The organism is Nonomuraea guangzhouensis (assembly GCF_019396345.1).
GTDB classification, from domain to species: Bacteria; Actinomycetota; Actinomycetes; order Streptosporangiales; family Streptosporangiaceae; genus Nonomuraea; species Nonomuraea guangzhouensis.
Window position 1 is genome coordinate 276,640 of sequence record NZ_JAHKRM010000005.1, and the last position, 56,021, is coordinate 332,660.

At 69.8% G+C, this 56,021-nt stretch carries 53 protein-coding genes and 1 pseudogene (1 of these 54 running past the window's edge); 24 read left to right on the forward strand and 30 right to left on the reverse strand.

Going from position 1 to position 56,021, the window contains the following annotated elements; genetic code table 11:
- Positions 1-174: 174 nt before the first annotated feature.
- Entirely contained in the window at positions 175-1,104 is a 930-nt protein-coding gene (locus KME78_RS11975; protein WP_219528903.1) for an NADP-dependent oxidoreductase, read from the reverse strand.
- Positions 1,105-1,200: 96 nt separating this feature from the next.
- On the opposite strand from KME78_RS11975, the gene KME78_RS11980 reads away from it, so the two are divergent.
- A complete protein-coding gene (locus KME78_RS11980; RefSeq protein ID WP_308126906.1) occupies positions 1,201-1,839 on the forward strand; it encodes a TetR/AcrR family transcriptional regulator in 639 nt (212 codons plus the stop codon).
- A gap of 22 nt (positions 1,840-1,861) precedes the next feature.
- Here the strand turns inward: KME78_RS11980 and KME78_RS11985 are convergent, their stop codons facing one another.
- The 7 genes from KME78_RS11985 to KME78_RS12015 form a co-directional block, all read right to left on the reverse strand.
- Positions 1,862-2,686, reverse strand: coding sequence for a carbohydrate ABC transporter permease (locus KME78_RS11985; protein ID WP_219528905.1), 825 nt, complete (start codon positions 2,684-2,686; stop codon positions 1,862-1,864).
- 1 nt (position 2,687) lies between these two features.
- A complete protein-coding gene (locus KME78_RS11990; RefSeq protein WP_219528906.1) occupies positions 2,688-3,644 on the reverse strand; it encodes a carbohydrate ABC transporter permease in 957 nt (318 codons plus the stop codon).
- 75 nt (positions 3,645-3,719) lie between these two features.
- Positions 3,720-5,012, reverse strand: coding sequence for an extracellular solute-binding protein (locus KME78_RS11995; RefSeq protein ID WP_219528907.1), 1,293 nt, complete (start codon positions 5,010-5,012; stop codon positions 3,720-3,722).
- 123 nt (positions 5,013-5,135) lie between these two features.
- Positions 5,136-6,887 carry a hypothetical protein gene (locus KME78_RS12000; protein ID WP_219528908.1) on the reverse strand — a complete coding sequence of 584 codons (1,752 nt, stop codon included), beginning with the start codon at positions 6,885-6,887 and terminating at the stop codon, positions 5,136-5,138.
- A 15-nt stretch (positions 6,888-6,902) separates the two neighbouring features.
- Complete coding sequence (locus KME78_RS12005) at positions 6,903-7,667, reverse strand: GntR family transcriptional regulator (protein WP_219528909.1); 765 nt, start codon at positions 7,665-7,667, stop codon at positions 6,903-6,905.
- 132 nt (positions 7,668-7,799) lie between these two features.
- On the reverse strand, positions 7,800-12,080 hold the full coding sequence (locus KME78_RS12010) for a glycoside hydrolase family 38 N-terminal domain-containing protein (protein ID WP_219528910.1): 4,281 nt from the start codon (positions 12,078-12,080) through the stop codon (positions 7,800-7,802).
- A gap of 108 nt (positions 12,081-12,188) precedes the next feature.
- Positions 12,189-12,632, reverse strand: a complete 444-nt coding sequence (locus KME78_RS12015; protein WP_219528911.1) for a nuclear transport factor 2 family protein — start codon at positions 12,630-12,632, stop codon at positions 12,189-12,191.
- A 114-nt stretch (positions 12,633-12,746) separates the two neighbouring features.
- On the opposite strand from KME78_RS12015, the gene KME78_RS12020 reads away from it, so the two are divergent.
- The 9 genes from KME78_RS12020 to KME78_RS12060 all read left to right on the forward strand — a co-directional run bounded on the left by KME78_RS12020 (position 12,747) and on the right by KME78_RS12060 (position 20,164).
- On the forward strand, positions 12,747-13,706 hold the full coding sequence (locus KME78_RS12020; RefSeq protein WP_246650927.1) for a sugar kinase: 960 nt from the start codon (positions 12,747-12,749) through the stop codon (positions 13,704-13,706).
- Positions 13,678-14,439: an IclR family transcriptional regulator gene (locus KME78_RS12025; protein ID WP_219528913.1), complete on the forward strand. Its 762-nt coding sequence runs from the start codon at positions 13,678-13,680 to the stop codon at positions 14,437-14,439. Before KME78_RS12020 ends, KME78_RS12025 begins: the two co-directional genes overlap by 29 nt.
- Entirely contained in the window at positions 14,426-15,031 is a 606-nt protein-coding gene (locus KME78_RS12030; protein ID WP_219528914.1) for a bifunctional 4-hydroxy-2-oxoglutarate aldolase/2-dehydro-3-deoxy-phosphogluconate aldolase, read from the forward strand. The genes KME78_RS12025 and KME78_RS12030 overlap by 14 nt, the downstream gene beginning before the upstream one ends.
- 474 nt (positions 15,032-15,505) lie before the next feature.
- A complete protein-coding gene (locus tag KME78_RS12035) occupies positions 15,506-15,754 on the forward strand; it encodes a hypothetical protein (RefSeq protein WP_219528915.1) in 249 nt (82 codons plus the stop codon).
- A 249-nt stretch (positions 15,755-16,003) separates the two neighbouring features.
- Complete coding sequence (locus KME78_RS12040) at positions 16,004-16,144, forward strand: hypothetical protein (RefSeq protein WP_219528916.1); 141 nt, start codon at positions 16,004-16,006, stop codon at positions 16,142-16,144.
- A 197-nt stretch (positions 16,145-16,341) separates the two neighbouring features.
- Positions 16,342-16,806 carry a hypothetical protein gene (locus KME78_RS12045; protein ID WP_219528917.1) on the forward strand — a complete coding sequence of 155 codons (465 nt, stop codon included), beginning with the start codon at positions 16,342-16,344 and terminating at the stop codon, positions 16,804-16,806.
- A gap of 602 nt (positions 16,807-17,408) precedes the next feature.
- Positions 17,409-17,873: a MarR family winged helix-turn-helix transcriptional regulator gene (locus KME78_RS12050; protein WP_219528918.1), complete on the forward strand. Its 465-nt coding sequence runs from the start codon at positions 17,409-17,411 to the stop codon at positions 17,871-17,873.
- Positions 17,874-17,943: 70 nt separating this feature from the next.
- Positions 17,944-18,846 (forward strand): LLM class flavin-dependent oxidoreductase, encoded by a 903-nt coding sequence (locus KME78_RS12055; protein WP_219528919.1) that lies wholly within the window; start codon positions 17,944-17,946, stop codon positions 18,844-18,846.
- Between the two features lie 109 nt (positions 18,847-18,955).
- Positions 18,956-20,164, forward strand: a complete 1,209-nt coding sequence (locus KME78_RS12060) for an FAD-dependent oxidoreductase (protein WP_219528920.1) — start codon at positions 18,956-18,958, stop codon at positions 20,162-20,164.
- Here KME78_RS12060 and KME78_RS68415 read toward each other — a convergent pair.
- The 4 genes and pseudogenes from KME78_RS68415 to KME78_RS12075 form a co-directional block, all read right to left on the reverse strand.
- Positions 20,162-20,290 (reverse strand): annotated as a pseudogene (locus KME78_RS68415) (NADP-dependent oxidoreductase); the annotation flags it as partial. The gene KME78_RS12060 and the pseudogene KME78_RS68415 overlap by 3 nt on opposite strands.
- A gap of 86 nt (positions 20,291-20,376) precedes the next feature.
- A complete protein-coding gene (locus KME78_RS12065) occupies positions 20,377-20,574 on the reverse strand; it encodes a ferredoxin (protein ID WP_372454898.1) in 198 nt (65 codons plus the stop codon).
- A 7-nt stretch (positions 20,575-20,581) separates the two neighbouring features.
- The gene (locus KME78_RS12070; RefSeq protein ID WP_219528921.1) at positions 20,582-21,805 is read right to left on the reverse strand and encodes a cytochrome P450; all 1,224 of its coding nucleotides are present in this window, start codon (positions 21,803-21,805) and stop codon (positions 20,582-20,584) included.
- A gap of 149 nt (positions 21,806-21,954) precedes the next feature.
- Complete coding sequence (locus KME78_RS12075; protein WP_219528922.1) at positions 21,955-22,896, reverse strand: RNA polymerase sigma-70 factor; 942 nt, start codon at positions 22,894-22,896, stop codon at positions 21,955-21,957.
- A 191-nt stretch (positions 22,897-23,087) separates the two neighbouring features.
- Here KME78_RS12075 and KME78_RS12080 point away from each other — a divergent pair, with 191 nt between their 5' ends.
- Both KME78_RS12080 and KME78_RS12085 read left to right on the forward strand, forming a co-directional pair.
- Positions 23,088-23,939 carry an SDR family NAD(P)-dependent oxidoreductase gene (locus tag KME78_RS12080; protein ID WP_219528923.1) on the forward strand — a complete coding sequence of 284 codons (852 nt, stop codon included), beginning with the start codon at positions 23,088-23,090 and terminating at the stop codon, positions 23,937-23,939.
- A 51-nt stretch (positions 23,940-23,990) separates the two neighbouring features.
- Complete coding sequence (locus KME78_RS12085) at positions 23,991-25,190, forward strand: NAD(P)/FAD-dependent oxidoreductase (protein ID WP_219528924.1); 1,200 nt, start codon at positions 23,991-23,993, stop codon at positions 25,188-25,190.
- Here KME78_RS12085 and KME78_RS12090 read toward each other — a convergent pair.
- From KME78_RS12090 to KME78_RS12105, 4 genes are read right to left on the reverse strand one after another with little or no spacing between them, the layout of a single operon-like run.
- The gene (locus tag KME78_RS12090; protein ID WP_219528925.1) at positions 25,187-25,792 is read right to left on the reverse strand and encodes a TetR family transcriptional regulator; all 606 of its coding nucleotides are present in this window, start codon (positions 25,790-25,792) and stop codon (positions 25,187-25,189) included. The genes KME78_RS12085 and KME78_RS12090 overlap by 4 nt on opposite strands.
- 50 nt (positions 25,793-25,842) lie before the next feature.
- Positions 25,843-26,499 carry a maleylpyruvate isomerase N-terminal domain-containing protein gene (locus KME78_RS12095; protein ID WP_219528926.1) on the reverse strand — a complete coding sequence of 219 codons (657 nt, stop codon included), beginning with the start codon at positions 26,497-26,499 and terminating at the stop codon, positions 25,843-25,845.
- A gap of 50 nt (positions 26,500-26,549) precedes the next feature.
- Positions 26,550-27,761 (reverse strand): cytochrome P450, encoded by a 1,212-nt coding sequence (locus KME78_RS12100; RefSeq protein WP_219528927.1) that lies wholly within the window; start codon positions 27,759-27,761, stop codon positions 26,550-26,552.
- Positions 27,762-27,784: 23 nt separating this feature from the next.
- Positions 27,785-28,426, reverse strand: a complete 642-nt coding sequence (locus KME78_RS12105; RefSeq protein ID WP_219528928.1) for a TetR/AcrR family transcriptional regulator — start codon at positions 28,424-28,426, stop codon at positions 27,785-27,787.
- A gap of 172 nt (positions 28,427-28,598) precedes the next feature.
- Here KME78_RS12105 and KME78_RS12110 point away from each other — a divergent pair, with 172 nt between their 5' ends.
- A complete protein-coding gene (locus KME78_RS12110; RefSeq protein ID WP_219528929.1) occupies positions 28,599-29,744 on the forward strand; it encodes a YncE family protein in 1,146 nt (381 codons plus the stop codon).
- Between the two features lie 674 nt (positions 29,745-30,418).
- Here KME78_RS12110 and KME78_RS12115 read toward each other — a convergent pair.
- Both KME78_RS12115 and KME78_RS12120 read right to left on the reverse strand, forming a co-directional pair.
- Complete coding sequence (locus KME78_RS12115) at positions 30,419-31,288, reverse strand: TIGR03619 family F420-dependent LLM class oxidoreductase (RefSeq protein WP_219528930.1); 870 nt, start codon at positions 31,286-31,288, stop codon at positions 30,419-30,421.
- A gap of 88 nt (positions 31,289-31,376) precedes the next feature.
- Positions 31,377-32,372, reverse strand: coding sequence for an aldo/keto reductase (locus KME78_RS12120; RefSeq protein ID WP_219528931.1), 996 nt, complete (start codon positions 32,370-32,372; stop codon positions 31,377-31,379).
- 129 nt (positions 32,373-32,501) lie between these two features.
- Here KME78_RS12120 and KME78_RS12125 point away from each other — a divergent pair, with 129 nt between their 5' ends.
- Positions 32,502-33,368, forward strand: a complete 867-nt coding sequence (locus KME78_RS12125) for a helix-turn-helix transcriptional regulator (RefSeq protein WP_219528932.1) — start codon at positions 32,502-32,504, stop codon at positions 33,366-33,368.
- Here KME78_RS12125 and KME78_RS12130 read toward each other — a convergent pair.
- On the reverse strand, positions 33,352-36,495 hold the full coding sequence (locus KME78_RS12130; protein WP_465264807.1) for an AfsR/SARP family transcriptional regulator: 3,144 nt from the start codon (positions 36,493-36,495) through the stop codon (positions 33,352-33,354). The genes KME78_RS12125 and KME78_RS12130 overlap by 17 nt on opposite strands.
- Positions 36,496-36,579: 84 nt before the next feature.
- Between KME78_RS12130 and KME78_RS12135 the strand changes: the two genes are divergently transcribed.
- A complete protein-coding gene (locus KME78_RS12135; RefSeq protein ID WP_219528934.1) occupies positions 36,580-37,779 on the forward strand; it encodes a cytochrome P450 in 1,200 nt (399 codons plus the stop codon).
- A 61-nt stretch (positions 37,780-37,840) separates the two neighbouring features.
- Positions 37,841-38,320 (forward strand): nitroreductase family deazaflavin-dependent oxidoreductase, encoded by a 480-nt coding sequence (locus KME78_RS12140; RefSeq protein ID WP_219528935.1) that lies wholly within the window; start codon positions 37,841-37,843, stop codon positions 38,318-38,320.
- 9 nt (positions 38,321-38,329) lie between these two features.
- On the opposite strand, the gene KME78_RS12145 is transcribed toward KME78_RS12140, so the two are convergent.
- The 3 genes from KME78_RS12145 to KME78_RS12155 all read right to left on the reverse strand — a co-directional run bounded on the left by KME78_RS12145 (position 38,330) and on the right by KME78_RS12155 (position 41,965).
- Entirely contained in the window at positions 38,330-40,165 is a 1,836-nt protein-coding gene (locus tag KME78_RS12145) for an alpha/beta fold hydrolase (protein ID WP_219528936.1), read from the reverse strand.
- 64 nt (positions 40,166-40,229) lie between these two features.
- Complete coding sequence (locus tag KME78_RS12150) at positions 40,230-40,805, reverse strand: TetR/AcrR family transcriptional regulator (protein WP_219528937.1); 576 nt, start codon at positions 40,803-40,805, stop codon at positions 40,230-40,232.
- Between the two features lie 38 nt (positions 40,806-40,843).
- Positions 40,844-41,965, reverse strand: coding sequence for an epoxide hydrolase family protein (locus tag KME78_RS12155; protein WP_219528938.1), 1,122 nt, complete (start codon positions 41,963-41,965; stop codon positions 40,844-40,846).
- A gap of 62 nt (positions 41,966-42,027) precedes the next feature.
- On the opposite strand from KME78_RS12155, the gene KME78_RS12160 reads away from it, so the two are divergent.
- Positions 42,028-42,987 carry a helix-turn-helix transcriptional regulator gene (locus KME78_RS12160; protein ID WP_219528939.1) on the forward strand — a complete coding sequence of 320 codons (960 nt, stop codon included), beginning with the start codon at positions 42,028-42,030 and terminating at the stop codon, positions 42,985-42,987.
- A 68-nt stretch (positions 42,988-43,055) separates the two neighbouring features.
- Here KME78_RS12160 and KME78_RS12165 read toward each other — a convergent pair whose 3' ends face one another.
- The gene (locus tag KME78_RS12165) at positions 43,056-43,475 is read right to left on the reverse strand and encodes an SRPBCC family protein (RefSeq protein WP_219528940.1); all 420 of its coding nucleotides are present in this window, start codon (positions 43,473-43,475) and stop codon (positions 43,056-43,058) included.
- Between the two features lie 84 nt (positions 43,476-43,559).
- Between KME78_RS12165 and KME78_RS12170 the strand changes: the two genes are divergently transcribed.
- Together KME78_RS12170 and KME78_RS12175 are read left to right on the forward strand one after the other, a co-directional pair.
- Complete coding sequence (locus KME78_RS12170) at positions 43,560-44,171, forward strand: CGNR zinc finger domain-containing protein (protein ID WP_246650928.1); 612 nt, start codon at positions 43,560-43,562, stop codon at positions 44,169-44,171.
- A 206-nt stretch (positions 44,172-44,377) separates the two neighbouring features.
- Positions 44,378-45,241 (forward strand): LLM class F420-dependent oxidoreductase, encoded by an 864-nt coding sequence (locus tag KME78_RS12175; protein WP_219528941.1) that lies wholly within the window; start codon positions 44,378-44,380, stop codon positions 45,239-45,241.
- 15 nt (positions 45,242-45,256) lie between these two features.
- On the opposite strand, the gene KME78_RS12180 is transcribed toward KME78_RS12175, so the two are convergent.
- Complete coding sequence (locus KME78_RS12180; protein ID WP_219528942.1) at positions 45,257-45,901, reverse strand: response regulator; 645 nt, start codon at positions 45,899-45,901, stop codon at positions 45,257-45,259.
- Entirely contained in the window at positions 45,898-47,091 is a 1,194-nt protein-coding gene (locus KME78_RS12185; RefSeq protein WP_308126907.1) for a sensor histidine kinase, read from the reverse strand. Before KME78_RS12185 ends, KME78_RS12180 begins: the two co-directional genes overlap by 4 nt.
- Before the next feature lie 98 nt (positions 47,092-47,189).
- On the opposite strand from KME78_RS12185, the gene KME78_RS12190 reads away from it, so the two are divergent.
- Both KME78_RS12190 and KME78_RS12195 read left to right on the forward strand, forming a co-directional pair.
- Positions 47,190-48,002, forward strand: a complete 813-nt coding sequence (locus KME78_RS12190; RefSeq protein WP_219528944.1) for a MerR family transcriptional regulator — start codon at positions 47,190-47,192, stop codon at positions 48,000-48,002.
- 7 nt (positions 48,003-48,009) lie between these two features.
- Positions 48,010-50,061: a prolyl oligopeptidase family serine peptidase gene (locus KME78_RS12195; protein ID WP_219528945.1), complete on the forward strand. Its 2,052-nt coding sequence runs from the start codon at positions 48,010-48,012 to the stop codon at positions 50,059-50,061.
- Here the strand turns inward: KME78_RS12195 and KME78_RS12200 are convergent.
- A complete protein-coding gene (locus KME78_RS12200) occupies positions 50,042-50,647 on the reverse strand; it encodes a histidine phosphatase family protein (RefSeq protein WP_219528946.1) in 606 nt (201 codons plus the stop codon). The genes KME78_RS12195 and KME78_RS12200 overlap by 20 nt on opposite strands.
- A 6-nt stretch (positions 50,648-50,653) precedes the next feature.
- Positions 50,654-51,838 (reverse strand): PEP/pyruvate-binding domain-containing protein, encoded by a 1,185-nt coding sequence (locus KME78_RS12205; protein WP_219528947.1) that lies wholly within the window; start codon positions 51,836-51,838, stop codon positions 50,654-50,656.
- A gap of 58 nt (positions 51,839-51,896) precedes the next feature.
- Here KME78_RS12205 and KME78_RS12210 point away from each other — a divergent pair, with 58 nt between their 5' ends.
- Complete coding sequence (locus KME78_RS12210) at positions 51,897-52,337, forward strand: DNA-binding protein (protein WP_219528948.1); 441 nt, start codon at positions 51,897-51,899, stop codon at positions 52,335-52,337.
- Positions 52,334-52,969: a transcriptional regulator gene (locus tag KME78_RS12215; protein WP_219528949.1), complete on the forward strand. Its 636-nt coding sequence runs from the start codon at positions 52,334-52,336 to the stop codon at positions 52,967-52,969. The genes KME78_RS12210 and KME78_RS12215 overlap by 4 nt, the downstream gene beginning before the upstream one ends.
- 15 nt (positions 52,970-52,984) lie before the next feature.
- Here the strand turns inward: KME78_RS12215 and KME78_RS12220 are convergent, their stop codons facing one another.
- Positions 52,985-53,893 (reverse strand): alpha/beta fold hydrolase, encoded by a 909-nt coding sequence (locus KME78_RS12220; protein ID WP_219528950.1) that lies wholly within the window; start codon positions 53,891-53,893, stop codon positions 52,985-52,987.
- 272 nt (positions 53,894-54,165) lie between these two features.
- Between KME78_RS12220 and KME78_RS12225 the strand changes: the two genes are divergently transcribed.
- Positions 54,166-54,717, forward strand: coding sequence for a DinB family protein (locus tag KME78_RS12225; RefSeq protein WP_308126908.1), 552 nt, complete (start codon positions 54,166-54,168; stop codon positions 54,715-54,717).
- A 21-nt stretch (positions 54,718-54,738) separates the two neighbouring features.
- Here the strand turns inward: KME78_RS12225 and KME78_RS12230 are convergent, their stop codons facing one another.
- Positions 54,739-55,557 carry an ABC transporter permease gene (locus KME78_RS12230; RefSeq protein ID WP_219528951.1) on the reverse strand — a complete coding sequence of 273 codons (819 nt, stop codon included), beginning with the start codon at positions 55,555-55,557 and terminating at the stop codon, positions 54,739-54,741.
- Positions 55,554-56,021, reverse strand: the 3' end of a protein-coding gene (locus KME78_RS12235) for an ATP-binding cassette domain-containing protein (protein WP_219528952.1). It continues 477 nt past the right edge of the window; 468 of the gene's 945 nt are visible here — the last part of the coding sequence; its start codon lies off the right edge, out of view; its stop codon occupies positions 55,554-55,556. Before KME78_RS12235 ends, KME78_RS12230 begins: the two co-directional genes overlap by 4 nt.

A 56,021-nucleotide genomic window follows, 5' to 3' on the forward strand; every position in this document is an offset into this window, starting at 1 on the left:
GGAAGGACATCAGCCCCGGATAGGGGCAGCCGGCGGCGGGGTCGGCGAACCGCCGCCGCCGCTCGGCTCCGATCCCGGCCTCGCGAAAATCCGCTCCGTTCGCCACACGGGAAATCTACCGTCACCCAACGTCATCGGAGATGGACTCTTCGTACATGGGTCGTGCGGACGGTCTCAGCCCAGGGTGATGGCGAGCTTGCCGATGGCGCCCGCGCCGAAGTCGTCGAACGCCTGGGCCGCCTCCGCCAGCGGGTAGGAGCGGGTGACGGGCACCCGGATGGCGCCGCCAGCGGCGTCGGCGGCCAGCCGGTCCAGGATGGCGACGGTGGGGTCGGCCATGATCGCGGTCGCGGCGAGCCGGTCGCCTTCGGGCGCGAACCCCAGGGTGGAGGCGAACCGCCCGCCGTCGGCCACCAGATCGGCCACCAGGGTGCCGTCACCGGCGAGGTGCAGGCCCGCGGTCACCCCACCGGGCGCGAGGGCGCGGACCTGGGCCGCCAGGTCGCCGCTGTGGTCCACCACGTCGACGCCGTCCCCGGCCAGGTCGCGGACGAAGTCGGCCTCGGCGCCCGGTCGCGCGGTGGCGATCACCTTGGCGCCGCGGGCCTGGGCGTACTGGAGCACGAGCGCGCCGACCCCGCCGGTCGCGCCCACGATCAGCAGGCTCTCCCCCTCGCGGGGGTCGAGGGCCTCGACGGCGGCCAGCGCGGCCGCGCCGGCCAAGCCCAGCGCGCCCGCCTCGGAGACGCCGAGCTTGTCGGGGACGCGCGTGACGCCGTAGCCGGCCGTGACGGTGACGTACTCGCCGAGCGAGCCGGTGCCCAGGAACGGCTTCATCACCACCCCGAAAACCACGTCACCGGCCATGAAACCGGTCACGTCCGAGCCGACGGCCTCGACCGTTCCGGCGAAGTCCTTGCCGAGCACCAGCGGGAAGCGGTGCTCCATCATCCCCTGCAGCATCCCGGCGGCGGTGGCCGCGTCGAAGCCGTTGACGGAGGTGGCGGCGACGCGTACCAGCAGCTCACCGGCCTCGGGGGCCGGGGCGGGCACCTCGGTCAGTGCGGGGCTGCCGGGAACGGCGGTAACGACCAGAGCGCGCATGGCGGTCCTTCCTGGAAGTAAATGAAGGGTCTCCTCCATTTAGGAATCAGCGTAACAGCACAACTGGAGGACTTCCTCCACTTGTATGCTGGGGAGGTGACTACCCCGCCATCGCTGCGCGCGGACGCGGCCCGCAACCGTGAGCGCATCATCGCCGCCGCCCGCCGCGTCTTCGCCGAGCAGGGGCTGGACGCGCCCATCGAGGAGGTCGCCCGCCAGGCCGGGGTCGGCATCGCCACCCTCTACCGGCGCTTTCCCACCCGGGACGAGCTGATCGCGGCCGCGTTCGACAACAAGATGGCCGCCTACGCCGACGCGGTCAGCGTCGCCCTGGCCGATCCGGATCCCTGGCACGGCTTCTGCCGCTACCTGGAGACGGTGTGCGCCATGCAGGCCACCGATCGCGGCTTCGCCGACCTGCTGACGTTGAGCCTGCCGACGGCCAAGGAGTTCGAGGCCGAACGCGCCCGCGCCTATCACGGCTTCGTCGAGCTGATCGACCGGGCCAAGGCGACCGGCCGGCTGCGTGCCGACTTCGTGCCCGAGGACCTCGTGATGTTGCTGATGGCCTGCGCGGGCGTCATCACCGCCACGGCCGACGCGGCGCCCGGCACCTACCGGCGGCTGCTGGCGTACCTGCTCCAGGCCTTCGCCGGGCCGGGTGCGGAGCCGCTCCCCGACCCGCCGACGCCTACCGCGATGTATCGGGCGCTGCTCCGGCTGCAGGGCCGATGACGGGACGCGCCCTCTAGCTCTTCTAGTCCTTCAGGCCCGCGTTGAGGTCGGCGTTCATCACGTACTTCTGGAAGATCAGGTAGATCACGACGAGGGGGATCATGGACAGGACCGACGCCCCGAGCAGGACCGACCAGTTGACGTTCTCCGCGCCCACGATGCTCGCGACGCCGATCTGCAGAGTGAACTCCTTCGGGTCGTTGAGGATCACGAGGGGCCAGATGTAGTCGTTCCACCGCCACTGGAACGACATGATGGCCAGGGTCATGATGATCGGCCGGGACAGCGGGAGCATGATCCGGACGAAGGTCGACAGTTCCCCGCTGCCGTCGATGCGGGCCGCGTCCAGCAGGTCGCGCGGCACGCTCAGGAAGAACTGGCGGAACATGAAGGTGCCCGTCGCCGTGATCACCGAGGGAGCCACCACGCCGCCGAGACTGTTGTACAGACCCAGGTCACGGACGATGAGGAACAGGGGGGAGAGGATGACCTCGCCCGGCAGCATCGTGGTGGCCAGGATGCAGAGGGTGAACGCGCGCAGCCACCAGTTGGTGTACTTCGCCAGGGCGTACCCGCAGGTCGCGCTCGTCACGATGGTGATGAGGGTCGCGGACAGGGCCACGATGAGGGTGTTGCCGAAGTAGCGGCTGAAGTCGAAGCTCGTCCAGGCCTCGGTGAAGCCGGAGATGGTCGGCTGCTTCGGGAAGATGGTCAGCGGATAGGAGAACAGCTCTCCCGCCGGTTTGAAGGAGCTGAGCAGGAACCACAGGACGGGAACACCATACAAGGCGCCCAGGAACCACAGGGCTGCCGTCGCCCAGACCTTCTTCGGCAGCAGGTTGTCCATCTCAGGATTCCTTCCGGCGGTTGATGACCAACTGCGCGACAGCGATGATCATCAGGATCAGCATGAGCACGAAGGACGCCGCGCTCGCGTAACCGATCTGGGCACGGCGGAAACCCGTCGTGAAGATGTACTGGATGAGCAGGTTGTTCTCGGTGCCTGGACCGCCGGCGTTGACCGCCTGGATGAGCGCGTACTCCTTCATCGATCCCAGGGTGCTGAGCAGGATCACGATGAAGGACGTGGGTGCGATCGAGGGCAGCGTGATGCGGCGGAACTTGGCCCACGAGCCCGCGCCGTCCAGGGAGGCGGCTTCGTAGTACGCGGTCGGCACGTTCTTGATGGCCGCGACGAACATCAGCATGTTGAGCGCGGTGCCACCCCAGGCCGCGGCGATGACCACGATGGCCAGGGAGAGGTTCGCGTTGGACTGCCACGGCACCGCCTCTCCGCCGAACACGGTGATGATGTAGTTGACGAGCCCGAAGTTCTCACCGAAGATCCAGCGCCAGATGACACCGGCGATGATCGGGGAGATGAGCCAGGGCACGAAGAAGATCACCCGCGCGACCGTCTTGCCACGGCTGTACGGGCTGGTGAGCAGCACGGCCGTGCTCAGCGCGGCGACGAACGTCAGGGGGACGACGGCCGCCGTGAAGATCAGCGTACGGACCAGCGCGGCGTAGAACGCCTCGTCGTTCAGCAGCCGCTGGTAGTTGTCCAGACCCACGAACGGCGCCGAGCCGACGCCCGTGTAGCTGGTGAAGGAGTAGCCCAGGCCGATGGCGGCGGGCCAGGCGAAGAAGAGCAGGAACAGCGCGAGGTTGGACGCGATGAGCAGCAGGGGTGCCAAGGTGTAGCGGTCATGCCGCCGGGTCCGCCGGCGCAACCACCGGCGCGACGCGGTCCCGGCCCGCGTCTCCACGGCGTGCCCCGCCGATCGCGGGATGTTCTCCGCCATTGCCCTCTCCTCTTTCTTCCGCGTTCTCCACCACCCGGGCCGCCGGCACCGGGAAGGTGCCAGCGGGCTCTACGATCAGCCGACCTGCTGGTTGAGTCCCGACACGATGTTGTCGACCGTCTTCTTGACGTCCTGCTGACCATTGATCAGCTTGGCCACCTCGTCCTTGGTCGGGTCTTCCTGGATGGACTTGCCGGCGAGCAGGAGCTTCGTCCCGCTCTGCTGCCCCGAGGAGGAGATCGGGTCCGCCAGCTCGATCTCCTTGATGTAAAGCTGGAACGCGTCCAGGGCCGCCTTCTTCGTGAACGGGTAGTTCAGCGTGAGACCGGACTCCACCGGCAGGTAGCCGTTGACCTGCGCGAGCTTCGTGTAGTTCGCGGGCTGGAAGATGTAGTCCACCCACTTCTTGGCGGGCTCGGCCTTGTCACCGTTGTTGAAGGCGACCACCTTGCCGCCGAGGTTGATGTCGGTGGCGTGAACGGGTCCCGGCGTCGGCGCGCTGGCCCAGTCGAAGCTCGTGATGCTGTCCGCGAAGTCGGCCACCTGCCAGACGCCGGAGAAGTACGCGACGACCTGGCCGCTCTTGAACAGGGCGTTCGGGTCGGCGCCCGAGGTCCAGACCGACTTCGGCATGACGGTGTCGTCGTTCAGCGAGACGAACTTCGACAGCGCCTGCACGGTGGCGTCGTCGGGGGTGGCGTACTTGTTGTCCGCGCCGAGCTGGAAGCCCTTGCCTCCGTTGTTGTAGATGAAGGCCCTGATGCGCGCGGGGGATTGGTCATAGACCAGGTCGTACTTGGCGCCCGTGGCAGTGCGGACCTTCTTGGCGGCGGCCAGGAACTCGTCCCAGGTCCACGTCTGGTTCGGGTCGGCGGGGATCTTGACCTTGGCCTTGTCGAAGAGGGTCTTGTTGACGAACAGCCCGGCCGCCGTCAGGTCGGAGGGGATGCAGAGGGTCTTGCCGTCCTTGACGGTGAGCAGGTCTTTGTTGATCTTGTTTGCGGGGGCGTTGGCCGTGGCGCCGATGTCCTGGAGCTGGTTGATCCAGATGGTGTCGAGCGAGGGCACGCTGGCCGCGTCGGGCAGGGAGTTGGCCTGCGCGGCCTGGCGCAGCTTGTCCTGGTAGCCGTCGGTGGGGATGTTGACGATCTCGACCTTGACGCCCTCCTTGGCCTCGAACTCCTTGGCCAGGTCGTAGTAGCCCTGCGCCTGGGCCTTGCTCGCCGAGAGCCAGAAGCTGATGCTCTTGGCGCCGGAGCCCCCGTCAGAGCTCGAACCGCACGCGGTGAGGGCGAGCGCCGCGGCAACGGTCACTGGCAGCAAGCGCCAGCGAGTGAGTCGTCTCCGGGCTGTCACGGAAGTCGTCATGGCGTCTCCTCGGGGGTCATCGGCCTGTGGCGTCGGACGCTAACCGGAAAGCGCTTACTAGGTCAATAGTCAGGACATATGTACGTCAAGATGAAATGCGCGATGGGCCGTTGAACTGTGGTTTCATCCCACGTGATGGTCGGCCGCGAGACGCAAACGGACCCTACCCGGCACCCGTCCGGCGACGTACAGCCGCTCTCCCGACACGGCGTCGGTGCCCCCGAGGAACCGGTACTCCTCGCCGGGCTCGTAGGCGGGGACCGCATGGGAAGCGGCCATCGACGACTCGATCATGGTGACCGTGATCGAGTCGTCGGCCATGCGATAGACCGCGGGCTCTCCCCCGTCGAGCTGCCAGGAGTGCTCGTCCAGTGCCAGGGCGCCCATCATCCGCCCGCCGGGCCGGAAAGCCAGCTCCAGCGCCCAGTCCACGGCCGCGCCCTCCTGGTCGACGGTCAGCTCGGCCCCGGCGTCCGTGATGGCCACGTGGACGGTGGTGGTCAGCGAGACCTCGTCCCGGGCGCGCCGGCCGAAGTCCATCGCCGCGCTGAACCGGCCATCGTCCACCAGCGCGTAATGGCCGCGCGCGTCGCGGAGCTGATCAGCCATCGGCTGGTAGTAGGAGGCCGACACGGACTCCGTGAGCGTCGCGGTCGTGCTCCCCCGATCGCGCTCTACCAGCGATCGGGCGGCGCGGAACGGTCCAAGGCCGAAGAAGACCCGCGAGAGACGCACGTCCCCCAGGACGGCCGCCCCGGCGAACAGGCGGAGAAACGTCGGGGAGTTCGCCAGCCCGGAACGGACGCGTCGGTGACGGGGATAGTCGGAACCGCCGAAGACCACGGTCGTCGTCGCGGGCCGGTGGTCGACGAGCAGTCCCGCGGCGCCGAAGACGCGGTGCCGCGGCCTCCGGGGCGGGACGGGTTCCGGCAGCTCACGCCCGATGCCGGGGTCGAGGATCAGCTCCGTGGCCGCGCGCGCCGGTGAGACGATCCCCTGGGACAACGCGAGCCCGGCCGCCCAGGCGAGGTCGCCCCGGCCGCGCAGCAGCGCGATCTGGCGCAGCGGGAGCAGGTAGGGCGCCAGGGGCAGCGGCTGCCGCTGGTCCTGGCGGCGCGAGAGCACCGTCTCGACGGTCCCGTCCGGCAGCAGCAGATCGAGCGTGGCGTCCAGGTTCCGTTCGACGGCGTCGACCAGGTCGGGACGGTCGAACACCTCGGCGATGGCGAGCAGCGACGGGTTCGACACGAACGCGGCGTAGTTGGCGCTGCGTTCGGAGTAGAGCCCGTCGTCGTCGATGTCGACTCCCTCGCCCAGCCACTGGCCGACCCGTTCCGCCGGCGCCCGGTCGGGCGCGAGCCGGTGCAGCCTGGCCAGGGCGGCCGAGATCTCCCAGCGGTGGTTGGGGGTGTGCACGCCGCCCCGGGTCAAGGCCGGGGTGACCGCCGTCAGCAGGTCGTCGAGCAGGTCCACCAGCCCGTGCTCGGCGGCGCCGGGGTCGAGCAAGTCCACCGGCCCGTGGCCGGCAGCACGATCGCCGCGTGGGGCGCCGGGAGGCTTGTGCCGCAGCAGCCACAGGGCGTCGGCGAGATCGTTGACGCTGAACGCGGAGTCCGGCGGGGAGTCGACGTTGTCACCACCGGCGAACAACCCGCTGGGGCCCTGTAGCTCGCGCAGCCGGGTGGCGAGCCGGGCCGCGTGATCGAGCAGCCGGCCGTCCCGCCCGTACGCGACGAGGGCCAGGATGCGTTCGGCCAACTGGCGGTGCTCCAGGTGACCCCAGCCGTCGCCCTCGTTGATTATCGCCTCGACCTGCCCGGTCAGGGCAGTCTGGACCGCCGCGGTGAACGCGGCGTCAACATGTTCGTCGTTCATCTATCTCTTCATCGATCAGCCCATGAGCAGGTTCATCCGGAAGCTGTAGCGGGCCGCGGCGTAGATGTGCGTGCCGTACTCCACGGGCGTGCCGCTGTCGTCATAGGCGACGCGCTCCATGGTCAGGACGGCGGCGCCCCGGCTCTCCCCGAGTAACCGGGCCTCCGCCGCCGTGGCATTGCGGGCGCCGACCGTCTGGGTCGCCGCGTGCAGCCGGATGCCGGCCGCCCGGATCAGCTCGTAGAGCCCTTGCCTCTCCAGCGCGTCGGTCCTGACCTCAAGCCGCATGGGGGACAGGTAGTTGCGCATCTTGGCGAGCGGCTGGTCGTGGGCCATCCGGAGCCGCGCTATCGCGATCACCGGCGCCCCTTCGGCCAGCCCGAGGGCTTCCGCGACCGTCGCGGAAGCCGGCTTGACGGTGTTGGACAGCACCGTCGTGGTCGGCTCCTGGCCGGTGCTCTTGAGGTCGTCGTACAGGCTGCTCAGCTCCAGCGGACGCCGGACCTGGGACTGGACGACCCGGGTGCCCACTCCCCGCCGCCGCACGATCAGGCCCTTGTCGACGAGGATCTCCATCGCCTTGCGCATGGTGGGTCGCGACACCATGAGCTGGTCGGCCAGCTCGATCTCGCTGTCGAGCTGGGTGCCCGGTGGCAGCATGCCGCCCGCGATGGCCGCCTCCAACTGCTGCGCCACCTGGAAGTAGAGCGGGACAGCGCTGGTCTTGTCGAGGTCGACAAGGGCGGCGAGGGACTCCAGGCGGGGAACTCGGGAGATCATGATTGTCATTATGACCGGACCAGTTGACAAATTGGTCATTGCGCCGCCTGTCTCCGTCGTACGCGGCGAGCCGACAGGTCACCCATCCAAACGCCTCGCAAAGACCTGCGTCAATACATTGTCCTGACTTTCTTACATATATTCTCCTGACAAAGCTCGCACCTCGACGGGGAGCGTCCGAGTATAGTGGACCCGGCCGAAGGCGTTGACCTTCACCGCCGCCCACCAGTGCGCCCCTGGCCGGGCGTCGCCCGGTGCCCGGACGGTGAAGTGCAGCGGGACGCGGCCTCCGGCGGGAACGGCGAAGCCCTGCGTCCAGGGGCCGGAGAGCACTTCCCCCGTCCCGGCGCCCCACGTGCCGAACGGGCTGAGCAGTTGCGCCTCTCCGCGAACCTCGGTGTGCGCATCATTGACCAGCTCGACGGTGAGCCTCGCCCGCCCGCCCGGCACGACCTCCAGCCCGGCCGTACCCAGCGTCACGGTGAGCGGTTCGCGGGGCTCAGGGTCGCCGACGGTCACGGTGACCACGTCCTCCAGGGTCTGGCCCAGGTCGTCGCGGATGCGGGCGGCGACGAAGTAGATCCCGGCTCCGGCATCGGCGGGTGGCCGCAGGACTGTCTCGAACTCGGCGTGTTCCCCCGCCTCCAGGTCGTACTTCAGGGCCCCGGCCATCGCCCAGCCATCGGGCACGTCCAGCTCCACCACGCCGGCGGTGGACCGGGCCGAGCAGGCGACGGTGACCCGCACGGTCTCCTCGTCGCCCGGACCCATCCTCAGCGCCACCGGATGCACGTGGACCGCGACCGGCAGGTACCCAGCCGGGGCGGGACCCTTGTTGTGCAGCCAGTACCGGGTGAAGACCGGCTGGGCGGGCTCGACGTGGGCGGCCGCGTGACCCGGCTCCAGGGCCGCCCGCGCGCCCAGCGTGACGATCTCGGCGGGCCGCAGCGGGATCACCGCGTCGCCGAGCCGCTCCCCCACCCCCGCAAGCGTCGCCACCGCAAGCGTCGCCTTCGCAGGCGATGCCCCCGCAGGCGTCGCCTCCGCAGGCGTCGTCGCCTCAAGCACCGTGGCGACTTCGACGTCGGTCAGGCCGCCATGCAGGCGGACGCGCGCCACCGCGGGCGACCCGGCCGACTCGTAGAGCCGCACGGTGACACCGGCGGCAAGGTCTATGTCGCCGGACAGCCCCGAGGCCATCGGGTTTCCGCGCGGCTTCAACGCGGTCAACACGACGCTGGACGGCTCGACCCCGCCGAGGCTCGTCCGGGCGGCCAGCGGCCCCGGCGACGCGTCCACCTGACGCGCGAGCACCGCGTGGTTGACCTCCTGCCCAGCCTGCACGAATCCGGCGGCGCGCCAGTCACCAGCCCCTGCCACCAGGCTGTAGTCGAACGTGTGCGTCCAGTGCTGAAGGGAGAAGCTGCTGCCGTCGGGGGCCGTCCTGGCCGGGCCGTCGATCCAGACGCCGCTCGGCCACGCCCCGCAGGAGCGCATCAGCGAGACGTAGCAGGTGCCGTCGGACTCGGCCACGAAACCGGGCGTGCCGCGGTTGACCACGGCGACCGAGTAGTCGTCGACCGGCTCCGCAGTGCCGGGCAGTCCGGCGGGGACGGGCACGTCGATCACCGAGTCGGCGAGGTCGTCAATGACATCGTCAATGGCGGACCCGGCCACGATGAGCACGGGCAGATCCCGTACGCCGCGCAGGTCGGCGCCCGGAACCCAGGCCTCGCGTCGGGTGCGGCCGGCGGGCACGAACACGCGCCCGTGCCGTGCCAGCGCCTCCCGGCAGCCCTCCGGTGCGGCGCCGAGGACCAGCCCGGCGAAGGCGTTCGCGTCGGCGTCGCCGAGCACGATACGCACGTCGGGCAGGTTGGAGTCGCCGTCGAGCGCGCCGTAGCGCGGGCCGTCCGGCCGGGTGAGCGTGGCGGTGACGCCGCAGGCGGCCAGCCGGTCGAGCAGGGCGCGTATGCGGTCCCCGTCTCCGGACGCCACCACCTCGGCGACCCCGATCGCGTGGTCCTCGCGGCGGCCGTCCGCGAGCGACAGGGCTATCCGCGCCGTGGCCGACAGGCCCGCCCAGGTGTGCGCGGGGTTGTCCAGCGTGTACAGGTGCTCTCCCGCGTCGGAGTTCGGGAAGCCGAACGATCGGCCGATCGCGGCGAAGCCGACCTCGCTGACCGGCAGCGCGCCGGGCAGGTCGAGGTCGAACCGTGCCCTCAGCAGGTGGTCGCGGCCGATCGAGCCGTCCACGTGGGTACGGAAGTCGATCCGGCCGATCCCGTCCCACAGGGTCGTCTCCTGGGTGACCCGCAGGTCGGCGAGGCGGGTGACGGCCACGATCCGGCCACCGACCGGAGACCTCCGCACCTGTACGGTCGTAGCCTGTTCCCGGGTGCCGACGCCGGGCCCCTTCGGCAGCAGGTGCCACGGGCCCTCGTGCCAGACCGGGTGCTCCGCATACTCGTCCTGCAGGTAGAGCTCGCCGCCGAGTCCGCCGGGCCGCAGCAGTTCCCGGCCGGTACGCCGATCGAGGACGCGGGTCATCGCGCCACCTCGGGCGGCGTCGGCCTCGATCAGGAACGTCTCGTTCTCGATCGCGGCGCCTCCGGGCTCCTCAGTCCACCCGGCGGGCAGATCGGGCGCGGGGGCCAGGTGGTAGACGCGGAAGCCCAGCGACGGCACGTCACGGGCGACGAACGTGAGGATCAGCTCCGCCACGGTGCCATCCGGGTGGCGCAGCACCCCCTCGGCCACCGCTGGGACGGGTTCGCCCCGGTCGTCACGCAGCTCCGCGCCGGTCCTTCCCGGTTCGGGGAACGAGACCCGCACGGTCGTGACGCCGTCGCGGTTCCAGGACAACGTGTTGACGGCGAGGATCGGCCGGCCCACCCCCTCGGTGTCGGCATGGGACGCGAGGCTCGTGATGGCGCTGTCCCGCGCCGCCGCGCCCAGTTCGTACGCCTCCCGCCAGCCCGCGAGAAGGTCCAGGTACACCTGGTCGGACTCGGTGCCGGTGATCGCGTCATGGTGGGCGCCGTACGCCAGCAGCCGCCACGCCTTGTCCAGCGCCTCGCTGGGGTAGCGCTCGCCCAGCAGCGCGGCCAGGGTGGCGAGCCGCTCGGCGTCGAGCACGGCGACCTCGGCGGCCCGCTGCGCCTGCTTGGTGTCGATGTAGGAGACGTCCTTGCCGGTGTAGACCGGGTTCATGTCCCGTGTCTGCGGGGTGATCCCGCGCCGCGGGGCGGCGGCGCGTACGGCGGCGAAGAACTCGCGGGGCAGGCCGACCCTGAACCGGGGCCAGACGTAGCGGGCGGCCCACGCGCGGTGCACCTCGGTGCACCATCGCGACGGCACGTTGTGGTCGTGCCCGACCGGCAGCAGCACATTGGGTGTCGCCGCGACCTTCTTCAGCTCGCTGAACTGGTTGTACGCCTCAGCCATCGCCTCTTCGAGCGTCGCCTTGCGCTCCACGTCCCAGCCGGCGACGTAGTGGTTGGACATGTAGCTGGTGAGCAGCCCGCGCCCGGACGGCGAGACCCACTCGAACTCGCTGGGGAACTGCATGCGGGTGATGTCGCCGGTGTGCCGCTTGGCGCCGACCATGTGGAACGGCCCGCGCGCCCACGAGGCGGAGTCCAGCCCCGCGTCGGCCATCAGTCCGGGGAAGGCCGGGTCATGGCCGAAGACGTCGAGCATCCAGGCGGTACGCGGGTCGCCGCCGAGCACGTCCCGCTGATAGCCGATGCCGTAGACCGCGTTGCGGATGCTCGACTCGGGGTGCGTCAAGTTGGTGTTGGGCTCGTTGTAGGTTCCGCCGACGAGTTCGACCCGCTCCTCGGCCAGGAAGCGCCGCAGTTGCTCCCGCTCCTCTGGAAAGACATCCCAGAACGGTTTGAGGTAGTCGATCTCGGCCAGGACGAACTTGTAGTCGTCGTCGTGCCTGGCCGCGTCCAGGTGCGCGCGTACCAGGTCGAAGGCGGTACGGGCGAAGGGCGGCCGCAGCTTGCCGACCCACGGCAGGTCGGGTAGCTGGTGCCACACCTCGGTGAACCCGGCCTGGGTGTTCCACCAGACCGGGTCGTAGTGGAAGTGCGAGACCATCCACATCGTCCAGCCGGTGCCCGCCGCCTCGACGCTCCCGTCGAGCGTACGGCGTTCGCCCGCGCCTTCCGCGACGGCGGTGACCCGGTGGACGGAGCCCTCCGGCGAGGGCGCGGCGATGAGCACCCCCACCTCGGCCTCTCCGTCACCGGTGACCGTCATGGGCTCGGGCGTGGTGACGGCGGGACCCTCCACCCACACCCGTACCGGCCCCGGCACATCGGTCAGCGTCACCCGGACGACCTGGCGTGGCGCGGACACGGAGCCCACGAACAGATCAGTGCCCTGCAACGACGCGATTCGCATCTTCACTCCAGACGTCTGACCCGGGTGGTGTCACTCGGCGTCTGAGTCGTGGATCCCGGGCAAGGGAAAGCGCTTTCGCGGATCCTATAGAGCCCGAGTTCGACTCTGCTAGCCGGTATGCCCAGATTCGTCCGGTTGGCTGATCGCATGACGTCCGCCAAGGGGTGTCCGGCGCGCGATGATCTTGCGGTGGCTCATTCGCCACCCCTGGTCGCCGTACGAGATGACGTCGTCGTAGGTCACGCTTCCACAGGTGCCGCCCGCCATGATGCTGATCCCCTTGGATCGGGCGCGGACCTGGCCGTCGGCGATCTCGGTGAGCACGACGTTCGTGACGTGATGGCCGACGGGGTTCGCCGCGCCCAGTGTGAGCGCGGCCGCCCTGATCGCCGCCACCCCTTCCAGCGATCCGACGCCGAAGTCCGAGGCGTCGTAAACGACGTCGGCGGTGAACAGCTCGTCCAGCCGGTCCAGCTCGCCGTCGTCGAACAGGTGCCCGTGCAGGGAGATCAGCTCTGTGATGGCCGCGCGATCGTCGGCGCCTAGTGTCATGCGGGCCAGACTAAATGGGGAACTCCCCACTTAGCAATCAGTCCGGCTGCTTGATATATTGCAAATAAAGCAGAGCTATTGCAACATATGCAACGCGCGGAGGATGTGCAGCCGATGAGACCAGTGGACGTGCTCGCGATCGGGGAGACCATGGTGATGGTCACTCCGGTCGACGGGCGGCTCGACGCGGACAGCACGTACATCCTGCGGCCGGGCGGCGCGGAGTCGAACGTGGCGGCGCTGCTCGCCCAGCTCGGCCACAGCACGGCGTGGGCGAGCGCGGTCGGCCGCGATCCGCTGGGCGACATCATCGTCGACACGCTGCGCGCGCACGGGGTGAACGTCGATCTCGTACGCCGCGACGCCGACCGGCCCACGGCCGTGTACTTCAAGGACCCGACCTCGTCGGGCACCTCGGTCTACTACTACCGGCGGGGTTCGGCGGCCTCGGCCATGACCGCCGCCGAGGTCGCCGGGTGGGCGGCGCTGCCGTCCCGGGTGACGCACATCTCCGGCATCACCGCGGCGCTCTCCGAGCCGAGCCTGGACCTGACCCGGCACATCGTGTTCGAGCGCCCGTTGCGGCCCTCCGTGGTCAGCTTCGACGTCAACCACCGTCCCGGCCTGTGGTCGGGCGACGCGCCCGACGTGCTCCTGGAGCTCGCGCGGCGCGCCGACGTGGTCTTCGTCGGGCGGGACGAGGCGGCGGGGCTGTGGGGGACGTCGGACGCGGAGAGCGTGCGCGAGCTGCTCGACGGTCCGCCGTACCTGATCGTGAAGGACGCGGCGATCGAGGCGGTCAGTTTCACCCCCACGGGTGTCCACCGCGAGCCGTCGACGCCGGTCGAGGTCCTGGACGCGGTCGGCGCGGGCGACGCCTTCGCGGCCGGCTGGCTGAGCGGGTTCCTGGACGGCCGCGACGAGGCGACCCGGCTGCGGCTGGGGCACTACGCGGCTTCCCGTGTTCTGATGTCGCCGGCCGACCTGGCCGATCTTCCCCCCGCTGACGAGATCGTCACGCTGCTCACCGAAGGAGCGCGGACCCATGTCGCAGACCGTCGCCCGTGCCATTGACATCATCGGTTTCGTCTCCGTACGACACCGCACGCTCGGTCAGATCGCCGAGCACCTGGGCGTACACAAGTCGACCGCGCTGCGCCTGCTGCAGACGCTGGAAGAGGGCGGGTTCGTCCGGCGGGTGCCCGGCGGCGCGTACGGCATGGGCTTCCAGCTCATCGCGCTCGGCCAGCTGGCTCTCGACCAGGTCGAGGCCCGCTCCCTCGCGCACCCGATCCTGCACGAGCTGAGCGAGAAGTACGGCCACACGGTCCACCTCGGCGAGCTGGCCGGAGACCAGGTCGTCTACGTCGACAAGATCGACGGGCGGGGCACCGTGGCCATGGGCTCGCGCATCGGGCTGCCCGCCCAGACGCACACCGCGGCCGTCGCGAAGGTCATCTTCGCCTACCAGGACGAGAAGATTCGGGAGCGAATTTTGGCACACGCCTCCTTCAGCCGCTTCACGCCCACGACCATCACCGACGCCGACGCGCTCGAGGCGGACCTCGCGCTCACCCGGGAACGGGGATGGGCCGAGGACGACGGCGAGCACGAGGACTACATCAACTGCCTGGCGCTGCCGGTGTTCGACGCCCGCGGCCTGGTCACCCACGGCATCTCCATCACCGCTCTGCGAGCGGTCGCGCCGCTGCCGGAGCTGCGCGCGCACATCGACGATTTCCGCGAAGCGGCCCACCAGGTCTCGAAGGCCCTGGGCTGGGGAGGAGACGCACATGGACGCCGCTGAATTCTTCGGCCGGCACCTCGACCGTAATCCGATTCTCGGCATCTTCCGCCACCTCGATCCCGAGGCGACCGTGGAGATGTGCGAGCGCGCCTGGGCGTTCGGAGTGGAGCTCATCGAGGTGCCCGTACAGACGCCCGACGCCCTGCCGTCCCTGCGCGCGGCGCTCGACGCGGCGCGGCGGCACGGCAAGAGCGTCGGCGCGGGGACGGTGACCACCGCCGAACAGCTGGCGGAGGTCAGCCGTCTGGGCGCGGCGTTCACGGTCGCGCCCGGCCTGCACCCCGAGGTCGTCGCCGAGTCGCGGCGGCTCGGGCTCCCCCACCTGCCCGGCGTGGCCACCTCCACGGAGATCGCGACGGCTCTGGCGCAGGGCTTCACCTGGCTCAAGGCGTTTCCCGCCGAGCAGCTCGGCCCCGGCTGGATCACCGCGCAGCTCGCGCCGTTCCCCGCCGTCCGTTTCGTCGCGACGGGCGGGATCAACGCCGACAACGCGGCCGCCTTCCTCGCCGCCGGGTGCCGGGGGGTCGCGGTCGGATCCGCGTTGACCGATCCGGACGCGCTGGCACGGCTGCGGGACGCGGTTCCTCGGTAACAGTTCATCCGCGATCGATGATCGACCCCGGCCCGTTGGCCGCGTGCCGGGCGATCCCCTCCCACCGTCGCATCAGCCCCGCGTACCAGTCCTGCCTGCCCCTCGCCGCGACCTCCCCCTCGGACCCGCCACTTCCCGAATGCCCCTCAGCCCCTCCGAGCACGGGCCCGGCATCTCCGACCCGCCGAATGGACCGGCACCGCGTCGCCACCAGGCCCCGTGGCCCGGCCCGGCGCCCAACTGGCCCAGTGGGCGTCCGCTCCGCCCACCATCCCCGAGGTGAACGCCTTGGCCATCACCGCCACTTCGGCAATGGCCTGCTCGAAGGCCCTGTGGCAGAAGGAGGCGTCTGCTGGGATGTCCACTCCGCGTGCACAAACCGACCACAGCCGTAGCCATGTGCCAACCGTCACACTGAGCGCGACTTGCGGGTGGCGGCCGTGAGCCAGTGGTTGCCGCACGGGCACTTTGGAGGTGTACTACAGCTCCAGCACCGGAAAGAACTGCGCCCTGACGTATGGCTACGGCGCTTACGCCAACACCACGAGCTGGAAGAGCGTCAAGATCTCAAGAGGTGACGGCAGCGGGGAACAGAAAAATGGAGGGCAGTACACGTACTACGCCGGGCCGGTGTATGTCTCGGCGCCTGACCAGTGTATTGACGTTGCCGGAGCGGTGCCGGACGGGAAGACCCTCAAGCTCAACAACGTGCACTGCGACTGACCCTCTTCTGGCCAGACCGGGTGCCCTCCGCGTTCGCTTTGGAGGGCACCTCCGCAGGCAAGGTCGCCGAGCACACTGCAGGTATGTTGGCGGTGCCGCCAACAGTTGCGCTCGCGCGATCTTCCGTGTCACACGCCCTGCGGGCGGCACCCCAAGGCCCTCGGACCCCTTTCTGATCTGGACCGGAGCAGGGGCGCGGGACTGGGCGCGTCTCTGACGGTGCGTGTGCCGCCCCATTCTCTTTCTCGCGTGCTCGGCCGCGCCGGGCGGGAGACCGTGTACGACTACGACGACCTGGCCGTCATCGAGTGGTGTATCTGGGCCGGTCACTCCGTACCGACCACGCCGGAGGACCGCGACGAGCTACGTGCCGCCCGCCGTGCGGCGTGATGCCAGGCGATCACGCGAGGATCGACGCCGAACGCCACCAGCTCGCCCGGCCGCTACCGGGCGGGCGAGTCCATCCGCGTGTTCGCCGAGTCTCCCGCTCCGGCGCCCCTCAACAGATCCTCAACGTCAACTCCACATGCACCGGCCTACCTTCCTGAAGAGCGCTCGACAGCGCTTGACCACAAGGGAAAGGCAGCATGATGAGAAAGCTCATTTACACCATCGCCACCGGTGCGATCGCCGCAGGTCTTCTCGGCCCGGCGGCCCAAGCGTCCACCCCCGAACCCGCGCTCGCGCCGGCGGGAACCTCAGTCGGTGTGAACGCCAAGGCGTCGTCCGCCGCAGACCGATGGTTCACCCTCTGGTCCGGGCATACCAAGGGCAAGACGCTGATAGGCCCAGGTCGGAATAACAAGGCTCGCGTCCTGCAGGCCGTCGTCCAGTGCTGGAGCGGCGGCGACGGCACGCGGGCGACGGTGCGGTTCGACCGCAGGCGCTTAGGCGTCTACTACAGGGCGAGTAAGGCCCGTACCTTCCCGTGCGATGGCACGAAGAAGTATTACCGCGTCTCCTCTGCGAGGATCGGCACCGTCTACCGCGTACACCTCTGGCTCAGCCCCAAGTCTCACACCGTGATGGCCTGGATGCAGAACTACGGCTGACAGTCGGGCAAAGTGACGCGGGCCGCATTCCGCGGGCGGCCGCTGGTGGTTGCGACGTGCCACCTCCGAACATAGCGGAGCCCGCCGACACAGTGCCTGAACCTGCTGGGCGATCCGGTCGGCCAGATCGCCCAGCTCGATGCCGGCCTCGGCCGCCGCTTGTGTGATGATCTCCTCCGTGACGGCGCTCATAGTCGTCCTGCCTGCCAGTGAGGGCACTGCTCCAGGAGGCTGCCGTAGTACGGACTTCGGTCCCGAACAGGATCGGCACCCCGTGGCCGTCGTTGGCGTACTCGGCGAACACGATGCGCGGCCACCGGCCACCCACCTTCGGCGGCTCGGACGACAGCATGTGGAGCATGGCTGCGAACCGGAATCGACGGGCAGCGCCGCACCTACGTCGCCGGCAGAGCGACAACTCCGTCTTGGACGGCATCCGCACCGTGTCCGACCTGATGGCTGCCGACCACGGGCGGACCTTCTGGATGAGGCGGTCGGATCCGCGTTGAACGATCCGGACGCCGCGCTGGCACGGTCGGGGGACGCGGTTTCCCGATACCATGAGATGATAGTTCGTCCCACGAATTTGTTATTCTGGCCCGGTGAGTGAACAAGTTGACGGCCAGATCGGGACGGTGGCGGCACTGGTCCGGTCCACATTCCTGGTGAATGCCGTGTACGCAGAGTCCGCCCGCGAATACGGCCTCACCCAGCAGCAGGGTCAGTTGCTGTGCGTCCTGATGGCGCAGCCGTACGGCATGAGCGAGCTCGGCGCGGTGCTCGGCCTGGCCAAGTCGAGCCTGACCGGCCTGGTTGATCGTACCGAGCGCAACGGCCTGGTCCAGCGCAAGCCCGATCCCCAGGACTCCCGCGCGGTAAGGGTGGCGCTCACCAGACAGGGCGCCAAACTCGCCGACGAGTTCTACGCCGAGACCTGCCGCCGCGTCGAGCAACTGACCGCGGGGTTCGCCCCAGCGGAGCTCGACACGCTCGCCGCCCTGCTCGGCCGCGTCGTGACGGACAACAAGGTGCCCACCGTCTTCGTGGAACCAGACTCCCTGCGCTGAGGTTGCAGTTCGCTCTACGAACTAATATTGTTCGTGATGCGAACTCAACTTCTTTTGCAGTGGAGCGCTAATGACCACACATGACGTCGTCTTCGGTTTTGGTGCGCATTCCAGCATCGACGACATATCCGAGCTGCTGCGCATGGCCGAGCAGGCCGACCAGGATGGGCTCGACATCTTCACCCTGTCCGACCATCCCTACATCGGCCAGCGCCTGGACGCTTACGCCGCGCTCGGCTTCATTCTCGGGCGTACGCAGCACATCGCCGGTTTCGCCAACGTCACCAACCTGCCGACCAGGCCCGCTCCCATGCTGGCCAGAACGGTCACCTCGTTGTCGGCACTGTCGGGCGGCCGGATCGTGCTCGGCATGGGCGCGGGCGGGCTCTGGGATCGCATCGCCGACATGGGGGTGCCGCGGCTGACGCCCGGCGACGCCGTGGACGCCTTCGAGGAGGCGATTGTCCTGGTCAAGCTGCTGTCGGGCGGCGGCCCTCCGGTCACCTACCAAGGCCGCCACTACCAGGTTAACCAGATCGAGCCCGCTCCCGTGGCCGCGCCGCCCGTGTGGACCGGGTCGGTCGGCCGGAAATCCCTGGCCGCCACCGGCCGGGTGGCCGACGGCTGGATCCCCGGCCACGCGGCCGACTGGCTCAGCGAGCGCTATCGGACCTCGCGGCCCGTCATCGACGAGGCGGCGGCGTCCGTCGGCCGCGATCCGAGCGAGATCCGCACGGTCTTCAACTTCCCCGGCCGCATCACCGACCAGCCGCTGCCCGCCACCCGCGACCACGACGGCCGCTGGGTCGGCGGCTCCGTCGACCAGTGGGTCGAGGAGCTGACCGGCGCCGTGCTGGAGCATGGCGCGTCGGGCTTCACCCTCTTCTCCACCGGCCACGGCGCCGCGGACCTCACTGTCCTGGCCCGCTGGGCTCAGGAGATCGCCCCGGCGGTACGTGAGGCGATCGCCTAAAAACCAGAGCGAGTACGAAATTGGAGTTGTTGCATATTCGAAGTCACTATGGTTTTCTGGTCGCGGGCTGGGCTCCCCCGGCATCCAGCGACAACCAGAGGAACTTGCCATGACCTCTCCCCGTGACCTCCGCATCGCGATCGTGGGCGCCGGCGTCGGCGGTCTCGCCTGCGCCCGCGGCCTGCAAGCGCACGGCATCCCGGCAGCCGTGTTCGAACGGGAGGTCTCCCGCGATGCCCGTTGGCAGGGCGGCATGCTGGACCTGCACGTGCCGACCGGTCAGGCCGCGCTGCGGGCGGTCGGCCTGTTCGAGCGGTTCGCCGCCCTGGCTCGGGCGCAGGGGCAGGAGTTGCGGGGGCTGGACCCGTTCACGGCCACGCTGGTCCACCACGAGCGGCCCACCGACAGCCGTGACGAGAGTTACGCCCCGGAGATCGATCGGGGTCAGTTGCGGGGCCTGCTGCTGGACTCCCTCAGCTCAGGCACCGTCCGCTGGGGGCACGGGGTGGACGGGGCCGACCCGCTGGACGGCGGCGCTCGCCTGCGCTTCGCCGATGGCACCACCGCGGACTTCGACCTCGTCATCGGCGCCGACGGCGCCTGGTCCCGGGTCCGCCCGGCCGTCTCGGACGCCATCCCCCGTTACACGGGCTCCACGATCGTCGAGGCGTTCCTCGACGACGTCGACGTCCGCCACCCCGACCTCGCCCGCTGGGTCGGCCCGGGCACGCTGGCGGCGCGAGCCGACGGGAAGATGATCTCGGCCCAGCGCAACAGCGGCGCCCACATCCGCCTCTACGCCGCCTTCGACGCCCCCGCCGACTGGCATGTCACCGCAGGCCTCGACCTCGGCGACACCGAGGCGGTGTGCGACTATCTGCGCGGCGTGTTCACCGGCTGGGACGCCAGGTTCCTCGACCTGTTCCGCGGCAACGACAGTGGGTTCGTCAACCGGCCCCTGCACGTGCTGCCCGCTGGACACACCTGGGACCACGTCCCCGGCATCACCCTGCTCGGCGACGCCGCCCACCTCATGCCGCCCTTCGGCATCGGCGCCAACCTTGCCCTGATCGACGGCAGCGACCTGGCCACGGCCATCGCCACCCATTCCGATCTCGACCGGGCCGTCGCCGCCTACGAAGAGGTCATGCTGCCCCGGTCGGCGGCCGCCGCCCAGGCCTGCGCGGAGCTGATGGACAACCTGTCGGCGAACTTCACCGGTGACGTCGACAGCGTGCGGCGCGACCTCAACGACCGCATGCGCCGAGCCCGGCCGGGGCCGGTCGGCAGGGTGAGCAGCGAGATGACGGCACCGTGAGAGGCGGACCCCGAGCGACGGGCCGGTGAAGTCGGCGAGGGTGAGCACCGACGCCGCCGTACCGGTGATCGCGGCCAGCTCGGGCAACGAGCCGGCGCCCGCGACGTCGAGCGCCAGGTCGATCCGCCGTCTCGACGCCGCTGAAGGCCTGAGCTACCCCACCGGACTCGTCGCCCTCCACCGGCGCGGACGCGTCGTCGCCGGGGATGTACTTACTCCTGCAGGATGGACAGGGCTCGGGATGGGCACAGGGTGACGGCGTGGCGCGCCTGTGCGGCGCTCTGGTCGTCGGGGTGGTCGGTCAGCAGGGCCACGATGCCGTCGTCGTCCTGGTCGAAGACGGCCGGCTCGGTCAGGACGCATTGGCCGGAGCCGACGCAGAGGTCGGTGTCGGCTTTGATCCGCATCATGTCCTGCTCACCAGGTGACCGGGAGTTCGTGAACGCCGTAGATGACGGCGTCCCTCTTGAACGGCAGGTCCCCGCCCGGTACGGCGAGCCGCAGGGCAGGGATGCAACGGAACAGCGTGTCGAAGACGATCTGCAGCTCCATCCGGGCCAGGTTCTGGCCCAAGCACTGGTGCGGGCCGAACCCGAAGGCGAGGTGGTGGCGGGCCCCGCGCTCGACATCCAGTTCGGCCGGATCCTTGAACGCGGCCGGGTCCCAATTGGCCGACAAGCCGGAGACGATGACGCCCTCGCCGGCCTGGATGCTCACCCCGCTGATCTCCACGTCTTCGGTAGCCAGCCGGGAGGTGACTCCGTCGGCAATGGTGAAGTAGCGCAGCAATTCCTCCACGGCCATGGGCGTCTTGCCCGGATCGGCCGTGATGAGGGCCAGTTGCTCCGGATGGGAGAGCAGCCCGACCACGCCGAGCGAGATCATGTTCGCCGTGGTCTCGTGTCCGGCGGTCAGCAGCAGGAAGGCCAGGCTCACCAGGCCCGCGTGGTCGAGGGTGCCCTCCTGGCGTTGCCGGGCGATCTGCCGGCCGAACAGGTCGTCGCCGGGTTCGGACTCCTTGCGGGTGACCAGGTCGTCGATGTAGGCGCGCAGTTCGGCGAAGGCTCGCCGGCGGCCTTCCAGCGAGGTCCGGCTCACCATCATGGTGGTGAGGCTCTGGAAGAAGTCGTGGTCGGCGTAGGGGACGCCGAGCAGTTCGCAGATCACCAGGGAGGGCACCGGCAGGGACAGCGCCTGCACCAGGTCGACCGGCCGCTGGTCGGCGGCGAGCATGTCGTCGATGAAGTGATCGACGATGTCCTGGATCCGCGGGCGCAGCGCGGCCAGCCGCCTCACGGTGAACTCGCCGATCACCGGACGGCGGGCCGCGGAGTGTTCCGCGCCGTCCATGCCGAGCATCAACGGCGGCTGGCTGCGGAGCTGCTGCAGCGTCGCCGCATCGAGGGTGAAGAGCGGGAAGCCGTCCTTGCGCTTGTCGGAGGAGAAGCGGCCGTCGGCGAGGACGGCCCGACCTTCCTCATGCCCGGACACCCACCACGCTTCGCCGCCGCTCGTCAGGCGGACCTTGTTGATCGGCGCCTGCTCACGCAGCCGTTCGTAGGCGGTGGGCGGGGCGAACGGGCAGCCCCGCTCGACCGGCAGTTCCAGGCCGGCGAGTTCGCCGGCGACGTTCTTCGTCATGAATGACCTCCCAGTAATAGATCTGGCGGAGTTTGTTGTGCTTGTGGCGCCCTTGGGTGGCGTGATCGACACTGTCGGCACTGGCTTCACGGCCTGCGTGGGGTCGCGGTGTCGATGCGGTCAGCTTCTCTGGCGCGGCGGCCGAGGGATTACTTCAGCGTGAGGGGGGTCTCGGAAGCAATGCGGGTCAGCTTCTGCGGGTTGCGGACGTAATAGAGGCCGGTGATGCGGGCGTCCTCGACCCGGACCGCTATGACGCCGTCGATCTCGCCGTCCAAGCGGAGGAGGAGGGCGGGGTTGCCGTTGACCACGGTGGGCTCGCTGGTGAGCGCGACTTGGACCTTGCCGAGGCCGCTGACGATCATGCGGGCCACCTTGCCGGCGCCGGTGATCGGCTGCGACGCGGCCTGCTTGACGCCGCCGCCGTCGCTCACCAGGACGACCTCAGGGGCGAGCACGTCAAGCAGGCCCTGCAGGTCCCTGGTTGTCAACGCGCGCTGGAACGACTCCAACACCGCCCGGGTCTGGCCCGGGGAGACCACCTCGCGCGGGCGGCGAGCCTCGACATGCCGACGGGCGCGGTGCGCGATCTGCCGGACGGCCGCGGAGCTCTTGCCGACGGCGGCCGCGATCTCCTCGTGACTGATACTGAAGACCTCGCGCAGCACGAAGACGGCGCGTTCCGTGGGTGAGAGCGTCTCGAGTACGAGCATGAGCGCCATCGACACACTCTCGGCGAGCTCGACGTTCTCGGCCACGTCCGGCGCGGTGAGCAGCGGCTCGGGCAACCAGGGACCGATGTAGTTCTCCTTGAGGCGCCGAATGGTGCGCAGCCGGTCGAGCGAGCGCCGAGTCGTGATCCGCACCAGGTAGGCGCGCTGGTCGGACACCTGCCCAAGGTCGACCTTGACCCACCGCAGCCAGGTTTCCTGCAGGGCGTCTTCGGCGTCGGCCGCCGAGCCAAGCATCTCGTAGGCGACGGTGAACAGCAGGTTGCGGTGGGCGATGAATGCCTCGGTCGCCGGGTCCATCCGGCCGCCGGCAGCCATCGGCTCGGCTGTGCCCGTCGTCGCATCCCCGCGCTCGTTCATACCTCGCTCCTGCCTGCTCACTCTCAACTCCTGCTCCATGCACAAGGCGCCGGCGCCCGCCACGGTGTGACACCGGTGATCGGTGACACACGTCACATGACCGCACTGTCACAAAGTTCGGGGCGCCGACGCCGCATGGTCGTCAGGACGCCGTACGGCGATCGCCACCGCAGAAAGAACGGAACGACATCATGAGCAAGGTCTGGTTCATCACCGGCTCGTCCCGCGGCCTGGGCCGCAACTTCGTCGAGGCCGCCCTGTCGCGCGGTGACAAGGTGGTCGCGACCGCCCGGAACGCCGCGAGCCTTGACGATCTGGCCACCGCCTACGGCGACGCACTGCTTCCGCTGGAGATGGACGTCACTGACAAGGCCGCCGTCTTCGACAGCGTCAAGCGGGCCAAGGAGCACTTCGGCCGTCTGGACGTCATCGTGAACAACGCCGGCTACGCCCAGGTCGGCGTGATCGAGGAGCTGACCGAGCAGCAACTGCGCGACCAGCTGGAGACCAACCTGTTCGGCGCGCTGTGGGTGATCCAGGCCGCGCTGCCCTACCTGCGCGAACAAGGCGCGGGGCACATCATCCAGCTGTCCTCTGCGGCCGGGCTCATCGCGATGCCGCTCAGCGGCGCCTACAGCGCCTCCAAGTGGGCCCTGGAAGCCCTGAACGAATCCCTCGCCCAAGAGGTCGCCGACTTCGGCATCAAGGTGACCGTGATCGAGCCCGGCGGCTTCGCCACCAGGTCCGGCAAGAATCCCGATCCCCTCAACAACGGCCACCTGGCCGAGCCCAACCCGATCTACGACGCCCTTCGCCGGCGCATCGCCACGTTCGCGGGAAAGCAGCCCGCCGGCGACCCGGCCGCCGCGGCCCAGGCGCTCCTCAAGCTCGTCGACTCCGACAACCCGCCCCTGCGGGTGCTCTTCGGGCAGGGCTTCTACCCGATGCTCCAGCAGGTCTACGCCGACCGGCTCAAGACCTGGGCCGACTGGCAGGACCTTTCGGCGGAGGCTCACGGCAACCTCGATCAAGAAAATCGATGACCCAGGGCCGAGTCAGCTCACCAGAAGCAAGCGAACCGACAGGAGCAACAGATGAAGCACCGCATCGTCGTCCTCGGCGCCGGCTATGCCGGGGCCTACGTGGCCGGGAACCTGGCCCGCCGGCTGTCCCCGAAGGACACCGAGATCACCGTGGTCAACGCCGTGCCGGACTTCGTCCAGCGAATGCGGCTGCCCCAGGTGGCGGCCGGCCAGGAGATCGAGGCTCCAAAGCTCGCCGACGTCTTCGCGGACACGGGGATACGGCTACGTCTGGCCCGCGTCACCGCCGTCGACCCCGAGCGCCGGGTCGTCGCCGTGGCTGACGCCGACGGCGGCGGCGAACTCGGCTACGGCACGCTTGTCTACGCGCTCGGCAGCCACGGCGACGACCGCGGCGTCCCCGGCGTGGCCGAGCACGCCTTCGACGTCGCCGCCCGGCCCTCGGCGCTGCACCTGCGCGAGCGCCTGGACAGGCGGGGCGGAGGCGGGAATGTGCTGGTCGTCGGCGACGGGCTGACCGGCATCGAGACCGCCACCGAGATCGCCGAATCCCGGCCCGGCCTGTCGGTGACGCTCATCGCCCGCGGCGAGCTGGGCGCCCGGCTCTCCGCCGGAGCCCGCGGCCACCTGCGCCAGGCCTGCGACCGGCTGGGCGTCACCGTCCTGGAGCACACCAGCGTGGAAGCCGTCGAAGCGACGCGGGTGCGGTGCGCCGACGGCACCACACTGGCGTCCGAGGCAACCGTGTGGACGGCCGGGTTCGCGGTCAACCCCATCGCCGCCGCCGGCGGGCTGGAGGTCACCGGGAACGGCCAGATCGTCGTCGATCGCACCATGCGGTCGGTCTCGCACCCGAACGTCTACGCCATCGGTGACAGCGCCTACGCCCTGGGCGACAACGGCCGGCCGCTGCCGATGTCCTGCGCTTCGGCCGGCTACACCGGCAGGCAGGCCATCGAGGCGATCGTGGGACGCCTGACCGGCCGCAAGATCGCGAACACCAAGCTGGTCTACACGTACAACCACATCAGCCTCGGGCGGCGGGACGGGATCCTGCAGACGGTCGACGACGAAGGGCAGGCGAAGCCGACGTACAAGGGCGGCTGGAAGCCCGCACGGATCAAGGCGGGCATCCTCAAGACAGCGCTGTGGGCCACCTCGCACCCCACCTACGGGATGCCCAAGCGCAAGCACCGCCTGGCCGCCGCGCCGGACGCGTCCCGTCGAGAAGGCGCACGCGTAGCCGCCTAGCTGCCGGCGTCAGGGCGGGCGGTCGGGGTGCGGTCCAGATCGGCCCAGCCGTTGCGCAGCCGGGCGAACAGGACGCGCAGCGTGTGCGCGGGGTCGGGGCTCTCCTCGGCGAGGGCGCCGACGTCGAGGGCGAAGCGGGCCAGCGCGCGAGCCTGGAGATCGTCGCCGGACAGCCCGGCTTCCTCGGCGATGGCCTGGGCGAGAGTGGTCTCCCAGGTGCGTTGCGTGCGCATGAAGTGGTCGCGCAGCGCGGGGGTGGCGTGGACCAGGTCCAGGAACTCCTCGCGTGAAGGGTCGCCGGGCTCGCGCGGCTTGGGCGCGGCGAGATAGGCCTCCAGCGCGTCCAGGATCGTCACTCCTGCCGCACGGTCACGCACCACGGAGTCCAGTCGCTGTTCGTGCGCGGCCTCCTGGTCGAAGACCAGCGACTCCTTGCTGGGGAAGTAGGCGAACAACGTGCTGACCGCGATGTCACACGCGTCGGCGATCTCGGCCACGGTCACCGCGTCGAAGCCACGCTCCCGGAACATCGCGAAGGCCGTGTCGGCCAGCCGCTTGCGTGTCTGGGCCTTCTTGCGCTCCCGCAGTCCTCCGCGTGTCATGCCGCCACTGTAGCGAATCAAGAGTGACTAGTTTTTCATAGTTAATTCGATTATCCGAGGACAAGCGGGAGTTTCGCCGCCAGCTCGCCCAGTTCGGCCTGCTCCGCGTCGGTCGGGGTACGCCGCCCGGTGCCGACCAGCAGCGCGTCCTTGTCGGAGAACGACACGGGGAACGCGGTCCCGGCGATCTTCTCCAGCATCGCGCGGGACCGGGCGAGCCCTTCGGCGGGCGGTTCCGCCTTGCCCGGGAGGTTCGCGATCAGGTCGAGGTGGTGCAGCGTCCATTCCAGGACGTACGCGGAGAGGTAGTCGCCCGCGGTGAGGACCTCGTCACGGGTGCCGACCCGGAGGCCCGGGTCGGCGAGTTCGGCGGCGCGGCCGGCGGCGGAGCCGACGTCGTCGAGGTGGAACTTGAGCAGCCGAGGCTCCCCGTACGCGGCGGCCAGCCGGACGGTCAGCGCGTCGAGCGGGTCGTCGCCGGTCGGCGGCGTCGCGGCGACGTCCCAGTAGGTCACCGCGTCGCGGGTCGGCTCCGTGTCGGCGGGGGTCACGAGGGTGATCAGGACGTCCTGGGCGTCGATGACCAGATGGCACACCAGGTCCCGCACGAGCCAGCCGGCACAGCCGGACGGCCGCGCGAAGTCCTCGTCCGAGAGTTCGGCGACCGCCGTGCGCAACGCCGTCCAGGCGCGTACGAAAAGATCCACCTCGGCACGGTAGTGCGGTACCGCGGTGGCGAACAAGACGGAGGAGGCGGTCAGCTCGGCAGGGAGAAGCGGACCGGCATGTGCTTGATGCCGTTGATGAAATCGGACCGCATCCGCTTGACCGGCCCCGCGTGCTCCGCCTCGGGGAAGCGGCGCAGCAGCTCCCTGATCATGCAGGTGATCTGCAGTCGCGCCAGGTTGGCGCCCAGGCAGAAGTGCGGGCCGCCGCCGCCGAACGTCATGTGGTCGTTGGGGTTGCGGCGGATGTCGAAGGTGTACGGGTCGGCGAAGATGTCCTCGTCGTGGTTGGCGGACATGTAGAAGGTGACCACCTTCTCCCCCTCGGCGATCTTCTGGCCGCGGAGTTCGGTGTCGCGCGTGGCCGTACGCCGGAAGTTGTGGATCGAGGAACCCCAGCGCAGGAACTCCTCGGTGGCGCTACGCCACAGATCCTCGTCGTCGAGGCCGGCGGCGAGGTCGCGATAGCTGTCCGGGTGGGTGATGAGGGCGTTCATGGCGTGGGCGATGAGGTTGCGGGTGGTCTCGTTCCCGGCGACGCAGAGGATCACGAAGAAGGAGTCGATCTCGTCCCTGGTCAGCCTGTCGCCGTCGACCTCCGCCTGTACGAGGGCGGTGAGGATGTCGTCACGCGGGTTGCGGCGGCGGTCGTCGACGAGGCCGTCGCAGTAGGCGAAGATCTCGGCCGCGGCGTTCTCGCCGTCCTCGGGCGTGGTGCGGAAGTCGGGATCCTGGAAGCCGACCATGCGGTTCGACCACTCGAAGATCAGGTGGTGGTCCTCCTCGGGGACGCCGATGAGGTCGCAGATCATCTGCAGCGGCAGATATTCGGCCACGTCGGTGACGAACTCGACCTCGCCGTTCTTGTCCCGCGCGTCGTTCGCGATCTTCTCGGCGCGCCGCTGCACGGTCCCGCGCAGCCGGCCGATCGTCCTGGGCGTGAAACCCGCGCTCACCAGCCGGCGGTAGCGGGTCTGCTTGGGCGGGTCCATGTTCAGGAGCGTCATGCTGGCGATCTCGATGAACTCCGGCGTCTGCGTACGGATGAACGCGGTCCCGATCTCGGTCGACCAGGTATGCACATCCCTGCTGATCGCCCTCACATCATGATATTTCGTGACGGCCCAGAAGCCGGTGTCGTCGGGGACGTCGTGCCAGTGGACGGGCGCGTTCTGGCGTAGGTAGGCGAACTGGTCGTGTGGAACTTCGCGTTCCCACGTCTCTTCGAGCAGGTTGATCCGCATGGGCTCCCTTTCGGCGCGATGAGCTAGGAGTCGAGCAGTTCGAGCGGTTCGGGATGGTCCGGGCCATCCCAAGGGAGGCCGAGCAGGTCGCGCAGGCTTTCGACGACCGCTCGCTCCTCGACCGCCAAGGGATCGAGCCGGTGCTGCACCGCGCAGCCGATCAGCACCCCGAGCACGGCCGTCGCCGTCCGTTCCGGTGATCGGCGAAGCGGCACCCCCGCCGTCTCGGCCCAGTCGGACAGCCCTCCGGCGAGCCGGGCCCGGATGTCGGCGTAGCGCCGCGCCAGCGGCTCGGCGATGGCGGGATCACGCGCGCCGTGCAGCCACAGCTCCAGTTCGAGCAGGAGCCATGACGCACCGCGATCCTCGTCCGTACGGGTCAGCGCTTGGAACAGCGCGGCCAGCCGGTCGTCGAGCTCGGTGATCTCCTCGAACCCGGCGAGCAACTCGGCCGCGGTCTGGTCCTTCCACACCTCCAGCAGCGCGAGCAGCAGCCCTTCCTTGCCGCCGAAGTGGTTGTACAGCGCGCCGGTGGTGCGATCGGCCGCATCGGCCACCGCTTCGGCGGACACCGCGTGGAACCCCTTGCGGGCGAACAGGTCCGCCGCCGCGTCGATCAGCCGGGCCCGGGTCTCGGCTCGCCGCTGATCCTGGGTACGCGCCACCTGGGGCTCCGATCGGATATCGGGACGGCTACATATGTTTACCTTCCGATATATATGCCTTGAACGAGCGCTTGGTCAAGACCCTCGCTTTGCCACGCCTTTGCCTTGTGCGCACGCGACCTTGACCCTGGTGTAAAAGGGCGCTGCCGCACGCCTTCCTAGGCTGTGGCGCATGCGACTGCCGCCGATGACGATCATGCTGGTTGCGACCGCCATCGCCGTGGTTTCCTGCGGTCCGCCGCCCGCGCCCATGGTGGCGACCATCGAGTCCGCGCCGCCGCCGAAGCCCGCACCGCGGAAGCACGCCCAGGCGGTCACCCGCAAAATCAACGTGTACGCCCACGACCGGCCAGGAATGCTCAGCCCGCGGGTGGAGCACCTGACCCCTCGCGTGTACGTCCCCAACAGCGAGTCGAACACGGTGGACGTCATCAACCCGCGCACCTTCCGCGTCGTGCACCGCTACCGGGTGGGCGCCCTGCCCCAGCACGTCGTGCCCTCCTGGGACCTGAAGACGCTGTGGGTCAACGAGAACCAGGGCAACCGGCTCACCCCGATCAACCCGGTGACGGGCCGCCCCGGCAAACCGGTGCCCGTGGACGATCCGTACAACCTGTACTTCACCCCCGACGGCTCGTACGCGCTGGTCATGGCCGAACGCAACAACCGCCTCGACTTTCGCGACCCGCACTCGATGCGCCTGATCCGCTCCCTCGACCTGCCGTGCAGGGGCGTCAACCACGGCGACTTCACCGCCGACGGCTCCATCTTCCTGGCCAGCTGCGAGTTCTCCGGCCAGCTCGTGGCGATCAACTGGCGGCGGCCCCGCGTGAAGAAGGTGATCGAGGTCGGGGCGGGGAACATGCCGCAGGACGTCAAGCTCTCACCCGACGGCCGGCGCTTCTATGTCGCCGACATGATGGCGGGTGGCGTGTGGATCATCGACGCCGCCACCTTCCGGCGAGTGGGCCTCCTGCGTACCGGCAAGGGCGCGCACGGCCTGTACGTCAGCAGGAACGCGCGGCTGCTCTACGTCTCCAACAGAGGCGAGGGGACGGTCTCCGTCGTCTCGTTCGCCAGCCGCGAGGTGGTCGATCGGTGGCGGATCCCGGGCGGCGGCTCACCCGACATGGGCGGGGTGTCGGCGGACGGCAAGCAGCTCTGGCTCTCGGGGAGGTATCACGGGGTCGTCTACGTCTTCTCCACCGAGACCGGCAGACTGCTCCACAAGATCAAGGTCGGCCGGGGGCCGCACGGCCTGTGCTTCTTCCCGCAGCCCGGACGCTACTCCCTCGGTCACACCGGAGTGTTCCGATGACCACGCTCCTCAGCGAGGGGACGGCCGCCGGTCCGACGCGGTGTCGATCACTTCGTCCAGGACGTCACGGGAGCGTGAACTTCTACCGAGATGCGGGCCAGTGCTCCCGTCTTCAGGCGGGATGGTGTAGGCCCGCGTGTGAGTGCCCCTGGGGCGCGAGCGTACAGCAACCGGAACTGCTTGCGACACATCAGTCACGTACGGTAAGATTTCTGTGATCGAACTGGCAAGCGATAACCAAGCTGGCGGTGAGATCGCTTCCTGGATTCATCGGTACAACGAGGCCGCCGGACGGGCGGTGACAGGATGTGGAGACTTGCCGGTAGGCGGGTCGGTGAAGCGTCAAGCATCCCGTTCCACAGCTCGTGCTGCTCATGTGGCATGAACTGCTGCGTGAGCAGCACGGGAATCCTCGCCTCCTCAAGACGAGGAGCACGTCAAATCTTCGTCCTGCTGGCCTGCGCGGCTCTCCTGGCGGGTTTTCCGCTCCTTCCCGCCGACCCGCCCCGCGATGGGGCCGGGTCGCGACGGCGTACGGGAACGCCGTTTCGATCTGCCCGGTGCGCTTACCGCCACCGCCGGGATCACGCTGCTGGTCTTCGTCCTGGCGCAAGGTCCGGAGCCGGGCTGGACCTCGCCGTCCATCCTCACCGCCTTCGGTCTCGGCGGCGCCGTCAGACCGGACTGCTCGAGCGGAGGGCGAACCGCTCGGCGAACGCGGACATCTCATCGCGTTGCTGATCCAGTTCGGGGGCGCTGGGGTTCACGACGATGCGGGTCACGCCCTGTGCGGCCAGTGCCTCGACCTGTTCGGCGGGCATGTCGATCGACCCCCATCGGGTGTACTCCAGCGCTTCCGGGCTCCGACCGGCCTCGACGGCGGCCGAGCGGGCGAGGTCGAGCTGGACGGCGCGCTCGTTCAGATCGAGCGCGCCGCCGGGGAAGTAGCCGTCGCCGCGGCGTCCGGCGCGGCGGGCGGCCACCCGGCTCGATCCGCCGACGTGGATCGGCAGGTGGGTGACCCCGTAGGGCTTGGGGAACTGGCACAGGTCCTCGAAGGCGAAGAACTCCCCGGCGAAGCTGACGCCCTCTTCGCCACCGGCCCAGAGCAGCCGCATGACGTCGATCGCCTCATCCGTACGACGGCCGCGGGTGCTGAAGTCGACCCCCACCGCCCGCGCCTCGCCCGGCAGGGAGCCGACCCCCACGGTCAGCAGCCGCATCCGCCCCTTGGACAGCGCATCGATGGTCGCCAGGCGCTTGGCAAGGATCACCGGATGGTGGTACGGCAGCAGCAGCACCCCCGTGCCGAGCAGGATCCGCTCCGTGGCCGCGGCGACGAAGCTCAGGCAGTCGAGCGGATCGCCGTAAGGCAGTGTCGGCGGGAGCTCAAAGGGCCCGACCGCGGCGCCGGGATAGAGCGCGATGTGCTCCGGCAGGTAAAGCGACTCGAAGCCACAGTCCTCGGCATGCCGGGCATAGGCCGTGATCCTTTCGGGGTCAACGCCGTAGTAGGCCGAGTTGTAGCTGATCCCGAACTTCATCCGTCATTCCTCCAACTGTGCGACACCCACTTGCCGCGGCCACGCTAGAACGTTGCCACCAGCGTCAAGGCAAACTGAGCCGGCAAGCTCAGTTGCCCACACCGAGGTTGGACATGAACGCGGACGGGTACCGGTCGCCGCGGGCCGCGTTAGGTGGCACCGCCTTCTCGATCTCCGCGAGGTCGTCCGCGGTGAGGTCCAGGTCCATCGCGGGCAGCGCCTCGGCCAGCCGCTCGCGGGTGCGCGCGCCGACCAGCGGCACGATGCCCTCGCCCTGTGCGGCCACCCAGGCGATGGCCAGCTGGGCGACGGTGCGGCCCTTCGCCTCGGCGACCCGGCGCAGGGCCTCCACGAGGGCGAGGTTGTGTTCCACGTTCTCGCCGGAGAAGCGCGGGCTGAAGCCGCGGACGTCGCCGGGGCCGGCGGTGTGGCCGGCGGACCAGTGCCCGGAGATGAGGCCGCGGCCGAGGACGCCATAGGCGGTCAGACCGATGCCGAGCTCCCGCAGCGTGGGCAGAACGTCCGCCTCCACCGCGCGGGAGATCAGTGAGTACTCGATCTGCAGGTCGGAGATCGGGTGCACGGCCTGCGCCCGGCGGATCGTCGCCGCATCGACCTCCGACAGACCGATGTGCCGCACGTATCCGGCGTCGATCATCTCCTTGATCGCCCCCACCGTCTCCTCGATCGGCACCGCCGGGTCCAGCCGGGCGGGACGGTAGATGTCGATGTGGTCGGTGCCCAGCCGGGTCAGCGAGTAGGCCAGGAAGTTCTTCACCGCCTCGGGACGGCTGTCATGCCCGCCGAATTCAGAACCCGGCCCCCGCAGCATGCCGAACTTGACGCTCAGCTGGTAGCTCTCGCGATCCCGGCCGCGCAGCGCCTCGGCCAGCAGCAACTCGTTGTGGCCCATGGCGTAGAAGTCGCCGGTGTCGAGCAGCGTGACGCCGCTCTCCAGCGCGGCGTGCACGGTGGCGATGCTCTCCGCGCGGTCGGTCGCGCCATAAGCGCCCGACATGCCCATCGCACCCAGACCCAGCGCGGAAACGGCCGGTCCAGTGCGGCCCAGGGTTCGGCTCTGCATCACGTTCTCCCTCGTTGTCGATGTCGTCCCCCAACCATGGGCCCGGGCCGGGACGCGCGGAAGCGGAGCCTCCATCATGGGAGAGCCGCTCCCTGGCTCGGTGGACGAACCGCGAGGCAGGATGAAGCCATGCAACGTGACCAGCTCGCCGACTTCCTGCGCCGCCGCCGCGAGGCGATCCGGCCGGCCGAGGTGGGACTCGCCGACGGCCCTCGCCGTCGCACCGCCGGCCTGCGCCGGGAAGAGGTGGCGATGCTCGCCGGGATGTCGGTGGACTATGTCGTACGCCTGGAGCAGGGCCGTAGCAGTCAGCCCTCGACCCAGTTGCTCGGCGCGCTGGCCCGGGCGTTGCGTTTCTCCGACGACGAGCGCGACCATCTGTTCCACCTGGCCGGCCACCGGCCACCGCCCGCCGACGGGGTGGCCCTCCTGGCCCGCGCCGGCCTGGTGCGCATGCTCGACCTGCTGGGCGACACCCCGGCCATGGTGCTGTCCGACCTGGGTGAGGTTCTCGCCCAGAACCGGGCGGCCGTCCTGCTGTCGGGCGATCACACCGGCTTCTCCGGCGACCGGCGCTACGTCGTGTACCGCTGGTTCACCGAGCCCGCCGTCCGCGCCTTCTGCCCGCCGGAGGAGCGGGAGCATCGGGCCCGTCAGCTCGTGGCCGACCTACGTGCGGCCAACGGCCGCCGGTCCGGCGACCCCACGGTCGAGGGACTCGTCGACCGTTTGCGGGCCGCGAGCGCCGACTTCCGCCGGCTCTGGGTCGAGCACGAGGTGGCGGTCCGGCGCGCCGACCGCAAGACCATGCTGCATGAGCGGGTGGGCCTGCTGACCATGGACTGCGAGACCCTGGTCACTCCCGACCAGGGTCAACAGCTGGTGGTGCTCACCCCGGCGGACGCCGAGACGCGTGAGCGGTTGGAGCTGCTGCGGGTGCTCGGCATCGAGGAGTTCCCCACGGGAGCACACGAGTCGTTCACGAAGCGAGGGTGATCTCGGCCAGCTCCCGCCAATCCCGCCGCTGTCCGTCAAGGGTCGCCTCGGCGAACCCGGTGTCACCGAGGCGATTCCGCGCGTCCGCGGCGATCCTGGCGGCGTCCGGCTGCGAACGATCCGGTGTGCCGCGCACGATGTCGCTCGCCGCGAGCAGTCGCGCGGCCTGCTCGTACTGTTCCTGGCGCAGCGCGAGATCCGCGACCCCGATCAACACCTCGGCGATCAGCGGTGGATACGTCGTCTCCACAGCCGCGCGGAACGCCTCGCTCCGATGCGCGCGGGCCTTGCCGAGATCCTCGGTGAGGTAGCCGTCCAGGTCCGTGGCCTTGATGCGGGCCAAGGCGCTCAGTTCCTCGCTGTCCAGCATCGCCCGCACCTTGGCCAGGTGCTGGTGTGTCCTGTCCGGGTCGCCGCGCCAGCGCGCCAGCTGCGCCATCGACAGCTCCAGGTCGGCAAGCGTGTCCGGCCAGGTGAACCCGTTCGCGTACCGCTGCGCTTCGGCCATGGCGGACGTGCTGGATCGCTCATCGCCGAGCTGCCAGTACAGCTGCGCCTGCCGCGCCCGCAGACTGACCACGTCCTCGGTCACGCCTACCTCGGTCAGCGCCACAGCCGCCTCTTCGAAATGCTCACACGAGCGGGCGAGCTCGCCGCGCATGGCGAGCCGATCGGCCAGGAAGGTGAGCGCCAACGAGATCCCCATCCGGTCACCCAGCGTGCGGAACTCCGCAAGGGCGATTTCGGCGTCGATGTCCACGTCGGTCTCGTCGCCGCCGAGCGTGAGCCGCAATCGGCCACGAGCGAGCCTGGCCTGCGCGCGTACCCACGGATCGTCGTCGGTGATCAGCGGCTCGAACGCGGGCAGGAAATCCGTCGGCTCCCGCAGCATCCGCTCCAGCGGCGCGACGAACCCGAGCAGCGGGTTGCGATAGCCGCTGCGCTGGATGAACCGGTGCGCCTCTTGGATCCACTTCTCCGCCTGATACTGGTCGCGGCCGGGCCCGGAGGTCATGAACACCGTCACGATGGTGTACGCCATCGCCCGCACCTCATCGGGGACCTCACCCGGCAGCGAGGCCGCCGCGATGCTCAGGTCGGTGCCCTCGGTCCTGCGCCCGCTGAGGAACCAGTACCAGCCCGCGGCGCCGACCAGCCGCATCGCCTCCAGGGCCCATCCCTCGGCGATCGCTCCGCGCATGGCCGCACCGATGTTGTCGTGCTCGGCCTCGAGCGTGGACAGCCACTCCAGCTGCTCGGCCCGACGCAGGTGCGGATCGGCCGTCTCGGCCAGCTCGGTGAAGTAGGCAAGGTGCGCCCGGCGCGCCGGCTCGGTCTCCCCGGCCTCGGCCAGCCGGTCCGCCGCGTACTCCCTGATGGTGTTGAGCATCCGGTAGCGTGGCGTGCCCTCGCCGTCGGCGAGCAGCAGCGACTTCTCGATCAACGAGGTCAGCACGTCGAACAGCTGCTCCCCGGCGAGTGCCTCGACCCCGCACACCTGTTCGGCCGCTTCCAGGCTCGCCCCGCCGGCGAACACCGAGAGCCGCCGCAGCACGCCGCGTTCGGCCTCGGTCAGCAGGTCCCAGCTCCAGTCCACGACCGCGCGCAGTGTCTTGTGCCGGGGAAGCGCCGTACGGCTGCCGCTGGTCAACAGCCGGAATCGGTCATCGAGCCGATGCGCCAGCTGATCGACGGACATGGTGCGCAGCCGTGCCGCGGCCAGTTCGATCGCCAGGGGCATCCCGTCGAGCGCCCGGCAGATCCGCGCCATGGCCGACAAGGCGTGCGCGTCGGAGCCGATGTCCTTGCGCACCAGATCCGCGCGGTCCCGCAGCAGCCGCACCGCGGGCGAGGACCCGACGTCGGCGGGGTCTGCTCCCTTCGCGGTCAGCGCGAGTGGCTCGACCTGCCACAGCACCTCTCCGGTGATGCCGAGCGGTTCCCTGCTCGTGGCCAGGATCCGCAGTCGCCGGCACTCCCCCAGCAGCCGATCCGCGAAAGCCGCGGCCGCCTCGATCACGTGCTCGCAGTTGTCCAGGATCAGCAACATCGTGCGCTCCCGGACCGCGGCGATGAGCCGATCCATCGGTTCGCCGTCCCGCGCACCACCGAGCAATGGCTGGTCGCGCAGGCCGAGTGCGGTGAGGGCGGCCTGCGCCAGGTCGCCGCCCTCCTGCACCGAGGCCAGTTCGACCAGCCACGCCCCGTCCGGCAGCTCGGTGAGCATCGTCCGCGCGGTCTCCGTGGCCAGCCTCGTCTTGCCGGAGCCGCCCGCGCCCGTCAAGGTGACCAGCCGGTGCCCGATGGCCAGCACGGCGACCGCGGCGATGTCATCGTCCTTGCCGACGAAACTCGTCAGCTCGGCGCGCAGGTTCGTCCGGTTGTTCTCCGCCCGCTCGCCCAGCTCGCCCCGCAGCAACGCGGTGTGCAGCGCGGAGAGCTCGGCCGATGGATCGGCGCCCAACTCCTCAGCGAGCCGCTCGCGCGTCCGCTGGTACACGGTCAGCGCCTCGTTGCCCCGCCCCGTCTCGGCGAGCGCTCGCATCAAGGCCGCCACGAACCCCTCTCGCAGCGGGTACGTGGCAACCAGCTCGGTCAGCTCGGAGACCAGTTCCGAGCCACGGCCGAGGCGAATGTCCGCATCGACCCGATCTCCGAGCGCGGCGACGTAGAGTTCGTCCAGCCGCGCGACCACGGCGTCGAAGGCGTCGCTGTCTCGTAGTGCGATGTCCGCCATGGCCGTGCCGCGCCACAACGCCAAGGCCGAGCGCAGCAGCTCCGCCCGCGCGGCGGGCTCGGCGGCACGGGCCTGACCGATCAGGTGCTCGAACCGGTACACGTCCACGGCATCAGGCGCCACGGCCAGCCGGTAGCCGCCGGAATCCGCCTCGATGACGCCGTCCGGCAACGCCCTGCGCAGCCTGGACACCAGCGCCTGCAGGGCATTCACTTCGTCCGCGGGCGGCTGTTGCCCCCAGATCCAGTCCACCAGCCTGGCCCGCGTGACGATCCGGCCAGGTTCGAGGGCGAGTGCGGCCAGCAGCGCGCGCAGCCGAATCCCGGGAACCTCCGCAACGACCCCATCGTGGTTCCGGACCTCGAACGGTCCAAGCAGTTCAACTCGCACATCAGACATTGTGCCGTGTCATGTCAGCGGCCGTGTCAGCTCGGCGACGGTCCCATATCAGGGCAATCGGCGATGGTGGATGCCATGGAACACACCGTCACCGCGATGCCCACCACGCGTCAGCCCGGCTGCCCCTTCGACCCGCCCAAGGAGCTGATCCAGGCCCGTGAGCAGAGCCCGATCAGCCGCTTTCCCTTCCCCGACGGACATCAGGGCTGGCTGATCACCGGCTTCGACTTGGTCCGGTCGGTCCTGGCCGACCCGCGGTTCAGCTCGCGCAAGGAGCTCATGGGCCACCACCCGACCATCGACTACGGCGGCTTCGAGGTCCCGCCGGCGCCGCCCGGTGAGTTCCTCCTTATGGACGAGCCGCAGCACAGCCGCTACCGCAAGCCCCTGGTGGGCAAGTTCACCGTCCGGCGCATGCGGCTGCTGACCGAGCGCGTGGAGCAGGTCACCGCCGAGCACCTGGACGCGATGGAGAAGGCAGGATCGTCGGCGGATCTGGTGACCGCGTTCGCCAAGCCCATCCCCGCCGTCATCATCTGTGAGCTGCTGGGCGTGCCGTACGAGGACCGGGGCCGCTTCCAGGAGAACATCGACAAGTTCCTCGGCGGCGAGGTCAGCGACGAGGAGCTGATCGCGGCCTACACCGCGACCCAGACCTACCTCGCGGAGCTGGTGGCCGCCAAGCGCGCCAATCCCACCGACGACGTGCTCAGCGACCTCCTCGACAGCGACCTGACCGACGAGGAACTGAAAGGGATGGCCCTCATCCTGCTGTCGGCCGGGTTCGACACCACCGCGAACATGCTGGCGCTGGGCACCTTCGCGCTGCTGCAGAACCCGGAGCAGCTGGCCGCGCTGCGCGCCGACCCCGAGCTCACCGAGGGGGCCGTCGAGGAGCTGCTGCGGTATCTGAGCGTCGCCAAGCAGTTCCAGAGGGTCGCGCTGGAGGACGTCGAACTGGGCGGCCACACCATCAAGGCCGGTACGACGGTCATCCTGTCTCTCAACACCGCCAACCGCGACCCCGAACGCTTCACCGACCCCCAGACGCTCGACCTGCGCCGGCAGGACGGCGGGCACCTGGCCTTCAGCCACGGCATCCACCAGTGCCTGGGCCAGCAGCTGGCCCGCGTCGAGATGCGCGTCGCCTTCCCCGCGCTGCTCAACCGCTTCCCCACCCTGCGTCTGGCCGTACCCGCCGATGAGGTCGCCCTGCGCCCGGAGGCCGCCGACATCTACGGGATCAAGAGCCTCCCGGTCACCTGGGGGGAATGACCGCGTCCGCTCTCTGTGTTGCGCGGAACAAAGGTTCTTCGACAGCGTGGAGATGGGCGACATGCCACTCAAAGGTGAGTACGAGCCGAGCACGGCGCAGTTTGTCCGTGACCAGGTGGAGCTGTACGAAAGCTCCGGTGGTACGGAAGGAACGACGCTGGGCAGCCTGGTCGGTGCGGAAGACGTGCGGCGGCGGGACCTGCCTGTCGTCATCTTGACGACCCTGGGCGCGAAGAGTGGCAAGATCCGCAAGTCCCCGCTCATGCGGGTGGAGCACGACGGTTCCTACGCCGTGGTCGCCTCCTTGGGCGGAGCCCCCAAGCATCCGGTCTGGTACTACAACGTGGTGGCCGACCCCCGGGTGGAGCTTCAGGACGGCCCGGTGCGCCAGGACATGCTGGCGCGCGAGGTGACCGGGGACGAGAAGGCCGTGTGGTGGGCTCGGGCCGTCGAGGCGTACCCGGACTATGCCGACTACCAGAAGAAGACGGACCGGGAGATCCCGCTCTTCGTCCTGGAGTCGGCGGCCGAGCAGCACTGACGCGGGCCGTTACCGCGAGCTCCGGGTGGATGCGCCGGCCATGCGCCGCATGATCGCGGCGATGGTGGCTGGGTGGGTGAGCTGCGGATGGTGCCCAGCATCGGGGACCGTCGTGACGATGGCCGGGCCGGGCTCGCCGACCAGCGGATCCAGCTGTCCGGCCACGATGTGGACCGGGACTGAGCCGGTTGCGCCCAGCAAGGCTTGGAGGGCGGCGCGTTCGGCGGGCTGGTACGCGGCCCGCAACCACTGGGCCGTACGACGGGCGACGCCGGGCCGGTGCAGTTGGGCGGCGGCGCTCGCGACGGCCCGGTGGGTCTCGTCCGAGGAAGCGCTGGCGCCCAGGAGTGAGGTCGTGAGCCGGTCGGCGGAGATCCTCTTGAGGAGCGGCGCGGCGAGCATCGGTGTGCGGAGCAGCCAGGGAGCCTCTTCCTGGAGGAAATAGGGCGAGACGAGCAGCAGGGCCGAGATGCGGTCGGGATGAGCGGCGGCGTAGCGGAGCGCCGGTGCGGTGGCCGCCGAGTGGGCGACGATGACGGGCCGGGTTCGTACGGGTGCCAGCAGATCGGTGAGCCACTCCAGCGGGGTGGCCGCCGTGGGCGCGGAACGGCCGAGTCCCGGCAGGTCGGCGACCAGGGCGGATACTTCGTCCAGTTCGCCGAGCACTCCCTGCCAGGACTCGCCGTCGAGGGGAAGCCCGTGCAGGAGGACGAAGCCGGGCGAGGTCCTGTCCCCCGCGACATAGGTCCGCGATCCGCCGATGTCATGGAAGCCGCCAGAAAGCCCACCTGGCGCCGTCCCGAACCTGTCCGCCACCAGCCGATCGACCCAGCGGCGCAGCGCGGTCTCGACAGGCGGCTGCCGGAGCCCCGCGGCCTCGGCCACCTTCTCGGCCGAGCCCGTGTCGTAACGGTCCTCGGTCAGGAAGGCCAGGGTCTCGGGATTGGCTCCGGTCAGCGCCGCGGGCAGGTGGCGGATCAGGGACACCGGTACGAGGGTCTTCGGCGCGGGTACGCCCAGATGGCCGCCGAGCAGGCGCACCAGGTCGGGCAGGTCCGGGGTGGTCTCGTCGAGCACCCAGTGCAGGCCGCCGGGCTCCGGGTCGTGTTCGGGAATGGCGGCCATGAACTTCGCGAAATGATCCACGCTCACCACGGGCACGAACGTACGGGCGGTGCCCGGCAGCGCCGGAAGCCTGCCCGTCCACAGGTCGCGGACCAGTTCGGCCAGGCCGATGTACTGGCCGGCCTCGCCCGTGGTGGAGTGGCCGATCACGGTGCTCGGATTCACCACGGTCAGCGGGATGCCCAACTGCGCCGCGACGACCCGTACGGCCGCGTCCCCCTCGGTCTTGGAGCCTTCATAGGCCCCTTTGCCTCGGTAGAGCTTCACCAGCTCGGCCTCCGGGAGCGGATACCGCGGCACCGGGTCCAGCCCGACCCGGTAGCCCGACACGTGGATCAGCCTGCGCAGGCCGGCCCGGGTCGCGGCCCAGCGCAGCACGTTCAGGGCGCCTTCGACGTTGACCGTCCTGGCCTCCTCGCGCCGCAGCCCGAACCGGTAGACGGCGGCGGTGTTGAAGACGTCCCGTACGCCGGCGAGCCGTTCGTCGTCCGCCGCGCTCAGCCCCAGGTCCGTACCGGCTGTGAGATCACCGGCCACGACCACGAGCCGCTCGGCTCCCACGCCGTGATCCTGTAGCCAGGCGCGTAGTTCGCCCGCGCGGCTCCGAGCCGGCTCGCGGAGCACGGCCGTGACCGTCCGGCCCTGCTCCAGCAGGTGCAGCACCGTCCATCTGCCGATGAAGCCGTTCGCGCCGAACACCACGGCGTCAGTCTCTTCCATCCACATTCCTCTCTAGACCGATCTACATAATCTGTAGGCATAAAAAAAGAGCGCCCGGCGACGCTCAGGCGGCGTCGAGCAGTTTGGCGATGCGGCGGCCGGTCCGCTCGATGGGGACCCGGCTGCGGCCGGCGCGAGCCAGCACCAGCGCGCCTTCGATCAGGGCGAGCACCGTCGCCGCGAGCTCCTCCGACTCCTCCGCGTCGTGACCGTCGGCCCGCAGGGCATCGGCCAGCGCCCGCTGCCAGCCCGCGTAGATGCCGCCGCAGATCGGCTGGAGGTCGTCGTTGGTCGCGGCGACCTCCAGGGCGACGGTCGCCACCGGGCAGCCCTTGGCGTAGCCGGCCGCCACCATCCGGTCGGCCAGCCCGTCCAGCAGGGCCAGGGCGAGATCGCGAGCGGTGGACACCGTCGCGGCCAGCTCTTCGACCATGCCGTCGACCTCCCGGCCCGCGGCGGCGAGGGCCTCGCCGACCAGCTGGTCCTTGCCGCCGGGGAAGTGGTGATAGAGCGAACCCCGAGGAGCGCCGGCCACCGCGAGCACCTCATTGAGCCCGGTGCCGTGGTAGCCCTTCGCCTCCACGAGCGTCCGAGCCGCCTCGATCAGCCGCGCCCGCGTCTCATCACCTTTGATCGCCACATCTAGAAAATAGACCGGTCTGCATAGTCTTGTCCAACTCAATGATGAACGGCGAGACGGAAGAAGCCGCGGATGTCGTCGACCAGCAGGTCGGGCGCGTCGTGCGCGGCGAAGTGGCTGCCTGTGTCGTACACGTTCCAGGACACGATGTTCTTGTGGTCGCGTTCGGCGAAGGGGCGGATCGACTGGAAGTCCCAGGCGAAGTTCGCCAGCCCGAGCGGGACGGTGGTGGGTTCGGCCGGCTTGTCGGTGGTGTGGAAGTCCTCGTAGTACAGGCGGGCGGATGACGCGGCGGTGTTGGTGAGCCAGTAGATCATCGTGTTGGTCAGCACGTAGTCCGGGTCGAGGTTCGGGCCGAGCAGCTGTGCGTTCCAGCCCAGTTGCCCCACCGGAGAGTCGGCCAGCGCGTGTGCCAGGGTCTGCGGCGCGGTGGACTGCAGCTTGTCGTACGCGCCGCCGTTCTCCAGCCACCACTGCAGGAACTGGACCTTCTTCTGGTCCTCTTCGGACAGGCCGGTCAGCTCGGCCGGGTCGCCGGAGGGGAAGGAGAAGACCTGGGTGACGTGCACGCCGATGACGTGCTGGGGATCGCAGCGGCCCACTTCGGGCGAGATGAGCGAGCCGCCGTCGTTGCCGTGCGCGCCGTACCGCTCGTAGCCCAGGCGGCGCATCAGCTCGGCCCACGCCTTCGCGATCCGGTACCGGTTCCAGCCGCGCTCCGCGGTGGGGCCGGAGAACCCGAAACCGGGCACCGACGGGATCACCAGGTGGAACGCGTCGGCCGGGTCGCCGCCGTGGGCTCGCGGATCGCTCAGCGGGCCGATCACCTCCAGGTACTCCACGATCGTGGTCGGCCAGCCGTGCGTCAGCAGCAGGGGCGTGGCGTCCGGCTCGGGCGAGCGGACGTGCAGGAAGTGCACATTCTGCCCGTCGATGACCGTGGTGAACTGCGGATAGGCGTTCAGTTTCGCCTCCCACGCGCGCCAGTCGTAGCCGTCGCGCCACCTCTGGACGAGGCTCCGCAGGTACTGCAGCGGAACGCCGTAGTCGCCACCGGCGTCGGGCAGCTCGTCGGCCCAGCGGACCCGGGCCAGGCGCTCGGTCAGTTCGTCCAGGTCTGCCTGCGGGATATCGATGCGGAATTCGCGGATCTCGGTCATGTCATCGACTCTGCCGGACCATTAGGAAGACTCCGCTCCTAATTGCCGGGCATCCTTGAGAGATGTTGGAAACTTCCGCCCGGCTCCTGCGGCTGCTCTCCCTCCTGCAGACCCCACGCGACTGGACCGGCGCCGAGCTCGCCGAGCGCCTCGGGGTGAGTGGGCGGACCGTGCGTACCGACGTGGAGCGCCTGCGCAGCCTCGGCTATCCGGTGCTGGCCACGCGCGGTGCCGTCGGCGGCTACCGCCTCGGCGCCGGCGCGGCTCTGCCGCCGCTGCTGCTCGACGACGAGGAAGCGGTCGCCGTCACGGTCGGCCTGCGGACCTCGGCCGGTGGCGCCATCGCGGGGATCGAGGAGGCGTCCCTGCGGGCGCTGGCGAAGCTGGAGCAGGTGCTGCCGTCGCGGCTGCGGCGCCGGGTCAGCACCCTGCAGACCTACATGGTGCCGGTTCCCCGCGACGACGCCGGGCCCAGCGTCGACCCGTCGATCCTGACCACCCTGACCGCGGTCTGCCGCGACCGGGAACGGCTCCGGTTCGACTACCACGACCATGACGGTGCGGCCACCGTGCGCGCCGTCGAGCCGTACCGGCTGGTCAACTGGGGTCGCCGCTGGTATCTGCTGGCCTGGGACGTCGAGCGGGGCGACTGGCGTACCTTCCGCGTCGACCGGATGCGACCTCGCACCCCGACCGGCCCCCGCTTCCAGCCGCGCGACCTGCCCCACGACGACGTCGCCGCGTACGTCTCACGCCGGGTCTCCGCCGCCGCCTGGCGCTACCGGGCGCGGGTCACCGTGCACGCGCCGGCCGAGGTCGTCGCCGATCGCATCAGCCCGGCGGCCGGGACGGTCGAAGGCGTCGACGAACGTACCTGCGTCCTGCACACCGGCGCGGACACGGTCGAGACCCTCGGCGTTTACCTGGGCCTGCTCGGCGCGGACTTCGACGTCACCGGGCCGCCGGAACTCCTCGCGCACCTGCGCCGTCTCGCCGGCCGGTACACACGCGCGACCGCCTGATCCTCGCCGGGCGAAGCTCTTCCAAGCTGGTCACAGCCCTCATCGAAGGGCTGTGACCAGCGACTTGCCTAGCGGAGGTACTCGCCGGCGGACTCCACCGTCCGCTTGAAGATGCTCAGGCCGTGGTCCATCGCGGCGCCCATCGGAATGGTGAGGTCGTCCGGACGCACGTCGTGGATCCATAGGAACCGGCTGCGGCCGTCCCCGTGCGGGACGACCTGCATCGACGCGTTGTCGTGTACCGGCCGCATGGTGTCGCCGATGACGGAGTAGACGAGCCGGCGCGTCTCCTCGTCGAGCGTGATGAGCCGCTCACGCGCCACGGTTCCGTCGGCGAACGTGACGACCCTGACGTCAGGTTCGCCGAGCCGGCTGTCGGTGACCAGGCCCGGTGCCATCTGGACGGGCCCGTTGGCGAAGTCGCCGATGATCGCCCACACGTCCGTGGGATCGGCGTCGATGATGATCTCTTTCTGCACGGTGGCCATGTCTTGTCCCTCTGATCTAACTGACGTAGTCGTTACACTGGTTAGATAACTTACCATCGCCAATAGCCGGTTAGGCTGTCCGGTATGGCGAATGAGCGTGCTGTCGAGCCGCTGCCGGACAACCTCGAGGCCGGGACGGCGCCTATGCCGCTGCGTGTGATCGAGGAGTTCGTCAACACCCGCCGCAGGGACAGCGACGAGATCGGAACCCCGCGACGGCTTTCGGAGTGGTTGCACACCCGCGGCCTGATACCTGGCGACGCGGCGGTGAGTGCTGAGCAGCGCGACCGTGCTGAACGGATCCGCGAGGGACTGCGTGCGCTGATCGCCGAGAACAATGCCGAGCCGGTCTCGAGCCCGCGTCCGGACGGCCTCAACCCCGCTGCCCGCGCCGAGCTCGCCGAGCTCGCTCGCGACGTCCCGCTGATGCTCGACGTGACCGTCCTACCGCCCCGGCTGGTGGCCCGCACCCAGGTGCCGGTGGATGCCGCGTTGGCGGGACTGCTCGCCGTCGTCGCCGAGGCCGTGGCGGCCGGCACGTGGACGCGGCTCAAAGCCTGCCGGGAGCCGAGCTGCCGGTGGGCCTACTACGACCACTCCCGCAATCGGCGCCGGACCTGGTGCTCCATGGACCTCTGCGGGAACCGCGCCAAAGCCCGAGCCTCCCACCATCGCAAATCCACCGCGCGCCCTTGATCATGGAGGCCCCGCGCGGATCAGCGTGGGCGCGCGGCTGGCCTCCCTTCGCCGAAGACCGGCGCCACGCCGCCTGTGGGGCGTGAGATAATTACTCCTACGACGCCCTCTCGGCCTCGGGTCCAGCACCCAGGCGAGAGGGTTTTTTCATGCCCGCAGTGACGCGTCACCCTGCGCCGGCATGCCACCCGATCAAGGAGCATTCGATGAAGCTCGGTCTGACCTGCCCACGTTTCACCTGGCCCGGTGGCGATGCCGCCATCTCCGAGCGGTTCGCGGCCGTCGCCCGCGGTGCCGACGAGGCGGGACTGCACAGTCTGTGGGTGATGGACCATTTCTTCCAGATCCCCAACTTCGGCGCCGTGGAGGATCCGATGCTGGAGGCGTACGGCGCGCTGTCCTACGCCGCCGCCCTCACCAGCCGGGTCACGCTGGGCGCCCTGGTCACCGGCGCCGTCTACCGTGCACCAGGACTGTTGGTGAAGCAGGTCAGCACCCTGGACGCCCTCTCCGGCGGTCGCGCCGTCCTCGGCATCGGCGCCGGCTGGTACGAGGCGGAGGCCCGCGGGCTCGGCCTGCGTTTCCCTTCGCTGGCCGAGCGGTTCGAGCGACTGGAGGAGACGCTCCAGATCGCCCGGCAGATGTGGAGCGAGGACGACAAGCCCTACGAGGGCCGGCATTACCGGCTGGAACGTACGCTCAACTCCCCGCAGGCGCGTCCGCCGATTCTCATCGGCGGCAGCGGGGAGAAGAAGACGCTCCGGCTGGTCGCCGAGTACGCCGACGCCTGTAACTTCCTGGACGGCGCCGACGTACGGCACAAGCTCGGCGTGCTGCGCGCTCACTGCGAGCGGCTGGGCCGGCCCTACGAGGAGATCGAGAAGACCCTCCACCTGCGGGTGCCCGACGGGCAGAGCATCGAGGAGAGCGTCCAGCGCTGCGGCGACCTCGCCGCTCTGGGCATCGACCATGTCATCGTCGCCGTCCCCGATGCCGCCGCCGACTCCTCACTCGCGCACCTGGCCGAACTCGCCACGCGGATCTCCACCATCACCCCAGCGGGGCGCTGACCGCGAGCGCCTGCCTCAGTCTCGGTTGCTGGGCCTGAGCAGGCCGTTCTCGTACGCCGCCGCGACCGCGGCCGCTCGGTCGTTCACCTTGAGCTTGGCGAAGATATGCAGCAGATGCGTCTTCACCGTCGCCTCGGTGATGAACAGTTTGGCGGCGATCTCGCGATTGGTGGCGCCCCGGGCGATGAGCCCGAGCAGTTCGAGTTCGCGGCGGCTCAGCGGCTGCTGTCGCGGCGGCTGCGCTCGGGGCGTCAGCACGCCGGCCACGGAAGGGGACAGCACCGTCTCACCGCGCGCCGCCGCCCGTACGGCCTCGCGCAGCTCGGTGCGGGGGGTGTCCTTGAGCAGATAGCCGGTGGCGCCCTCCCGCATCGCGGGCAGGACGTCGGCGTCGTCGTCGAAGGTGGTCAGCACCAGGACGCGGACGGCGGGCGCCTGTTCGCGTAGCCGCCGGATGACCTCGGCGCCGCCCATCTTCGGCATGCGCAGATCCATGAGCACGACGTCGGGGTCGGTCCGCATGGCCACGACGAGCGCCTCCGGCCCGTCGGCTGCCTCGCCGACGACGTCGAAGGCGTCGTCATCGGCGAAGATCCCGCGCAGCCCGTCACGGACGACCGGGTGGTCATCCACGATGATCAGGCGAATGGGCGGGTTCATGAGGCCTCCGCGGGAATCGCCGGAACGGTGGCGGAGATCCCCGTCCCCTGGCCGGGGGCCGTCTCGACCTGGAAGTCACCGGCCAGCCGGGTGACCCGTTGCCTCATGGAGATGAGCCCGAACCCGCCCTCCTTCGAGGTGCCAGGGGTGAAGCCGGAGCCGTCGTCCCGTACGTCCAGCACCACCACATCCTCCATGTACGACAAGGTGAGACCGACCCGGCCGGCCGAGGCGTGCTTGCCGACGTTGGCCAGCGCTTCCTGCGCCACCCGCAGCAAGGTGAGCTCCACCTCCGCGTGCAGCGGCAGCGGGTCACCGGTGACCGACACGAGGACGGGCACGCCGGTGGTCCGCGTCCATTTCGCCGCGACGTCGTCCAGGGCGGCGGCGAGCTGAGCCTCGCCCAGCGACGCCGGACGCAGCGCCTGAACCGAGCGGCGGGCCTCGTTCAGGCTCTCTCTGGCCATGGTGCGCACCGTGTCCAGGCGCGAGCGGGCGGCGGGTACGTCCTCGATCACCCGGTCGGCGGCTTCGAGCTGGGTGAGGATGGCGGTCAGCCCCTGCGCGAGGGTGTCGTGGATCTCCCTGGCCATCCGCTGCCGCTCCCCCAGCACGCCCGCCTCACGAGCCCGGATCAGGAGCTGGGCCTGCAGGCCGGCGTTCTCCTCGGCGAGCGCGGCCAGCTTGGCGCCGGTCTCCTCCAGTTGCGCGATCATCACCTTGCGCTGCTCGTTCTGCGTGGAGATGGTGCGGTTCAGCAGGCCGGCCGCGGAGGCGACCAGCACCGCGACGAGGAAGGAGAAGATCAGCTCGCTCGGGGTCCGCCCGCGTCCGGCGACCAGCACGGCGGCCGTCGCGACCACCCCCGCGTACGCCCACCACCCGGGCAGCACGCTGAACGCCTGGATGAAGGCGCCGACACCGGTCACGAAGAACAGCGAGTCGATGCCGACCAGCACCGCGATGATGGCGAGCAGCACGACGAAGTAGCCGATCCCCGCCGCCGGCCGCTCGATCCGGGCGAAGCGCGAGGCGACCATGAACCAGTGCCACACCGCGGCGAACAACGCCAGGACCAGCACCTCCGGCCGCCACTCCCGCAGCAGGGAGAACACCGCCGGAAGCAGGATGAACAGGTATGGCAGAGCTGACGAGGCCCGATCCCAGCGCCAGAGCCAGGAGCCGGTCACCACAGGGACGCCCGGTCGGCGACGACGGATAACGCGACCATGATTCTCAGGGTAACGAGCTTGAACCTCCCGTGGCGGGAGGTCTTACCGTCGGGTCCATGACCGGAAACGACGGCGACGAGCGTCGATGGACCATCGGGGAGCTGGCCAAGGCCACCGGTGTCACCATCCGCACGCTCTACCACTATGACGAGATCGGCCTGGTCCAGGCCGGCGAGCGGACCGCGTCGGGCCACCGCCGCTACACCGGGGCCGACCTGCGGCAGCTGTATCGCGTACGCGCCCTGCGCGGGCTGGGACTGTCGCTGGAGGAGATCGCGAACGTCCTCGCGCGGCCGGTGGACGACCTGACGGCCATGCGCGGCCTGCTCGCCGCCCAGCTCGCCGAACTGGACCTGCAAACCGCCCGGATAGGGCAGCTGAAGCAGCGGCTCGACGGGCTGGTGGGGCTGCTCGACCAATCGGTCATGCCCGACCCCGAGCAGTTCATGACCACCCTCGAAATGATCTCGGTGTACGAGAGCTACTTCGGCCAGGAGGTACGAGACGACCTGGCCAAACGCCGGATGCAGCTCGGTGCGGACGCGCTGGAGCGCTTCCGGGCCGAGTGGCTCGTCCTCCTCCGGGAGGCCCGGGAACACATGCTGGCGGACACCCCCGTCGACGACCCGCGGGTGCGGGAAGTGGCCACGCGCTGGGAGGCGTTGGCGACCGCGCTCCAGAGCGGTGACCAACAGGTCGACCAGCGGACCCAGGCCGCCGGAATGGCCTTCTGGCGCGACAACAGCGCCGGGATCAGCGAGGAGATCAGCCGCCAGATCGACTGGCTGGACGCGGGCGACCTGCCCGCCATCATGACCTACTTCGAGCGCGTCCGGAAAGCGCGCGACGAGCACGAATCAGGAGCGTGACGCGAGGATGCGCTATCCCGAGGCACCGGTACGGCCGGAGCACAACGAGGTCGGTGGGCTGGTCTTCGACGACCCCTACCAATGGCTGGAGGAGGACGACGGGGAGGGCGTGACGGCCTGGCAGCGGGCCCAGGACGAGCTGGCCCGGTCCTACGTGCACGGCTGGCCGCACCATGAGGCGCTCGCGGCCCGCGTCGGGGACCTGGTCGAGCAGATGGACGCCCGCAACCTGGTGGTGCCGGTGCGATACGGGCCGCGGTGGTTCCGCGGTCGTATCCCCGCCGGCCAGGACCTGATGGTGTTCGAGACGGCCGACGCTCCCATCGGTCCATGGCGCATGGTGATCGACCTCAACGAGCTGTCCGCCGGTTCGCCGCTGCGGATGAGCCCGCAGCCCTCGCCCGACGGCAGCCTGCTGGCGTACTCCCTGGACGCGGGCGGCCAGGAGTTGCCGGTGCTCAAGGTGATCGAGATCGACACCGGGAAGGTGTTGCTGGACGGCGTACCGCAGCAGCGACCGGGCCTGGTGGCCTGGCTCCCGGACGGCAGCGGCTTCTTCTACATGGCCAACGAGGCAGGAGCGACGGCGTTACGGTGGCGGCTGTTCTTCCACCGGCTGGGGGAGCCGGCGGCCACCGAGCCTGAGCCGTTGGACATCCCGCACATGTTCGCCATCCCCAAGATCTCCCGGGACGGTCGCTGGGCGCTGCTCCAGGTCGACCATCTGCGGCCCCGGCCGCACTTCATCGCCCGCCTGGACGAGCCGTGGGAGTGGCGCGAGTTCATCACCGACGCCGAGCACCTGTACAAAGGCGTCCTCGTCGACGACTCCTACGTGGCCGTCACCACGGCGGGCGCCCCGCGCGGTCGCCTGGTCCGCATCCCGCTGGACAGCCCCGGCGACCCCGCCACCTGGACCGAGCTGGTGCCCGGCGGCGACGCCGTACTCACCGGTGTGACCCTGGCCGGCGACCGGCTGGTGCTCGGGGAGCTGGTGGACACCGTCTCCCGGATCCGGATCCTCGGCCTGGACGGCGCGGACCTCGGGGAGGTCCCGCTGCCCGGCCAGGGCTCGGTCAGCTCCATCGCCCAGGGAGTCGTCGCGCTGGGCGTGATGGACCAGGTGGTGGGCTGCGAGGACGCGATCACCTTCGGCTACACCTCCTACACCCAGTCCCCCACGGTCTACCACTATGGGCTGGAATCGGGGACGCTGACCGCCCTGCAAGGGTCGGGCCACACCCTGACCGGGATGGTCACCACCCGCGTGTGGGCCACGTCGGCGGACGGCACCCGCGTGCCCTGCACCCTGGTCCACCGCGCCGACCTGGACCGTTCACGTCCGCAGCCGACCCTGATCCAGGGGTACGGCGGCTTCAACGTCGCCGTACTGGCCTCCTACCTCGGCCCTTTGGCGGCGTTCGTGGAGGCGGGCGGGATCTACGCGCACGCCCACGTACGGGGCGGCGGGGAGTTCGGCCTCGAATGGTGGGAGGGCGGGCGGCTGCACGCCAAGCAGAACACCTTCGACGACCTGTACGCGATCGCCGAGCAGCTGATCGCCGACGGAGTCACCACGCCCGACCGGCTGGCGATCCAGGGCGCCTCGAACGGCGGCCTGCTCACCGGCGCGGCCGTGACCCAACGGCCCGAGCTGTGGCGGGCGGTCGTCTGCGGCGCCCCCAAACTGGACCTGATGCGCGTCGCCCGCGATCCGGTGGGCACCGCCGCCACCCTCTCCGAGTACGGCAATCCCCAAGACCCGGCCGACGCGCCCGTGCTCATGGCCTACTCCCCGTACCACAACGTGCAACCAGGCACGGCCTACCCGGCGATCCTGCTGGACGCGGGCGCCAACGACCCCCGCTGCCCCGCCTGGCACTCCCGCAAGTTCGCCGCCAGGACGCAGGCCGCCACCACCTCCGCCCACCCCATCCTGTTGCGCGTCTGGTCCGACGCGGGACACGGTGGGACGAGCTGGAGCACGATCGTTCAGCAGCAGAGCTTCTGGCTGGCGTTCGTCATGCGGGAACTGGGGCTCACGGTCGAATCCCCTTAGGGAACCCGGTCCAGCGCAGGTCGGCCGGGAGGTGGCTCATGTCGTTGAACATCACGATCGTGGGCGGCAGGCGGTCGCGGTACTCGATGACCGTCAGTGCGGTGTTGGCGCTGTTCAGTCCGAGCCACCTGGATGGCGGCGCGTCCAGTGCGTGCCGCAGCAGCCACGCGATCGGATAGGCGTGCGTGACCAGGACCTCGTGGGTGTCGGCTTGGGCGGTCGCGCCGGGGGCCTTCGCGAACCGGGCGACCAGCGCCTCGGCCAGCCTGTGGCCCGAGGCCGCCTCGGTGGCGTCGTAGCCGTCGAAGAAGCCGGCCCAGGACGGAGGTGTTTCGGCCGGGCTGGGAACGTAGGGCACGTGGTCGATGAGTTCGGCGGCCTCGGCCACGGGCACGTTCGGGAGATGCCGGGCGAGTTCGTACGCGCACGCCGCGGCGCGGGGCAGCGGAGAGTGCCACACGGCGTCGACCGGTAGGCCGGCGAGCCGTTCGCCCAGCAGGCCCGACTGTCGGCGCCCGATGCCGGTGAGCTGCCCGAACGCGTCGGCCGCGCCGTGGCGTGCGAGGTAGAGGTGTCGCGTTGTCATGGGCGGTCAGGGGCGCGGTGTCCGTGCGGGGCCGCTTCCCAGCTCCTCTCGACCGTTTAGGTGTGGCGTGATGGTGCCGGTGGAGCCGTCGATGGTGATGACGGTGTCGTCGTGGAGCATGCTCGTCGCGTTCGTGACGCCGAGGACGGCGGGGATGGCGTGCTCGCGGGCGACGATCGCGGCATGGCAGAGCACGCCGCCGGTTTCGGTGACCACGCCGGCGACGATGCGCAGCAGCGGCGTCCACGCGGGGTCGGTGAAGGGACAGACGAGGATGTCGCCCGGGTGCACGCGCGCGAAGTCGCCGGGACCGCGGACGATCCTCGCGGTGCCGGTCACCGTCCCGCGACTGCCTGGCGTTCCAGAAAGTGCGGTGTCTGGGATGTCCGAGCCGCTGGAAGGCGGTGGGGGTGTGGCGGTGACCGGCCGTGCCTGCAGAACCCAGGTGCGGCCGTCGACGATCGCCCACTCGATGTCCTGCGGTCCACCGCGTACGGCGGCGACCTCCTTGCCCAGCTTGGCGAGCTGCGCGGCGGTCGCGTCGTCGATCGTCGGTCGCTCCCGGGCCTGGGTGGGCACCTCGCGCGTGACGAGCCGCGTGCCGACCCGGTCAAGGCGGGTCCGCTTGTCCGCGACGGTGCGGGTGACCGACCCGTCCCCGGCGACGCGGTAGGCGTCAGGGGTGACCGTGCCGCCGACGATGCTGGGGCCGAGGCCCCAGGACGCCTCGATCTCGGTCGCGTGGTCCGGCTCCGCGGGTGTGAACATGACCCCGGACACCTCGGCATCCAGATGGCGTTGGACGATGACGGCCATCGCAAGATCGTCGGAAGGGCGGCCCTGCCGGTAGTCGATGGCACGTGGCGAGAACAACGAGGCCCAGCAGGCACGTACGGCATCGGCGACCTGGCTGACGCCCAGCACAGCGAGAAAGCTCTCGTACTGACCGGCCGCCGACGCCTGACCGGTGTCTTCGTCCGCGGCCGATGATCTCACCGCCACGGTCGGATCACCGAGCGCGTCGAGCCCGCGTCCCAGCGCATTCTCCAGGTCCCGGGTGGCGGCGAGGTGAGCGGCGAACGGGACGACGAAGCCGTCAGGAACCGGCAGTCCCGCCCGCAGCAACGCGCCGAGCGCGCCCGCCTTGCCCCCGCAGGTCTCGGCGACAGCCTCTGTGAGGGGTACGATCATCCGCCCGCCTTTCAACAAAACGTTGACAACATTTCGTTGAGTGTGCACCATGAGTCGCATGCCACGCAAGCAGGACAGCGCTCGCACAGAGCACACCGAACAGGTCCCGGCAGAGCAGGACATCGCTCACGCCGCGCACGCTGATCACGCCCAGGCCCGCCGCGAGCGGGACGCGTCTGAGCGCCTTCGGAGCCTGGGCGCGGATGCGCTCGACGCCCGCCCGTGGCGCCCCTCCCCCACCCCGCCTTCGGCGGTCGACCTCCTGCAGTTCGCCGTCTGGCGCAGCGCCGACCTGGCCCCGGAGGACATCCTGAGCGCACTCGCCCTCCTGCCCGCCGCACGCGCCGAGGTCGAAGGACTCGAATCGGGCCTGCTGTTCATGGCCCGGAGCGCCGGACTGACCTGGGCGCAGATGGCACACGTGATGGGGTTCAACTCCCCGCAGGCGTGCCAGCAGCACTACACCCGCCTGACCGCACGACAGGACGCCGACTCGTGACGCGGGACTCGACGCCTGACCTCCTGGTCCTGCACGCCGTACGCATCACCGGGTTCGCGGACACCCCGGTGATCGCCCATCGGTACGGGCTCGACGCGGCCGAGACGAAAGAGCTGCTGCACGACGCCGAGGCATATGGCTGGGTCGAGCACAGCGCCTTCGCCGGCACCGGAGGCTGGTCGCTGACCGAACGGGGCCGAGCCGAGAACGAGCGCCAGCTCGCGGCCGAGCTGGCCCGCGTCGGCGGTGCCGACGAGGTCCGTGACGTCTACCGCGCGTTCCTCCCGCTGAACGCCCTCCTGCAACGAGCCTGTACCGACTGGCAGCTCCGGCCCACCGCCGGCGATCGGCTGGCCGTCAACGACCACTCCGATCCCACCTGGGACGCCGGAGTCCTTCTGGAGCTCGCCGGTATCGATCGCGAGCTCGCGCCACTCGCGGGCCGGCTCGAGAGCGTCCTCGCACGGTTCCGCGGATACGACACACGCTTCACCACGGCCCTGGCCCGCGCCCGAGCCGGGGAGGGCGCCTGGGTCGACCGCACCGACGTCGACTCCTGCCATCGTGTCTGGTTCGAACTCCACGAAGACCTCATCGCCACACTCGGCCTCGACCGGCACACGGAACCCTGACCCGGTGCCGAACGGTCAACCGGCATTCGCCGCGGCCTGCGAGGTGACGCGCTCGATGGCCTGGACGGCGACCTCGGGCTCGTCCACGTAGACGTAGTGGCCGCTGTTCGTGGCGGTGCTCAGCTTGCTGTTGCTGGACAGCGCGAGCCACTTGCGCTGGCCCGCGGTCCAGGCCTGCTCCAGGCTCTTGCCGACCGTGGGGATCGCCGCGAGGTACTGCTTGCCATGCTTGACCACTTCCACCGGGATGTTCCCAGCGGAACGGACCTTCCCATCGGTGATGACGAGCTTCTCCGGGTTGTTGCCCTGGAATATCGCAAGGTTCTGGGCGCGCACGTCGGCCGCCGGGCCCTTGGCGGACGCGGGGATCGCCTGGGTGATGTCGGCGATCATGGTGGGTGAGGTGGCGTCCAGCAGGACCAGCCCCTTGACCTTGTCCTGATGATCGGGGGCGTACCTGGCGGCGATCAGCCCGCCCAGCGAGTGCCCGGCCAGGACGACCGGGTTGCCACCGGCGATGCGGTCGAGCACCCCGGTCAGGATCTTCCCGGCACTGGCGAAGTCCTGCGGGCCGTCCGGCCGGCCACTCTTGCCCGCGCCGAGCCGGTCGTAGGAACAGACCCGGTTCTTCGTGCTCAGCGTCTTCTGGAGGGCGGCCATCTTGTCCAGCCCGTCACCGCCGCCGTGCATCAGGACGATGACCGGCTTGCCCTTCGCCGGGTCGCCCGAACAGGACACGTTCACCGACCGGCCGGCGACATCGATCTTCTTGGTGCCAGTGATCACGTCGGCGTCGGCTTGGCGCGTGGCAGGGGCGAGGGGGTCCCAGTTGTCCAGCGAATCGCCCCCGCAGCCGGTGAGTGCCGCGCCGAGCACGGTGCCGCACAGGGCGGCCATGACGGATGCGTTGATCTTGCGAAGCATGATGTCCTCCGGCGAGATGTAGGGGGCTGCGGCCGAAGCTCCGTGGCCACGCGAAAACGCTATGGAATCGGCCGTGCCGGAATCGTCACCGTGTGGAGGACATTCGCCGGTAGCTCGCACGAGGGACAAAATCGGGGTGGTGACGAACGGTGCCTCATCGATCAGGGTCACGGACACGAGGCCTGGCACGTGGTCCAGAGGGGCCCCGGCGTCTGCTGCGCCGTTGTCAGTGGTGGCTGGCAGAGTCGGGGCATTGCCGAGCAGGAGGATGAATGATGGCCAGCACACCCGTTCCCAAGCACTACGCACCCGCGTGGGCCGGCGACACCCGCACCACCCCACCGACTACCGGTGACGAGCGGGAGATCTTGACTTCCTTCCTGGACTGGCACCGGGCGACGTTCGAACTCAAGTGCGCGGGCATACCGTCGGGGCGTCATTCTGAGCGGGCCGTTGAGCCGTCGTCGCTGTCCCTGCACGGTCTCGTGCGGCATCTGGCCGGCGTCGAGCGGTGGTGGTTCCGGATCCAATTCCTCGGTGAGGACGTCCCGATGCTCTATTACTCGGACGAGGACCCTGACCAGGACTTCGACGATCTGAGTGGTGACATCGGGGAGGCCCTCGACACGTGGCGGGCGGAGTGTCGACGTTCCAGGGAGATCGTGGCGGCCGCGGCGTCGCTGGACGAGGAGGGATTCAAGAAGAGCACCGGCGAGCCGTTCTCACTTCGCTGGCTCATGGTGGATCTGATCGCTGAATACGCCAGGCACAACGGTCATGCGGACCTGCTTCGCCAACGGATTGACGGTGCCGTCGGCATGTAGGCCGTCGCGAGGCCAGGGACGTCACCGTCCTCTGCGCGTGTAGGCGCGGAGCGACAGCGGCACGAACACGACCAGCAGCGCGGCCGACCAGAGCAGGACCGTGGTCACCGGATGCGCGAGTGGCCAGGTCACGTCGCCGGACGGGACGCCAGGGTTGCCGAACAGTTCCCGTGAGGCGGCGGTGAGTGCGCTGACCGGGTTCCAGTCGGCCAGGAAGCGCAGCCAGCCCGGCATGCCGCCGGTCGGGACGAACGCGTTCGACAGCATCGTGAACGGCAGGCCGAGCGGCACCATCGCGTCGGCGACCTGGTCGTTCTTCACCGCCAGGCCCACATAGACGCCCACCCAGCTCAGCGCGTACCGCAGCACGATCATCAGCAGGAACGCCTGGGCGGTGGGGATCAGGCCGCGGTGCGGCTGCCAGCCCACCAGCAGGCCCGCGCCCACCATGATGCCCAGCATCAGCAGGCCGGTCAGCAGGTCGGCGCCGGTCTGCCCGAACGGCACCGCCAAGCGCGCCATCGGCATGGAGCGGAACCGGTCCATCACACCGCGGGAGGCGTCGGTGGCCATCCGCGTCATGACCCCCAACCACGCGGAGAAGGTCACCATCGCGAACAGGCCGGGCATGAGGTACTCGCGGTAGTCGCCGCCGTCCGGCACCTGGATCGCGCTGCCGAAGACGTACCCGAACAGCACCACCATGACGGCCGGGAAGACCAGCGCGGCGACGATCTGCCCGGGTTCTTGCCGCAGTCGTCCCAGTTCGCGGCCGACCAGGGTCAGCCCGTCGGCGAACGTCCAGCGCAGGCGGCCCAGGGGTGAGGTGAGGACGGTCATCGGACGGGCTCCTTGTGGTCGGTGAGGCGCAGGAACACCTCGTCGAGGGTGGGGCGGCGCAGGCTCACGTCGGCGGCGGCGAGTCCCGCGTGGTCGAGCTCGCGCACGATGTCGGCGAGCCGGAGGCCGCCGACGGGCAGGGCGACGCTGAGCCCGTCGGCGCCCGTCGGGGTGGGGTCGGTGCCGGCGAGGGTGTTCAGGACGGTCATCGCCGCGGGCAGCGCGGCGGGGTCTTCGAGGGTGACGTCGAGGCGGTCCCCGATGGTGGCCTTCAGCGCGTCGGGCGGGCCGGTGGCGATCACCTGCCCGTGGTCGATGACGGCGATGTCGTCGGCCAGCTGGTCGGCCTCGTCCAGATACTGCGTGGTGAGCAGCACCGTGGTGCCGTCCGCCACCAGTTCGCGGACGCTGTCCCAGATCTCGCCGCGGCTGCGCGGGTCCAGGCCGGTGGTCGGCTCGTCCAG

Bases quoted from the DNA above. Each gene is read 5' to 3' on its own strand.
- KME78_RS11985 (WP_219528905.1), bottom strand. From the start codon at position 2,686: ATGGACAACCTGCTGCCGAAGAAGGTCTGGGCGACGGCAGCCCTGTGG.
- KME78_RS12080 (WP_219528923.1), top strand. From the start codon at position 23,088: ATGAGCAAGGTCTGGTTCATCACCGGCTCGTCCCGCGGCCTGGGCCGC.
- KME78_RS12075 (WP_219528922.1), bottom strand. From the start codon at position 22,896: ATGAACGAGCGCGGGGATGCGACGACGGGCACAGCCGAGCCGATGGCT.
- KME78_RS11995 (WP_219528907.1), bottom strand. From the start codon at position 5,012: ATGACGACTTCCGTGACAGCCCGGAGACGACTCACTCGCTGGCGCTTG.
- KME78_RS12125 (WP_219528932.1), top strand. From the start codon at position 32,502: ATGCAACGTGACCAGCTCGCCGACTTCCTGCGCCGCCGCCGCGAGGCG.
- KME78_RS12140 (WP_219528935.1), top strand. From the start codon at position 37,841: ATGCCACTCAAAGGTGAGTACGAGCCGAGCACGGCGCAGTTTGTCCGT.
- KME78_RS12005 (WP_219528909.1), bottom strand. From the start codon at position 7,667: ATGATCTCCCGAGTTCCCCGCCTGGAGTCCCTCGCCGCCCTTGTCGAC.
- KME78_RS12225 (WP_308126908.1), top strand. From the start codon at position 54,166: ATGATGGCCAGCACACCCGTTCCCAAGCACTACGCACCCGCGTGGGCC.
- KME78_RS12180 (WP_219528942.1), bottom strand. From the start codon at position 45,901: ATGAACCCGCCCATTCGCCTGATCATCGTGGATGACCACCCGGTCGTC.
- KME78_RS12190 (WP_219528944.1), top strand. From the start codon at position 47,190: ATGACCGGAAACGACGGCGACGAGCGTCGATGGACCATCGGGGAGCTG.
- KME78_RS12110 (WP_219528929.1), top strand. From the start codon at position 28,599: ATGCGACTGCCGCCGATGACGATCATGCTGGTTGCGACCGCCATCGCC.
- KME78_RS12200 (WP_219528946.1), bottom strand. From the start codon at position 50,647: ATGACAACGCGACACCTCTACCTCGCACGCCACGGCGCGGCCGACGCG.
- KME78_RS12135 (WP_219528934.1), top strand. From the start codon at position 36,580: ATGGAACACACCGTCACCGCGATGCCCACCACGCGTCAGCCCGGCTGC.
- KME78_RS12100 (WP_219528927.1), bottom strand. From the start codon at position 27,761: ATGCGGATCAACCTGCTCGAAGAGACGTGGGAACGCGAAGTTCCACAC.
- KME78_RS12160 (WP_219528939.1), top strand. From the start codon at position 42,028: ATGTTGGAAACTTCCGCCCGGCTCCTGCGGCTGCTCTCCCTCCTGCAG.
- KME78_RS12170 (WP_246650928.1), top strand. From the start codon at position 43,560: ATGGCGAATGAGCGTGCTGTCGAGCCGCTGCCGGACAACCTCGAGGCC.
- KME78_RS12030 (WP_219528914.1), top strand. From the start codon at position 14,426: ATGGACGCCGCTGAATTCTTCGGCCGGCACCTCGACCGTAATCCGATT.
- KME78_RS12090 (WP_219528925.1), bottom strand. From the start codon at position 25,792: ATGACACGCGGAGGACTGCGGGAGCGCAAGAAGGCCCAGACACGCAAG.
- KME78_RS11975 (WP_219528903.1), bottom strand. From the start codon at position 1,104: ATGCGCGCTCTGGTCGTTACCGCCGTTCCCGGCAGCCCCGCACTGACC.
- KME78_RS12000 (WP_219528908.1), bottom strand. From the start codon at position 6,887: ATGAACGACGAACATGTTGACGCCGCGTTCACCGCGGCGGTCCAGACT.
- KME78_RS12025 (WP_219528913.1), top strand. From the start codon at position 13,678: ATGTCGCAGACCGTCGCCCGTGCCATTGACATCATCGGTTTCGTCTCC.
- KME78_RS12015 (WP_219528911.1), bottom strand. From the start codon at position 12,632: ATGACACTAGGCGCCGACGATCGCGCGGCCATCACAGAGCTGATCTCC.
- KME78_RS12020 (WP_246650927.1), top strand. From the start codon at position 12,747: ATGAGACCAGTGGACGTGCTCGCGATCGGGGAGACCATGGTGATGGTC.
- KME78_RS12115 (WP_219528930.1), bottom strand. From the start codon at position 31,288: ATGAAGTTCGGGATCAGCTACAACTCGGCCTACTACGGCGTTGACCCC.
- KME78_RS12065 (WP_372454898.1), bottom strand. From the start codon at position 20,574: ATGATGCGGATCAAAGCCGACACCGACCTCTGCGTCGGCTCCGGCCAA.
- KME78_RS12120 (WP_219528931.1), bottom strand. From the start codon at position 32,372: ATGCAGAGCCGAACCCTGGGCCGCACTGGACCGGCCGTTTCCGCGCTG.
- KME78_RS12205 (WP_219528947.1), bottom strand. From the start codon at position 51,838: ATGATCGTACCCCTCACAGAGGCTGTCGCCGAGACCTGCGGGGGCAAG.
- KME78_RS12155 (WP_219528938.1), bottom strand. From the start codon at position 41,965: ATGACCGAGATCCGCGAATTCCGCATCGATATCCCGCAGGCAGACCTG.
- KME78_RS12045 (WP_219528917.1), top strand. From the start codon at position 16,342: ATGATGAGAAAGCTCATTTACACCATCGCCACCGGTGCGATCGCCGCA.
- KME78_RS11990 (WP_219528906.1), bottom strand. From the start codon at position 3,644: ATGGCGGAGAACATCCCGCGATCGGCGGGGCACGCCGTGGAGACGCGG.
- KME78_RS12060 (WP_219528920.1), top strand. From the start codon at position 18,956: ATGACCTCTCCCCGTGACCTCCGCATCGCGATCGTGGGCGCCGGCGTC.
- KME78_RS12145 (WP_219528936.1), bottom strand. From the start codon at position 40,165: ATGGAAGAGACTGACGCCGTGGTGTTCGGCGCGAACGGCTTCATCGGC.
- KME78_RS12070 (WP_219528921.1), bottom strand. From the start codon at position 21,805: ATGACGAAGAACGTCGCCGGCGAACTCGCCGGCCTGGAACTGCCGGTC.
- KME78_RS12220 (WP_219528950.1), bottom strand. From the start codon at position 53,893: ATGCTTCGCAAGATCAACGCATCCGTCATGGCCGCCCTGTGCGGCACC.
- KME78_RS12085 (WP_219528924.1), top strand. From the start codon at position 23,991: ATGAAGCACCGCATCGTCGTCCTCGGCGCCGGCTATGCCGGGGCCTAC.
- KME78_RS12165 (WP_219528940.1), bottom strand. From the start codon at position 43,475: ATGGCCACCGTGCAGAAAGAGATCATCATCGACGCCGATCCCACGGAC.
- KME78_RS12210 (WP_219528948.1), top strand. From the start codon at position 51,897: ATGCCACGCAAGCAGGACAGCGCTCGCACAGAGCACACCGAACAGGTC.
- KME78_RS12175 (WP_219528941.1), top strand. From the start codon at position 44,378: ATGAAGCTCGGTCTGACCTGCCCACGTTTCACCTGGCCCGGTGGCGAT.
- KME78_RS12195 (WP_219528945.1), top strand. From the start codon at position 48,010: ATGCGCTATCCCGAGGCACCGGTACGGCCGGAGCACAACGAGGTCGGT.
- KME78_RS12230 (WP_219528951.1), bottom strand. From the start codon at position 55,557: ATGACCGTCCTCACCTCACCCCTGGGCCGCCTGCGCTGGACGTTCGCC.
- KME78_RS12010 (WP_219528910.1), bottom strand. From the start codon at position 12,080: ATGCGAATCGCGTCGTTGCAGGGCACTGATCTGTTCGTGGGCTCCGTG.
- KME78_RS12055 (WP_219528919.1), top strand. From the start codon at position 17,944: ATGACCACACATGACGTCGTCTTCGGTTTTGGTGCGCATTCCAGCATC.